At 71.1% G+C, this 47,620-nt stretch carries 45 protein-coding genes and 2 riboswitches; of the genes, 17 read left to right on the forward strand and 28 right to left on the reverse strand.

Annotation, left to right across the window (positions count from 1 at the left end):
* Window positions 1-286 precede the first annotated feature (286 nt).
* The gene (locus tag ACFVWD_RS42975; protein ID WP_389603372.1) at window positions 287-901 is read left to right on the forward strand and encodes a DUF4126 domain-containing protein; all 615 of its coding nucleotides are present in this window, start codon (window positions 287-289) and stop codon (window positions 899-901) included.
* 45 nt (window positions 902-946) lie between these two features.
* Complete coding sequence (locus tag ACFVWD_RS42980; RefSeq protein ID WP_389603374.1) at window positions 947-2,440, forward strand: phytoene desaturase family protein; 1,494 nt, start codon at window positions 947-949, stop codon at window positions 2,438-2,440.
* Between the two features lie 40 nt (window positions 2,441-2,480).
* Here the strand turns inward: ACFVWD_RS42980 and ACFVWD_RS42985 are convergent, their stop codons facing one another.
* The 5 genes from ACFVWD_RS42985 to ACFVWD_RS43005 all read right to left on the reverse strand — a co-directional run bounded on the left by ACFVWD_RS42985 (window position 2,481) and on the right by ACFVWD_RS43005 (window position 7,107).
* Window positions 2,481-3,494, reverse strand: coding sequence for a hypothetical protein (locus ACFVWD_RS42985; RefSeq protein WP_389603375.1), 1,014 nt, complete (start codon window positions 3,492-3,494; stop codon window positions 2,481-2,483).
* A 56-nt stretch (window positions 3,495-3,550) separates the two neighbouring features.
* Window positions 3,551-4,474: a methylenetetrahydrofolate reductase [NAD(P)H] gene (gene metF / locus ACFVWD_RS42990; protein WP_101405626.1), complete on the reverse strand. Its 924-nt coding sequence runs from the start codon at window positions 4,472-4,474 to the stop codon at window positions 3,551-3,553.
* 158 nt (window positions 4,475-4,632) lie between these two features.
* On the reverse strand, window positions 4,633-5,283 hold the full coding sequence (thiE, locus tag ACFVWD_RS42995) for a thiamine phosphate synthase (protein ID WP_389603377.1): 651 nt from the start codon (window positions 5,281-5,283) through the stop codon (window positions 4,633-4,635).
* A gap of 132 nt (window positions 5,284-5,415) precedes the next feature.
* Entirely contained in the window at window positions 5,416-5,787 is a 372-nt protein-coding gene (locus ACFVWD_RS43000; RefSeq protein ID WP_389603378.1) for an Rv2175c family DNA-binding protein, read from the reverse strand.
* A gap of 81 nt (window positions 5,788-5,868) precedes the next feature.
* Window positions 5,869-7,107: an NAD(P)/FAD-dependent oxidoreductase gene (locus tag ACFVWD_RS43005; RefSeq protein ID WP_389603379.1), complete on the reverse strand. Its 1,239-nt coding sequence runs from the start codon at window positions 7,105-7,107 to the stop codon at window positions 5,869-5,871.
* Between the two features lie 181 nt (window positions 7,108-7,288).
* Window positions 7,289-7,400: riboswitch (TPP riboswitch) on the forward strand.
* Here ACFVWD_RS43005 and thiO point away from each other — a divergent pair.
* From thiO to ACFVWD_RS43030, 5 genes are all read left to right on the forward strand, one after another.
* On the forward strand, window positions 7,398-8,603 hold the full coding sequence (gene thiO, locus ACFVWD_RS43010) for a glycine oxidase ThiO (protein WP_389603380.1): 1,206 nt from the start codon (window positions 7,398-7,400) through the stop codon (window positions 8,601-8,603). (Overlaps the previous riboswitch by 3 nt.)
* Window positions 8,600-8,800: a sulfur carrier protein ThiS gene (gene thiS / locus ACFVWD_RS43015; protein ID WP_389603382.1), complete on the forward strand. Its 201-nt coding sequence runs from the start codon at window positions 8,600-8,602 to the stop codon at window positions 8,798-8,800. The genes thiO and thiS overlap by 4 nt, the downstream gene beginning before the upstream one ends.
* Window positions 8,801-8,803: 3 nt before the next feature.
* Window positions 8,804-9,598, forward strand: a complete 795-nt coding sequence (locus ACFVWD_RS43020) for a thiazole synthase (protein WP_389603383.1) — start codon at window positions 8,804-8,806, stop codon at window positions 9,596-9,598.
* Window positions 9,599-9,855: 257 nt separating this feature from the next.
* Entirely contained in the window at window positions 9,856-11,814 is a 1,959-nt protein-coding gene (gene pknB, locus ACFVWD_RS43025; RefSeq protein ID WP_389603385.1) for a Stk1 family PASTA domain-containing Ser/Thr kinase, read from the forward strand.
* Window positions 11,815-11,923: 109 nt separating this feature from the next.
* Complete coding sequence (locus ACFVWD_RS43030; RefSeq protein ID WP_101405620.1) at window positions 11,924-12,793, forward strand: deoxyribonuclease IV; 870 nt, start codon at window positions 11,924-11,926, stop codon at window positions 12,791-12,793.
* 24 nt (window positions 12,794-12,817) lie between these two features.
* On the opposite strand, the gene ACFVWD_RS43035 is transcribed toward ACFVWD_RS43030, so the two are convergent.
* Window positions 12,818-13,450 (reverse strand): sulfite oxidase-like oxidoreductase, encoded by a 633-nt coding sequence (locus ACFVWD_RS43035; protein WP_389603386.1) that lies wholly within the window; start codon window positions 13,448-13,450, stop codon window positions 12,818-12,820.
* Between the two features lie 155 nt (window positions 13,451-13,605).
* On the opposite strand from ACFVWD_RS43035, the gene bfr reads away from it, so the two are divergent.
* The gene (gene bfr / locus ACFVWD_RS43040) at window positions 13,606-14,085 is read left to right on the forward strand and encodes a bacterioferritin (protein WP_101405618.1); all 480 of its coding nucleotides are present in this window, start codon (window positions 13,606-13,608) and stop codon (window positions 14,083-14,085) included.
* Between the two features lie 38 nt (window positions 14,086-14,123).
* Here bfr and ACFVWD_RS43045 read toward each other — a convergent pair whose 3' ends face one another.
* The 3 genes from ACFVWD_RS43045 to ACFVWD_RS43055 form a co-directional block, all read right to left on the reverse strand.
* Window positions 14,124-14,375, reverse strand: coding sequence for a (2Fe-2S)-binding protein (locus ACFVWD_RS43045; protein WP_351701114.1), 252 nt, complete (start codon window positions 14,373-14,375; stop codon window positions 14,124-14,126).
* A gap of 149 nt (window positions 14,376-14,524) precedes the next feature.
* The gene (locus ACFVWD_RS43050) at window positions 14,525-15,877 is read right to left on the reverse strand and encodes a class II 3-deoxy-7-phosphoheptulonate synthase (protein ID WP_054231523.1); all 1,353 of its coding nucleotides are present in this window, start codon (window positions 15,875-15,877) and stop codon (window positions 14,525-14,527) included.
* Window positions 15,878-16,016: 139 nt separating this feature from the next.
* Window positions 16,017-17,222 (reverse strand): glycoside hydrolase domain-containing protein, encoded by a 1,206-nt coding sequence (locus ACFVWD_RS43055; protein WP_389603388.1) that lies wholly within the window; start codon window positions 17,220-17,222, stop codon window positions 16,017-16,019.
* Between the two features lie 124 nt (window positions 17,223-17,346).
* Between ACFVWD_RS43055 and ACFVWD_RS43060 the strand changes: the two genes are divergently transcribed.
* Together ACFVWD_RS43060 and ACFVWD_RS43065 are read left to right on the forward strand one after the other, a co-directional pair.
* Window positions 17,347-17,403: a trp operon leader peptide gene (locus ACFVWD_RS43060; RefSeq protein ID WP_071528813.1), complete on the forward strand. Its 57-nt coding sequence runs from the start codon at window positions 17,347-17,349 to the stop codon at window positions 17,401-17,403.
* A gap of 128 nt (window positions 17,404-17,531) precedes the next feature.
* The gene (locus tag ACFVWD_RS43065; protein WP_389603389.1) at window positions 17,532-19,466 is read left to right on the forward strand and encodes an anthranilate synthase family protein; all 1,935 of its coding nucleotides are present in this window, start codon (window positions 17,532-17,534) and stop codon (window positions 19,464-19,466) included.
* Between the two features lie 68 nt (window positions 19,467-19,534).
* Here the strand turns inward: ACFVWD_RS43065 and ACFVWD_RS43070 are convergent, their stop codons facing one another.
* The 4 genes from ACFVWD_RS43070 to ACFVWD_RS43085 all read right to left on the reverse strand — a co-directional run bounded on the left by ACFVWD_RS43070 (window position 19,535) and on the right by ACFVWD_RS43085 (window position 23,460).
* Window positions 19,535-20,563 (reverse strand): 6-phosphofructokinase, encoded by a 1,029-nt coding sequence (locus ACFVWD_RS43070; RefSeq protein WP_389603391.1) that lies wholly within the window; start codon window positions 20,561-20,563, stop codon window positions 19,535-19,537.
* A 168-nt stretch (window positions 20,564-20,731) separates the two neighbouring features.
* Window positions 20,732-21,424: a response regulator transcription factor gene (locus tag ACFVWD_RS43075; protein WP_360272989.1), complete on the reverse strand. Its 693-nt coding sequence runs from the start codon at window positions 21,422-21,424 to the stop codon at window positions 20,732-20,734.
* Window positions 21,421-22,656, reverse strand: coding sequence for a MacS family sensor histidine kinase (gene macS / locus ACFVWD_RS43080; protein WP_389603392.1), 1,236 nt, complete (start codon window positions 22,654-22,656; stop codon window positions 21,421-21,423). Before macS ends, ACFVWD_RS43075 begins: the two co-directional genes overlap by 4 nt.
* A gap of 33 nt (window positions 22,657-22,689) precedes the next feature.
* On the reverse strand, window positions 22,690-23,460 hold the full coding sequence (locus ACFVWD_RS43085) for a lysophospholipid acyltransferase family protein (RefSeq protein ID WP_360272986.1): 771 nt from the start codon (window positions 23,458-23,460) through the stop codon (window positions 22,690-22,692).
* Between the two features lie 174 nt (window positions 23,461-23,634).
* Here ACFVWD_RS43085 and ACFVWD_RS43090 point away from each other — a divergent pair, with 174 nt between their 5' ends.
* Together ACFVWD_RS43090 and ACFVWD_RS43095 are read left to right on the forward strand one after the other, a co-directional pair.
* Window positions 23,635-24,444, forward strand: coding sequence for an alpha/beta hydrolase (locus ACFVWD_RS43090; RefSeq protein ID WP_389603394.1), 810 nt, complete (start codon window positions 23,635-23,637; stop codon window positions 24,442-24,444).
* The gene (locus ACFVWD_RS43095) at window positions 24,437-25,123 is read left to right on the forward strand and encodes a hypothetical protein (protein ID WP_389603395.1); all 687 of its coding nucleotides are present in this window, start codon (window positions 24,437-24,439) and stop codon (window positions 25,121-25,123) included. The genes ACFVWD_RS43090 and ACFVWD_RS43095 overlap by 8 nt, the downstream gene beginning before the upstream one ends.
* Before the next feature lie 193 nt (window positions 25,124-25,316).
* Here ACFVWD_RS43095 and ACFVWD_RS43100 read toward each other — a convergent pair whose 3' ends face one another.
* The 6 genes from ACFVWD_RS43100 to ACFVWD_RS43125 all read right to left on the reverse strand — a co-directional run bounded on the left by ACFVWD_RS43100 (window position 25,317) and on the right by ACFVWD_RS43125 (window position 30,526).
* Complete coding sequence (locus ACFVWD_RS43100; RefSeq protein ID WP_389603396.1) at window positions 25,317-26,069, reverse strand: endonuclease/exonuclease/phosphatase family protein; 753 nt, start codon at window positions 26,067-26,069, stop codon at window positions 25,317-25,319.
* A 237-nt stretch (window positions 26,070-26,306) separates the two neighbouring features.
* Window positions 26,307-27,260, reverse strand: coding sequence for an ROK family glucokinase (locus ACFVWD_RS43105; protein ID WP_054231531.1), 954 nt, complete (start codon window positions 27,258-27,260; stop codon window positions 26,307-26,309).
* A gap of 54 nt (window positions 27,261-27,314) precedes the next feature.
* Window positions 27,315-27,782 (reverse strand): DUF5304 domain-containing protein, encoded by a 468-nt coding sequence (locus ACFVWD_RS43110; protein ID WP_389603398.1) that lies wholly within the window; start codon window positions 27,780-27,782, stop codon window positions 27,315-27,317.
* 57 nt (window positions 27,783-27,839) lie between these two features.
* Window positions 27,840-29,009, reverse strand: coding sequence for an ArsA family ATPase (locus ACFVWD_RS43115; protein WP_389603399.1), 1,170 nt, complete (start codon window positions 29,007-29,009; stop codon window positions 27,840-27,842).
* 165 nt (window positions 29,010-29,174) lie between these two features.
* Complete coding sequence (locus ACFVWD_RS43120; protein ID WP_054231534.1) at window positions 29,175-29,621, reverse strand: SRPBCC family protein; 447 nt, start codon at window positions 29,619-29,621, stop codon at window positions 29,175-29,177.
* Window positions 29,622-29,728: 107 nt separating this feature from the next.
* Window positions 29,729-30,526, reverse strand: coding sequence for a metallophosphoesterase (locus ACFVWD_RS43125; protein WP_389603401.1), 798 nt, complete (start codon window positions 30,524-30,526; stop codon window positions 29,729-29,731).
* 313 nt (window positions 30,527-30,839) lie between these two features.
* Between ACFVWD_RS43125 and ACFVWD_RS43130 the strand changes: the two genes are divergently transcribed.
* Window positions 30,840-32,636, forward strand: a complete 1,797-nt coding sequence (locus ACFVWD_RS43130) for a long-chain fatty acid--CoA ligase (protein WP_168490631.1) — start codon at window positions 30,840-30,842, stop codon at window positions 32,634-32,636.
* 19 nt (window positions 32,637-32,655) lie between these two features.
* Here ACFVWD_RS43130 and ACFVWD_RS43135 read toward each other — a convergent pair whose 3' ends face one another.
* Complete coding sequence (locus ACFVWD_RS43135) at window positions 32,656-34,239, reverse strand: GMC oxidoreductase (protein WP_389603403.1); 1,584 nt, start codon at window positions 34,237-34,239, stop codon at window positions 32,656-32,658.
* Window positions 34,240-34,429: 190 nt separating this feature from the next.
* Window positions 34,430-35,572: a glycosyltransferase family 4 protein gene (locus ACFVWD_RS43140; protein ID WP_389603404.1), complete on the reverse strand. Its 1,143-nt coding sequence runs from the start codon at window positions 35,570-35,572 to the stop codon at window positions 34,430-34,432.
* Between the two features lie 218 nt (window positions 35,573-35,790).
* Here ACFVWD_RS43140 and ACFVWD_RS43145 point away from each other — a divergent pair, with 218 nt between their 5' ends.
* A complete protein-coding gene (locus tag ACFVWD_RS43145; protein WP_389603406.1) occupies window positions 35,791-37,023 on the forward strand; it encodes a glycosyltransferase 87 family protein in 1,233 nt (410 codons plus the stop codon).
* Here ACFVWD_RS43145 and ACFVWD_RS43150 read toward each other — a convergent pair.
* Window positions 36,984-38,306, reverse strand: coding sequence for an MATE family efflux transporter (locus ACFVWD_RS43150; RefSeq protein WP_389603408.1), 1,323 nt, complete (start codon window positions 38,304-38,306; stop codon window positions 36,984-36,986). The two genes, ACFVWD_RS43145 and ACFVWD_RS43150, sit on opposite strands and share 40 nt — an antisense overlap.
* Before the next feature lie 112 nt (window positions 38,307-38,418).
* On the opposite strand from ACFVWD_RS43150, the gene ACFVWD_RS43155 reads away from it, so the two are divergent.
* Window positions 38,419-38,952: a PadR family transcriptional regulator gene (locus tag ACFVWD_RS43155; protein ID WP_101405603.1), complete on the forward strand. Its 534-nt coding sequence runs from the start codon at window positions 38,419-38,421 to the stop codon at window positions 38,950-38,952.
* Between the two features lies 1 nt (window position 38,953).
* Here ACFVWD_RS43155 and ACFVWD_RS43160 read toward each other — a convergent pair whose 3' ends face one another.
* From ACFVWD_RS43160 to ACFVWD_RS43180, 5 genes are all read right to left on the reverse strand, one after another.
* Window positions 38,954-40,150: a hypothetical protein gene (locus ACFVWD_RS43160; protein WP_389603410.1), complete on the reverse strand. Its 1,197-nt coding sequence runs from the start codon at window positions 40,148-40,150 to the stop codon at window positions 38,954-38,956.
* A gap of 32 nt (window positions 40,151-40,182) precedes the next feature.
* Entirely contained in the window at window positions 40,183-41,214 is a 1,032-nt protein-coding gene (locus tag ACFVWD_RS43165; protein ID WP_389603412.1) for an NlpC/P60 family protein, read from the reverse strand.
* A gap of 234 nt (window positions 41,215-41,448) precedes the next feature.
* Window positions 41,449-42,489 (reverse strand): NlpC/P60 family protein, encoded by a 1,041-nt coding sequence (locus ACFVWD_RS43170; protein ID WP_389603413.1) that lies wholly within the window; start codon window positions 42,487-42,489, stop codon window positions 41,449-41,451.
* Window positions 42,490-42,875: 386 nt separating this feature from the next.
* Window positions 42,876-44,225, reverse strand: coding sequence for an NYN domain-containing protein (locus ACFVWD_RS43175; protein ID WP_389603415.1), 1,350 nt, complete (start codon window positions 44,223-44,225; stop codon window positions 42,876-42,878).
* Window positions 44,226-44,259: 34 nt separating this feature from the next.
* Window positions 44,260-44,499, reverse strand: coding sequence for a hypothetical protein (locus ACFVWD_RS43180; protein ID WP_054231545.1), 240 nt, complete (start codon window positions 44,497-44,499; stop codon window positions 44,260-44,262).
* A gap of 152 nt (window positions 44,500-44,651) precedes the next feature.
* Here ACFVWD_RS43180 and ACFVWD_RS43185 point away from each other — a divergent pair, with 152 nt between their 5' ends.
* Together ACFVWD_RS43185 and ACFVWD_RS43190 are read left to right on the forward strand one after the other, a co-directional pair.
* Complete coding sequence (locus tag ACFVWD_RS43185; protein ID WP_101408195.1) at window positions 44,652-45,383, forward strand: rhomboid family intramembrane serine protease; 732 nt, start codon at window positions 44,652-44,654, stop codon at window positions 45,381-45,383.
* The gene (locus ACFVWD_RS43190) at window positions 45,380-45,661 is read left to right on the forward strand and encodes an Lrp/AsnC family transcriptional regulator (protein ID WP_101405598.1); all 282 of its coding nucleotides are present in this window, start codon (window positions 45,380-45,382) and stop codon (window positions 45,659-45,661) included. Before ACFVWD_RS43185 ends, ACFVWD_RS43190 begins: the two co-directional genes overlap by 4 nt.
* A gap of 61 nt (window positions 45,662-45,722) precedes the next feature.
* On the opposite strand, the gene ACFVWD_RS43195 is transcribed toward ACFVWD_RS43190, so the two are convergent.
* Window positions 45,723-47,084 carry an aminotransferase class V-fold PLP-dependent enzyme gene (locus ACFVWD_RS43195; RefSeq protein WP_389603416.1) on the reverse strand — a complete coding sequence of 454 codons (1,362 nt, stop codon included), beginning with the start codon at window positions 47,082-47,084 and terminating at the stop codon, window positions 45,723-45,725.
* A 193-nt stretch (window positions 47,085-47,277) separates the two neighbouring features.
* Window positions 47,278-47,394: riboswitch (SAM riboswitch) on the reverse strand.
* Window positions 47,395-47,620 lie beyond the last annotated feature (226 nt).

Genomic DNA, 47,620 nt, shown 5'->3' on the forward strand with positions numbered 1-47,620 from the left:
CCCCCGTACTCCCCCGTTGGGCCCCCGTTCGGTCGTCCCCCGGGTTCCCCCGTGCCTCACTCCCGCCGACGGAGTCGGCGGAAGGAGCGGCCAAGGGCGCGAGGACCGTTCCGCCGCCCCGTGTCGGCGGTGCCGGTGCCGCGCCCCTCTCCGTGCCTCCACTCTCTCTTTCGCGCAGGTCGGGCCCCATCCGCGCGCGTACTCATCTCACTCACTAGGTACGGATACTCAGCCGTACGCACTCATGCCCAGGACGGACCGTCGGCGACTGGTTACGATCGCGTCCGTGTCCGTACTCCCCCTGGTCTTCACCAGCGGCTGGGCCAGTGGCATCAACGCGTACGCGGTGGTGCTGCTCCTCGGCATCTTCGGAGCGACCGGCCTGAGCGACGACGTCCCCGAGTCCCTTCAGCGCCCTGAGATCCTGATCACAGCGGGCGTTCTCTTCCTGTGCGAGGCGGTCGCCGACAAGATCCCGTACGTGGACTCGGTGTGGGACTCGGTGCACACCGTGATCCGCCCAGCGGCGGGGGCGTGGGTCGGGGCCCTGCTCGCCGGGCAGAGCGGTTCGCTCTCCGATCTGGCGGCGGGTGCGATCGGCGGTTCGACGGCATTGGCGAGCCACACGGTCAAGGCCGGGACACGGATGGCGATCAACACCTCGCCGGAGCCGTTCAGCAACCTCATCATGAGCACCGCCGAGGATCTCGGGGTCGCCGGGATCCTTACCTTCGCGATGTTCCACCCCGAGGCCGCGGCGATCATCGCGGGCGTGCTGCTGCTCGCGGGGCTGCTGGCGCTCTACTTCCTGATCTCACGGATCCGCCGGTTCCTGCGCCGCAGGGCCCAGCGCCGGGAGGAGAGACGCCTGGCCGAGCGGGTGGGACAGCCACCCGACTGAGCACCGCGGGCCGGGTTGTCAGTGGCGGCCGATAAAGTCGCCGGCATGGGACGGATTGCGGTGATCGGCGCCGGGATGGGCGCGATGGCGGCCGCCGCCCGGCTGGCCGTCGCGGGCCACCGGGTGGTGGTGTACGAGCGCGCGGCGACGTACGGCGGTGCGGTGCGCCGCTTCGAGCGCGACGGCTTCATGTTCGACACAGGCCCGGGACTGCTCCCGCTGCCCGCGGTCTACCGCGATCTGTTCGTCAAGACGGGCAAGGAGCCGCTGGAGGCGTGCGTCGAGCTGGTCCAGGTGGACCCGTCCTCGCGCCATGTCTTCGCCGACGGCACGGAGGTCGGTCTGCCGAACGCCTCGCGCGCGGGCGCCGTCACCGCCCTCGACGAGGCCCTCGGGGCGGGCGCGGGCGCACGGTGGGGCGACTTCCTGGTGCGGGCGCGCGAGGCCTGGGACCGCACCCGCAGGCCGCTCCTGGAGGAGCCGCTGTGGCCGAACTGGTCGGTGCTCGCCGAGCGCGAGCCCTACCCCTCGGTGCCGCACAAGAAGCTGCTGCGCACCCGCCGCGCCACGACCCTCGCCGAGGTCGGCGCCTGGGAGTTGCGCGACCCGCGCCTCACGGCCCTGCTGGAGAGTCACGCCCTCGCCCACGGGCTCGATCCGCGCGTCACCCCGGCGAGCGCCGCCGTGCTGCCGTACATGGAGCACGCTTTCGGCACCTGGTACGTGCGCGGCGGCATACGGGAGTTGGCGCGCGCGGTGTACGAGCGGTGCGTGGCCCGCAGGGTGGAGTTCCGCTTCGGGTCGCCGGTCGCGCGGATCGTCGAGAAGGACGGCCGGGCGGCGGGTGTGGAGCTGGCCGGCGGCGAGGTCGCGGACGCCGACTTCGTGGTCGCCGGTGTCGCACCCGCAGCGCTCGACGCCCTGGTCCCCGGGACGGCGCTACGGGGCGGTGACGAGGTCGCGTCGCAGCGCGGGGCCCCGAGTCGGCTGACCGTGCTACTGGCGCTGCGCGGAGGGCGTCCCGAGGGGGTGGCACACCGCACGGTGGTGCACGCGGCGGACCGGGCCGAGGAGTTGGACCGGCTCTTCGGTGAGCGTCCGGGGGTCCCTTCCTCGCCCACCGTGACGGTGTCGCGCCCTGACGACCCCGCCCTCGCGCCGGACACGGGGCACGAGGCGGTCACGCTGAGCGTCACGGTGCCATCGGGCCTGTCGGTGTCCGAGGCGGACGTGGAGGGGGTGCTCGGTATCGCCGAGCGCGCGATACCGGGCCTGCGCGACCGTCTGCTGTGGCACGAGGTCCGCACTCCGGCCGACTTCGCCGAGGAGACGGGCGCGGACGGCGGCGCCGTCCCCGCCCCGGCGCTCGCCGCGGCGGACGGTCGGCTGCTGCACCCGTCGAACACCACCCGTGTGCCAGGGCTGTTCGTGGTCGGCGGCTGGGCCCACCCGGGCGGTGGCCTCCCGCACGCGGGCATGTCGGGCGCCCTGGTGTCCGGACTGATCGTGGAGGGACCGCAGTTCCGGGGCTCTCAGTGAGCGCACCGGCGCGCCGAAGGCCGCCCGGGGAGGGCGGCCCTCAGTACCGGTACTGCTCGTCGTACCCGGCGCCGTTGGCGTTGCCGTTGCCGTTGCCCTGGTACGGGTAGGGCTGCTCCGGCGGGAGTTCGCCGCCGTAGGGGTCGTCGGTGCTGCGCTGCTGCGGGACCCAGACACCACCGGCCGGGGTCTCGCCGCCGTAGCCGCCGGTGGCGTACTGGTCCTGGCCGTAGGCCTGCTGCTGCGTGTACTGCTGGTCGCCGCCGCCGTAGGTCGTGTCGTACGAGGCGCCGCTGTAGGTCTGCGCGCCGGTGTACGGGTCGGAGTAGGCGGCGTACTGCTGCTGGCCGTTGCCGTAGCCGTACTGCTGCTGCTGCTGCTGGTCGTACCCGGTCGAGTAGCCGTCGTACGCGTAGGCCTGCTGGTCCTGGGGCTGGGCCGCGGCGGCGTAGGACTGGTCGGTGGCGGCAGCGTAGGCGGTGTCGCTGTAGACGCCGTAGGAGCCGGTGTCCTCGGGCAGGGGCTGGGGCTCGTACACGGCGGTGGCCTCGGCGGCCGTCAGGTTGCCGGAGCCGGGCGGCATGAACCGGTCGGAGTGCGCGGGCGAGAACACGTCGTCCTCGCGGGTGAAGTCGTCCTCCTGGGAATACGCCGCGCCCCGGGCCGTTCCTTCGGCCCTGGCCTCGGCTCCCTCGGCCGTTTCGAGGTCGGAGACCTCCAGCGCCGGGTCCTGGTGGTCCTCACCGCGGCGTCGCTTGCTCTTGCCGAAGCCCTTGCCGGCGCCGCTGTCGGCGCCCTGCCGGTTGCCCACGGCCCAGCCCTCCGCGAAACCGCGGCGGAACGACAGGGTGACGTACGTCTGGCCGATCGCGAAGGCCGCCGCGCCGAGCCCGATGACGATCACGGAGGGGATCAGCACGCCGAAGACGACACCGAGGAAGCCCACGAACGCGAGCAGGCGCCAGCGCAACCGCGCCTTGTACTGCAGCAGGACCTCGCCGAGCAGCCACAGCGCGACGATGCCGAACGCGATATAGAGGACCGTCCAGCCCATGTACGCCCCTCTCCCAGTGGCCGCTACGCAGTGTGTCGTACGTGGGTGCGACCGGTCTAGGCCTGCTGCGGGTGGTGCAGGCCCAGATTCTCGTAGATTTCCAGCGTCGCCGTCGAGTTGTTGAGCGTGATGAAGTGAAGTCCGGGGACTCCCTCGTCCAGCAGTCTCGCGCAGAACTCCGTCGCGAACTCGATGCCAATGGAGCGTACAGCCGCCGGATCGTCTTTGGCTGTGAGGATCCGCTCTTTCAGGACGTCCGGGAACGAAGCGTTGCTGAGCTTCGGAAGTCGTTCCAGCATCTTCACACTCGTCACCGGCATGACCTCCGGGATGACCGGTGTCGTACAGCCGGCCGCCACCACCCGGTCACGCAGGCGCAGATACGACTCGGGCTGGAAGAACATCTGGGTGATCGCGTAGTCCGCGCCGGCCCGGCACTTGTCGACGAAGTGCGCGACGTCCACGTCCCAGTCCGCGGAGCGGGGGTGCATCTCGGGGAAGGCGGCGACGCCGACACAGAAGTCGCCGGACTCCTTGATGAGACGGACGAGTTCGGCGGCGTAGGTCAGGCCCCGGGGGTGCGGGACCCAGTCGCCCATCGGGTCGCCGGGCGGGTCGCCGCGGACCGCGAGCATGTTCCGGATGCCGGCGTCGGCGTACTGGCCGATGATGTTGCGCAGTTCGGCGATGGAGTGGTTGACCGCGGTGAGGTGGGCGACCGGGGTGAGCGTCGTGTCGGCGACGATCTGCTCGGTCTCCTTGACCGTGCCCGCGCGGGTGGAGCCACCGGCACCGTAGGTGACGGAGACGAAGTCGGGGGCGACGGCCTCGACGCGACGCAGCGCGTTCCACAGGTTCCGCTCGCCCTTGGGGGTTTTCGGCGCGGAGAACTCGAACGAGTACGTCGCCTTGCCGGTGGCGAGCATGTCACGCACGGTGCGCGCGCGATCAGTCCTGGTGGAAGCAGATCCGAGGGCCATACCCGCAGGTTAGTCAGGGGGCGGCGGTCTCCCAACCGAACCGATGCCAATTGTCCAATTTGTCGACTTCTTGTCCACCCCTCGGACACCTGTGGGACAACCGGTCCAACCGTTGGCCGGACCATCGACGCGCCCGCTGTGCCTGACGCGGCCGCCGCTTACGCCTGACGCAGCCGCTTGGCGAATTCTCCCGCCGCCGCGCCGGGATCCGCCGCCTCGGTGATCGCCCGTACGACGACGACGCGGCGGGCGCCCGCCTCCAGTACCTCGTCGAGGTTGCCGAGGTCGATGCCGCCGATGGCGAACCAGGGGCGGTCGGTGGCGAGGGAGGCCGTGTATCGGACCAGGCCCAGGCCCGGGGCGTGGCGGCCGGGCTTGGTGGGGGTGGGCCAGCAGGGGCCGGTGCAGAAGTAGTCCACGCCGTCCTGGACGGCGGCGGCCGCCGCCTCGGACTCGGCGTGCGTGGAGCGGCCCATCAGGACCTCGTCGCCGAGGATCGCGCGGGCGGCGGGGACCGGGAGATCGCCCTGGCCCAGGTGGAGTACGTCGGCGCCGATGGCATGGGCGACGTCCGCGCGGTCGTTGACCGCGAGGAGCTTGCCGTGGCGGGCGCAGGCGTCCGCGAAGACCTGGAGGTGCTCCAGCTCCTCGGCGGCCTCCATGCCCTTGTCACGCAGCTGCACGATGTCGACGCCGCCGGCCAGGACCGCGTCCAGGAACTCGGCGAGGTCGCCCTGGCGCTTGCGGGCGTCCGTGCAGAGGTAGACGCGGGCGTCGGCGAGGAGGGTGCGGGCGGCGTTCTCGGGCATGCGTGTATCCCCCGTGGTGCGGTGCGTACGGCTGTCGTACGCACCCTACGGATGTGATGCGGTGCGTACGGACCGCGGCGGCCGGGGTGGTCCGGGGCCGGCCGTGGTCCGTACGCCGGACGGTCGGTCGAATCAGACGGCGAGCGCCTGGGCGCGGCGCTTCACCTCCGTGCCGCGATTCTCGCTCAGCGCCTGCGCGGGGGTGCCGGGCAGGCTCGGGTCGGGGGTGAAGAGCCACTCGAGCATCTCTTCGTCGGAGAAGCCGTCGTCCCGCAGGAGCGTCAAGGTGCCGACCAGGCCCTTGACGACCTTCTGTTCGTTCCCGTCGATGAAGGCGGCGGGGACGTGCAGCGCGCGGTTCTCACCACGGCGTACGGCGATCAGCTGGCCCTCCTTGACCAGCTGCCGGACGCGGGTCACCTCGACGCCGAGCTGTTCGGCGATGTCGGGGAGGGTGAGCCAGGCGGGGACGAGAGCATCGATCTTTGCGTCAATCTCGGTCACGGGACAAGCCTGCCATCCCGGACTGACACTCGGTACCCGAGCGCCCCCCGGACCGCCGTCCGGGCGACGGAAACCGGGCGGTCATGCCGTGGCGTCCTTCAGAGGGCGGGACGGGTCGGCCAGGATGTCCGGGTTCATGGGCATGCCTGCCTCGATCAGGCGGCGGCCCTGGGCCAGGTCACGGGGCCGCCCCACGGCCAGGAGGGCGACGAGGCGGCTCTCGCGGAGCCAGCAGACCGTCCAGGCCGCGCCCGACGGGTCGCCCCGCCAGATGGTCGTATCGGCGGGGGTGTGATGGCCGACGTACTGGACGAAGCGGCCGAACTGCTCGGACCAGAAGTACGGGACCGGGTCGTACGCCACCGGGGCCTCGCCGATGATGTTCGCCGCGACCGTGCGCGGCGCCTGGAGGGCGTTGTCCCAGTGGTGGACGAGGAGGCGCTCCTCGTAGCGGCCCGACGGGAAGGAGGCGCAGTCGCCGACCGCGTAGACGTCCGGCACGGAGGTGCGCAGGTGGCTGTCGGCCACCACCTCCCGGTGGGCGCCGAGCTCGACGCCGGAGCCGGCCAGCCAGGCGGTGGCGGGGCGCGCGCCGATGCCGACGACCACGGCGCCCGCCGGCACCCGCGAGCCGTCGTCGAGGACCACCGCGCCGGGCTCGACGCGCTCCACGCGCGCGTGGGTGCGCAGCGAAGCGCCGCTGTCCGCGTACCAGGCGGTCATCGGCGCGGCCACCTCCGCGGGCAGCGCCCCGGCCAGCGGCCGGTCGGCGGCCTCGACGACCGTGACCGCGCACCCGGCCTCACGCGCCGCCGTCGCGAACTCCGCGCCGATCCAGCCCGCCCCCACGACCACGATGTCGTGCTGCTGGGCGAGCACGGGGCGCAGTCGCTCGGCGTCGTCCAGGGTCCGCAGCAGATGGACGCCGGGGACGCCCTGCGCGCCGGGCAGCTGGATCGGTTCCGCGCCGGTCGCGAGGACCAGGACGTCGTAGGGCACCGGTCCTGCCTCGGTGTCCAGCTCGTGGTCTGCGGGGCGCAGGCCCAGCGCCTCGCAGCCGAGTCGCAGTTCGATGCCCAGCGCCTCGAAGTCGATGTCGAAGGCGGAGCCCTCGGCCTTGCCGAGCAGCACCGCCTTGGACAGGGGTGGCCGGTCGTACGGCTGGTGCGGCTCGGCGCCGATCAGCGTCACATCCCCGGTGAAACCCTGTTCCCGCAGGGCGACCGCCGTCTGCACGCCGGCCATGCCCGCGCCCACGATGACGACCCGCCGTGCCGTACGCCCCTGCGTCCGCACCTGTGCCCGCGTCTGCTCGCTCACCTGATCACCATAGACAACTGACAATCTGTCAGTCAGGGGACGTGCGCAGTGACCTGTTCCACAACGGATCTCGCCGTCCTTCTCGTGGTCCGCGAACCGAGTGCGCGTACCGACCCGCGAACGGGCCCCGGACGGAGGCTCCCTTACTGAGACATACGGCAGCGGGCTAGGGTGGCGAACGTAAAGCACTCGCGGGAGCCCGGACGCACCGGGCTGAGAGGGAGGCTGGCGGCCTCCGACCGTACGAACCTGATCCGGGTCATGCCGGCGAAGGGAGGGGCTGGACGCCCATGTCGCCTACGCGTACACCTGCACGTTCATCGGATGCGCCGTCATCGGCCGCACGTACGTCGGATGTCCTCGTCATCGGGGGCGGGATCATCGGTCTCGTGACCGCCTGGCGGGCCGCGCAGCGTGGGTTCACCGTCGCGGTCGTGGACCCCGAGCCGGGCGGCGGGGCGGCACGGGTGGCCGCCGGAATGCTCGCCGCCGTCACCGAGCTGCACTACGGCGAGCAGACCCTGCTGGGCCTGAACCTCGCCTCCGCGCGCCGCTATCCCGACTTCGCCGCCGAACTCACCGAGGTGAGCGGCCAGGACCTCGGCTACCGCCGGTGCGGCACGCTGGCCGTCGCGCTGGACGCCGACGACCGCGCCCACCTGCGCGAACTGCATGCCTTGCAACACCGCTCGGGGCTCGAATCGGAGTGGCTCAGCGGCCGGGAGTGCCGCCGTCTGGAGCCGATGCTCGCGCCGGGCGTGCGCGGCGGGCTGCGGGTCGACGGAGACCACCAGATCGACCCGCGCCGGCTCGCGAAGGCCCTGGTCACGGCGTGCGAGCGGGCCGGAGTGAAGTTCCACCGGACGTGGGCGGAGCGCCTGACCGTCGTACGGGACCGGGCCGCCGGGGTCGTCACGACGGACGGTGAACAGCTGGCCGCGGGGCAGGTGGTGCTCGCCGCCGGGAGCCTCAGCGGGAAGCTCCCGGGCGTGCCCGCCGACGTACTGCCGCCCGTACGGCCCGTGAAGGGTCAGGTACTGCGGCTGACCGTGCCGAAGCGGTACGCGCCGTTCCTGAGCCGCACCGTGCGGGCCGTGGTGCGCGGCAGCCAGGTCTATCTGGTGCCGCGGGAGAACGGTGAGCTCGTCGTGGGCGCCACCAGCGAGGAGCTGGGCTGGGACACGACGGTGACCGCGGGCGGGGTCTACGAGCTGCTGCGCGACGCCCATGAGCTGGTGCCCGGAATCACCGAGCTGCCGCTCACCGAGACGCGCGCGGGCCTGCGGCCGGGGTCGCCCGACAACGCGCCACTGCTCGGCCCGACCGCGCTCGACGGGCTGCTGCTGGCCACGGGGCACTACCGCAACGGCGTCCTGCTCACGCCCGTCACCGGGGACGCCATGGCGCACGTCCTGACCACGGGCGAGCTTCCGGAAGAGGCCCGCCCCTTCGCCCCCGGGCGCTTCAGCACAGCACTCACGGAGCAGACCGTATGAACATCTTCGTCAACGGAGAGCGACGGCTCGTCGCCGCCGACACGGCCCTCGACAAGCTCGTCGCCACCCTCACCGTCGCGCCCTCCGGCGTCGCCGCCGCGCTCAACGAAACCGTTGTCCCGCGCACGCAGTGGTCGTCCACGGCCCTCTCCGAGGGAGACCGCGTCGAAGTCCTCACCGCAGTCCAAGGAGGCTGAACCATGGCCGACGACCCGTTTGTCCTCGGAGGTACGTCCTTCACGTCCCGGCTGATCATGGGTACGGGGGGTGCGCCCAGCCTCGACGTCCTGGAGCGGTCGCTCGTGGCGTCCGGCACGGAGCTGACGACGGTCGCGATGCGCCGGGTGAATCCCTCGGCGCACGGCTCGGTGCTGTCCGTGCTCGACAAGCTGGGCATCCGGGTGCTGCCGAACACGGCGGGGTGCTTCACCGCGGGCGAGGCCGTGCTGACCGCGCGGCTCGCGCGGGAGGCGCTCGGTACGGAGCTGATCAAGCTGGAGGTCATCGCCGACGAGCGGACCCTGCTGCCGGATCCGATCGAGTTGCTGGACGCCGCCGAGACGCTGGTCGACGACGGTTTCACCGTGCTGCCGTACACCAACGACGATCCTGTGCTCGCGCGGAAGCTGGAGGACGTGGGCTGCGCGGCGGTCATGCCGCTCGGGTCGCCCATCGGGTCCGGTCTCGGCATCCGCAACCCGCACAACTTCCAGCTGATCGTGGAGCACGCGCGTGTGCCGGTGATTCTGGACGCGGGGGCCGGTACGGCGTCGGACGCGGCGTTCGCGATGGAGCTGGGGTGTGCGGGCGTCATGCTGGCGTCGGCCGTGACCCGGGCGCAGGAGCCGGTGCTGATGGCCGAGGGCATGAAGCACGCGGTGGAAGCCGGGCGGCTTGCCTGGCGTGCGGGGCGGATTCCCCGGCGGCACTTCGCCTCCGCGTCGTCTCCTGCGGAGGGGCTGGCGCGGTTGGATCCTGAGCGTCCTGCTTTCTAGGCACCCGGCGCTGGTGTGTTTTTTCTCCCGCCCGCGCACCGCCCGTTTCCAGTCGGCTGGAAGGTGTGCGTCGCCTGTGGGGGTGGGGCGCCGTTGGCGGCTGGGGGGTGGAGGGGCAGGCTGCCTTACATTGCCTGTGCACGACGTGTGGACCGGATCGATCAGGCGTGCGAGAAGCGTCACAGGTCGGCTGCAGTCCCGCTCCGGAATTGGCCGGAAGGGTGGGGGTGACAGTGGCGGCTCGTAGACTCGCCTGCGTGGATACGACCCTTCAGGACCCGCTTGTCGGGCAAGTGCTCGACGGCCGCTACCGCGTCGACGCACGGATCGCGGTCGGCGGGATGGCCACGGTCTACCGGGCCCTGGACACCCGCCTCGACCGCGTGCTCGCGCTCAAGGTGATGCACCCGACGCTGGCCGCCGACGGCTCGTTCGTCGAGCGGTTCATCCGGGAGGCCAAGTCGGTGGCCCGGCTCGCGCACCCCAACGTGGTGCAGGTCTTCGACCAGGGCGCGGACGGGTCGTACGTCTATCTGGCCATGGAGTACGTCGCCGGCTGCACCCTGCGCGACGTGCTGCGCGAGCGCGGGGCGCTGCAACCGCGGGCCGCCCTGGACGTCCTGGAGCCGGTGCTCGCCGCGCTCGGCGCCGCGCACCGCGCCGGGTTCGTGCACCGCGACATGAAGCCGGAGAACGTCCTGATAGGGGACGACGGCCGGGTCAAGGTGGCCGACTTCGGCCTCGTCCGGGCCGTGGACACCGTCACGAACACGACAGGGGCCGTACTCGGCACCGTGTCCTACCTCGCCCCCGAACAGATCGAGCACGGCACCGCGGACACCCGCGTCGACGTCTACGCCTGCGGGGTCGTCCTCTACGAGATGCTCACCGGCGGCAAGCCGCACTCCGGGGACTCCCCCGCCCAGGTGCTCTACCAGCACCTGCACGCGGATGTGCCGCCGCCCTCGGCCGCCGTGCCCTCGATGCCCTACGCCCTCGACGAGCTGGTCGCGGTGGCGACCGCCCGCAATCCCGAGGTGCGCCCGCACGACGCGGTGGCACTGCTCGGCCAGGTCCTCCAGGCGCGGGCGGGCCTCACCGCCGAGCAGCTCGACGCCATACCCCCGCAGGCGCTCGCCGTGGGGCACGACAACGCGGGCGACCGTACGAGCGTGATCCCGCGCTCGCTCTCCGTGCCCCGCCTGCTGCCGGTGAACGAGGGTTACGAGGACGGCGGCGACGGCGGCGACCCGCTGAACCGGACCAGCCGGTTCGAGCAGACCAGCCCGTTCGAGTCCGGACCGCCCGCTCCCCCACGGCGCGGCTCACGGCCCCGGCGCGGAATGTTCGCGATCATCGCCGCGGTCGTGCTGGTGCTCGGGCTCGGCGCGGGAGTCTGGTACATCAATTCCGGCCAGTTCACCAAGGTCCCGCTGCTGCTGGCGAAGACCGAGGCGCAGGCCAAGGCGCGGATCGAGCAGGCCGGTCTCGACGTCGGGCAGGTCAAGCACGCGTACAGCGACACCGTGAAGCGCGGCACCGTCATCAGCAGCGACCCGGCGCCCGGCGCGCGCATCCGGGACAACGACTCCGTGACGCTGACCATCTCCAACGGCCCGGAGACGGTGAAGGTGCCCGACCTGACGGGACTCGCGCTGTTCAAGGCGCGGGAGGTCCTGAAGGGGGACGGGCTCGCCGCGGGCATGGTCACCCGGGAGTTCAACCAGGACGTTCCCAAGGGCTTCGTGATCAGTTCGGATCCGGGCGCGGGCACGGAGCGGCACGCCGGTTCGGCCATCGCCCTCACTGTGAGCAAGGGCAGCCCGGTGGAGGTCGCGGACGTCACGGGCGCGTCCGTCGCGGACGCCACCTCGGAGCTGGAGCAGGCGGGCCTGAAGGTGAAGATCGCCACCCAGCGGGTCAACTCGGAGTTCGACCAGGGCCAGATCGCCCAGCAGACGCCGCAGGCGGGCAGCCAGGTCGCCGGGGGCGACACCGTCACACTGACGGTCTCCAAGGGCCCCGAGATGGTCTCGGTCCCGGACGTGGTGGGCAACAGCGTGGACGACGCGAAGAAGACGCTGGAGGACGCCGGGTTCCAGGTCAACGAGGACCGCGGGCTGCTCGGGCTCTTCGGGGACCATGTCAAGAGCCAGTCGGTGGACGGCGGCAAGACCGCGCCCAAGGGGTCGACGATCACCATCGTGATCCGCTGAGGCCACGGCAATGCTGAGGCCACAGCAGTGCCGGGCCACGGCGGTGCTGTGGCCACGGCGGTGAGGTCCGCCGACGGGCCGCCCGGAAGCACGTGACACCCTGAAGGGCGTGACCAGCAAGCAGCTCCGCAACCCCGTCGGCGGCCATGTCCCCGTGGCCGGCGGCCTCAGCTCCGTCGGCCTGACCTACGCACGCGAGATGGGCGCGGAGACCGTCCAGGTCTTCGTCGCCAACCCGCGCGGCTGGGCGACACCCGTCGGCAGTCCTCGCCAGGACGAGGAGTTCCGGGCGGCCTGTGCCGCCGAGTCGATCCCCGCGTACGTCCATGCCCCGTATCTGATCAACTTCGGCTCGCACACCGAGGCGACGGTCGAGAAGTCGGTGGAGTCGCTGCGGCACTCGCTGCGGCGGGGCCGGGAGATCGGGGCACTCGGCGTGGTCGTGCACACGGGGAGCGCCACCGGGGGCCGGGAGCGGTCCGTCGCCCTGAAGCAGGTACGTGAGCATCTGCTGCCCCTGCTGGACGAGCTGACGCATGACGACGACCCGTATCTGCTCCTGGAGTCGACCGCGGGCCAGGGCGCCTCGCTCTGCTCGCGCACCTGGGACTTCGGGCCGTACTTCGAGGCGCTGGACGCCCATCCGAAGCTGGGCGTGTGCCTCGACACCTGCCACATCTACGCGGCGGGGCACGACCTGACCGGGCCGAGCGGCATGCACCAGACGCTCGACCTGCTGGTGGACACGGTCGGCGAGGGCCGGCTCAAGCTGATCCACGCCAACGACTCCAAGGACGTGGTCGGCGCCCACAAGGACCGCCACGAGAACATCGGCTCCGGTCACATCGGCGAGGACCCGTTCCGCGCGCTGATGACCCACCCCGCCACCGAGGGCGTACCCCTGATCATCGAGACGCCGGGCGGGAAGGAGGGGCACGCGGCGGACGTGGAGCGCCTGAAGAAACTCAGGGACGGCTGACGCCGCCCGAAAAGGCGCCCCGAGTCAGAGCTCCGGGCCGTCCCCGGGCTCCTCCTGGTAGGAGTAGCGCTGTTCGCGCCAGGGGTCGCCGATGTTGTGGTAGCCGCGCTCCTCCCAGAAGCCGCGGCGGTCGGCCGTCATGTACTCGACGCCGCGGACCCACTTGGGGCCCTTCCAGGCGTAGAGGTGCGGGACGACGAGGCGCAGCGGGAAGCCGTGCTCGGCGGTGAGGAGTTCACCGTCCTTGTGGGTGGCGAAGATCGAGCGGTCGGAGGCGAAGTCGTCGAGGCGCAGATTCGAGCTGAAGCCGTACTCCGCCCAGACCATGACATGGGTGACGGTGGGCGCGGGCGGGGCGATCTCCAGGATCGTGCGCGCCGGGATACCGCCCCATTCGGCGCCGATCATGCTGAACTTCGTGACGCAGTGCAGATCGGCCACGACCGAGGTGTACGGCAGGGCCGTGAACTCCTCGTGGGTCCAGCAGTGCTTCTCACCGTCGGCGGTGGCGCCGAAGACCCTGAACTCCCAGCGTTCGGAACGGAACTTGGGTACAGGGCCGTAGTGCGTGACCGGCCAGCCGCGCTGCAGTCGCTGCCCCGGCGGAAGCTCCGACTGTGCCGCTTCTCCCGTTCCACGTTCCACCGGCTGACCCATGACTCCATCCTGACAGACCCGGGACAGTGCACATGACCAGCCCAGTACGGAATCGGGCAACTCATACTAAGCGTGCACTTACTGGACGGCCCGGGACGCCGATGCGAGGATGCGGCGCAATCTGCCCAGTCCCCCGCTTGGAAGGAGCCTCTGCGATGCAGGGCGACCCCGAGGTCATCGAATTCCTCAACGAGCAGCTGACCGGCGAGCTGACGGCGATCAACCAGTACTTCCTGCACGCGAAGATGCAGGAGAACTTCGGCTGGACAAAGCTCGCGAAGTACACGCGCCACGAGTCCTTCGACGAGATGAAGCACGCGGAGGTGCTCACCGACCGGATCCTCTTCCTGGAGGGCCTGCCGAACTACCAGCGGCTCTTCCACGTCCGGGTGGGGCAGACCGTCACCGAGATGTTCCAGGCCGACCGGCAGGTGGAGGTCGAGGCGATCGACCGCCTCAAGCGCGGGATCGAGGTGATGCGCAACAAGGGCGACATCACGTCCGCGAACATCTTCGAGTCGATCCTCGAGGACGAGGAGCACCACATCGACTACCTGGACACCCAGCTGGAGCTGGTGGAGAAGCTCGGCGAGGCGCTCTACATCGCCCAGGTGATCGAGCAGCCCGACAGCTGACCCGCGTCTGCGGCGTGATCCGCCGGAGCGGCCCTAGGCTAGGCGGCCTCTTCCAGGCCCCGCGCCGGGGACAGCTCGGCCAGCACCGGCTTGCCCTGTTCGGCCAGCTCACGGCGGGGACAGGCGCCACGGCCGAGGATCGCCTGGATACTGCGGACACAGGAGCCGCAGTCCGTGCCCGCCTTGCTGGCGGAGGCTATCTGGCGGGGCGTGCAGGCGCCGTTCTCCGCGTGCTGCTTGACCTGCTGTTCGGTGACCCCGAAGCAACTGCATACGTACACGCGGTTCACCTCCCGGCGGGATTGATGTCTGGCGCCGTCCCGTTAATCGGTGAGGCTAACCTAACCTTACCCATCACTCAAGAGCCGCAAAAGTGGGAGGGGGCGCGGATCGTATGTGATCCGCGCCCCACTTCACTCAGGTGTAACAGGCGAACCCGTCACTGGTCCCTGTACATCTCCGCGACCAGGAAGGCCAGGTCGAGGGACTGGCTGCGGTTCAGACGCGGGTCGCAGGCCGTCTCGTAGCGCTGGTGGAGGTCGTCGACGAAGATCTCGTCGCCGCCGCCCACGCACTCGGTGACGTCGTCACCGGTGAGCTCGACGTGGATGCCGCCCGGGTGCGTGCCCAGACCCTTGTGGACCTCGAAGAAGCCCTTGACCTCGTCGAGCACGTCGTCGAAGCGGCGGGTCTTGTGACCGGAGGCCGCCTCGAAGGTGTTGCCGTGCATCGGGTCGGTCACCCAGGCCACCACCGCGCCCGACGCCGTGACCTTCTCGACCAGCTCGGGGAGCTTGTCGCGGACCTTGTCGGCGCCCATCCGCACGATGAAGGTCAGCCGGCCGGGCTCGCGGTCCGGGTCGAGACGGTCGATGTACTGGAGCGCCTCCTCGGCCGTCGTCGTCGGGCCGAGCTTGATGCCGATCGGGTTGCGGATCCGCGAGGCGAACTCGATGTGCGCGCCGTCCAGCTGCCGGGTGCGCTCACCAATCCACACCATGTGGCCCGAGACGTCGTACAGCTGGCCCGTACGCGAGTCGACCCTGGTCAGCGCCGCCTCGTAGTCGAGGAGCAGCGCCTCGTGGGAGGCGTAGAACTCGACGGTCTTGAACTCCTCCGGGTCGGTCCCGCAGGCCCGCATGAAGTTCATCGCGTTGTCGATCTCCCGCGCCAGCTGCTCGTAGCGCTGGCCGGACGGGGAGGACTTCACGAAGTCCTGGTTCCAGGCGTGCACCTGGCGCAGGTCGGCGTAGCCGCCGGTGGTGAAGGCGCGCACCAGGTTGAGCGTGGAGGCGGAGGCGTTGTACATCCGCTTCAGACGCTCGGGGTCCGGGATGCGGGCCTTCTCGTCGAAGTCGAAGCCGTTGACCGAGTCGCCCCGGTACGTCGGCAGGGTCACGCCGTCGCGGGTCTCGGTCCCCTTGGAGCGCGGCTTGGAGTACTGGCCGGCGATGCGGCCGACCTTCACGACGGGCACCGAGGCGGCGTACGTGAGCACGGCGCCCATCTGGAGCAGGGTCTTGAGCTTGTTGCGGATGTGGTCGGCCGACACCGCGTCGAAGGCCTCGGCGCAGTCGCCGCCCTGGAGAAGGAACGCCTCTCCCTTGGCGACGGACGCCATCCGGGCGCGCAGCTGGTCGCACTCGCCCGCGAAGACGAGCGGCGGATACGACTCGAGGTCCGCGATCACATCGCGCAGAGCCTCGGCATCGGGGTACTCGGGCTGCTGCGCCGCGGGCAGGTCTCGCCAGGTGTTGCCAGCGCTCGCGCTGGGCTTAGCGTTCACGGTCACCCTGACAACATTACGGGGTCGTGTCGGGCGTCCATCCCCATGCCCATCAATTGAGACGGACCGCGCTCGATCGGGACGCGATCCTGGCGGCCGCACGGCAGGTCCTCGCGGCCGCCCGGAGCGGGCGGGTGGCCAGGCCCTAGTCCACGTCGAGCCGGTCGCGGTCGATGGAGATCGTCACGCCGCCGTGCGTCTCGGTCGTGTCGCCCAGGTACTGGTGGATGCGCTGGTGGTCGGCCCACAGGTTCGCGGGGATCGTCGAGTCGGTGGTCGTCGACTTGCCGTTCCAGCGGGCGAAGTGGAGCACGTCGGGCAGGGTGACGCGGCTCTTGTTGGCGACCAGGTCGGTGACCAGGGACGAGGTGTTGCCGTAGACGCCGGAGCGGTAGCCCAGTGCGTGCAGGCGCTTGGTGTAGGCATTGAGGTACGACAGCACCCGGCTGGTGACGGTGGATCCGGGGGTGTAGTTCTCCAGGTCGTCGTAGATCACCGTGCCCTTGGGGAAGCCCAGCGTGGTGGCCTGCTCGACGGCGTCGTCGGCTGCCTCGGTGCCCTGCGGCACGGGGTCGGTGATCGCCTCGCAGCCGCCACCGCAGCTGCCCCCGTCGGAGGAGGGCTGGCGGCCGACGTACAGCGGGATGAACCGCCAGCCGTTGGCGTACTGCGTCCGCAGCCAGCCGGAGGTGAGTCTGCTCTGGGCGCAGGCACGGTTGACCCCGCCGATGTAGACGCCGACGGCCCCGTAGTCGGAGTCGTCCCGCCAGGCGTCCATCGCCGTCTGGCCCGGCGCGGTGCAGGCGTCGAAGCCCTCGCCGCGGAAGGACGTCGCGTCGGCGGGCAGCGGCGCCGCGGCGGGCGCGCCCGCGGTCACGTCGGTGCCCGCGGCGGCGTTCGGCAGACCGGCGTCGCGCAGGATGTCCTGGATCCTCGTGCGGTCCTTCGCGTACGCGGCGGTCACGGCGATCCGGTCGGCGGTGACCCGGAACGTGCGGGCCGTGCGGTTCTCGCTGGCGGTGCGGCCCTTGACGACGGACGGCTGGATCAGGAACGCCTCGGTACGTCCCTTCGCCCCCGCCGGACACTGCTGCTGGTCGCCGGGCGTGCCGAGGTACACGGCGTGCCGGTCGAAGCGGACACAGGTGTCAGGATGTTTCTCCAGGTCCACGACCGGCCAGGAGGCGGGGACGGTGAACTCGTGGCCGCGGTAGGTGACCTTGACGGTGTCGTCGGTCCCGGCGGCGCGTGCGGTGCCGAGCGGGCCCGCGGCGAGGGCCGCGGCGGCGGCGCACACGGTGAGCGTTCGGACCCCGCCACGGCGGGGCCGGGGTGAACGGGCTGCGTACATGGTTGTCTCCTCGGTCGGGCTTCCTGGGCCATGCCATCCATGGCCGGTGACCGAGCAGTAGGAACGCAGGGCGCGGACGGTTCACGCTGTTGCCCGCACCCTGACGTCGGGTAAGGTGCGGCGCATGTTCGCGCACTCGACCCAGAACTGGTGGTGGACCGCTCATCCGGCGGCCCACTGACTGCGCGTACGCAAGACTTCGCGAAGGCCGCCCGAGGGGCGGCCTTCGGTGTTTGCGGACACGGGCCGTTCCTCTCCGAGTTTTCGGGAATCCGAGAATCCGGGAATCCGAGAGAAGGAACAGGACCGATGAACCTGCTCGACCTGCTGGACGATCCCCGTCCGTTCGCCCTGCTGCGCCGCCGCACCCCCGGTCACGATCACGACACCGTCGAGTTGCTGCTCGGACCGGTCAGCACCTGCGACCGCCTCGCCGACCTCCCCGACGAGGGCCTCGCGCTCGTCCCCTTCCGCCAGATCAGGGAGCGCGGCTTCGACGTCCGCGACGACGGCACGCCGCTCTCGGTGCTGACCCCCGAGGAGACGCACGTCCTGCCGCTGGAGCGGGCGCTGGCGGAGCTGCCGACGCACGAGGTGCGTGTCACCGGCGGAGGCTTCGATGTCGCCGACGAGGAGTACGCGGGGATCGTCGGGCGCGTGCTGGAGGAGGAGATCGGGCGCGGCGAGGGCGCGAACTTCGTGATCCGGCGTACGTACGAGGGCACGATCCCGGGGTTCGGGAGGGCCGACGCGCTGGCCCTGTTCCGGCGGCTGCTTGTCGGTGAGCGGGGCGCGTACTGGACGTTCGTCGTGCACACCGGAAATGAGCAAGGGCCCGAAGGGCCTTCCTTGGAAGGGCGGGGGCGGGAGACGGGTGGGCGCACGCTTGTGGGCGCGAGCCCCGAGGTGCACGTGCGGATGTCGGGCGGGACCGTCGTGATGAACCCCATCAGCGGCACGTACCGCTATCCCGCCGAGGGGCCCTCCGCGGAGGACCTGCTCGGCTTTCTCGCCGACGGCAAGGAGATCGAGGAGCTCTCGATGGTCGTCGACGAGGAGCTCAAGATGATGTGCACGGTCGGTGACATGGGCGGCGTGGTGATCGGTCCGCGGCTCAAGGAGATGGCCCACCTCGCGCACACCGAGTACGAGCTGCGGGGCCGGTCCTCGCTGGATGTGCGCGAGGTCCTGAAGGAGACCATGTTCGCGGCGACCGTCACGGGGTCACCGGTACAGAACGCGTGCCGGGTGATCGAGCGGCACGAGGTCGGCGGGCGGGGCTACTACGCGGGGGCACTGGCCCTCATCGGCCGCGATGCGGGCGGTGCCCAGACCCTCGACTCGCCCATCCTCATCCGGACCGCCGACATCGACGCGGACGGGCGGCTGCGGGTGCCGGTCGGCGCCACCCTCGTCCGGGGATCGGATCCGGCGGGCGAGGTCGCCGAGACGCACGCGAAGGCCGCGGGGGTGCTGGCGGCGCTGGGGGTCGTGGAGGCCGGGGCCCGCGCGGTGGGCGTACGGCCGAGGCTGGCCGACGATCCGCGGGTGCGGGCGGCGCTGGACGGGCGGCGGGCCTCGCTCGCGCCGTTCTGGCTGCGGATGCAGGAGCAGGCGCGCGAGTTGCAGGGGCATGCGCTGGTCGTGGACGCCGAGGACACCTTCACGGCGATGCTCGCGCATGTGCTGCGGTCCTCGGGACTCGAGGTGACCGTGCGGCGCTACGACGAGCCGGGGCTGCGGGAGGCGGTGCGGGCGCACGAGGGGCCGCTGGTCCTGGGCCCCGGCCCGGGCGACCCCTTGGACACGGACGATCCGAAGATGCGGTTCCTGCGGGAACTCACCGCCGAGGTGATCGGGGGGCACGGGCACGGCGTGCTCGGTGTCTGCCTCGGGCACGAGCTGATCGCGGCGGAGCTGGGCCTGGAGATCGTACGCAAGGAGGTCCCGTACCAGGGCGCGCAGACGGGGATCGATCTCTTCGGGCGGGCCGAGACCGTCGGTTTCTACAACAGCTTCGTGGCGCACTGCGACGAGGAGACGGCGGCCGAGCTGTCGGCCCATGGCATCGAGGTCAGCCGCACCGGAGGCGGTGAGGTGCACGCGCTGCGCGGGCCCGGGTTCGCGGGCGTGCAGTTCCACCCGGAGTCGGTGCTGACGCTGAACGGGACGGCCGTCGTACGGGAGCTGGTCGGTCAGCTGCGAGGCACCGGCACGCTGTCGGAGCGGCGGCCCTCCGTGTAGTCGAGGACGCCGGCCGCACGGGTGTCGGGAGGCCCGTGCGGCCGGCGGGATCGCGGGGAGGGGAAATGTCAGCCGAAGAAGACCCCGACCTCCTCGTACAGCTCGGGGTCGACCGTCTTCAGCTTGGCCGTGGCCTCCGCGATCGGGACCCGGACGATGTCCGTGCCGCGCAGGGCGACCATCTTGCCGAAGTCGCCGTCACGGACGGCCTCGATGGCGTGCAGCCCGAAGCGCGTGGCCAGCCAGCGGTCGAAGGCACTGGGGGTGCCGCCGCGCTGGATGTGCCCGAGGACCGTGGTGCGGGCCTCCTTGCCGGTGCGCTTCTCGATCTCCTTGGCCAGCCACTCGCCGACCCCGGAGAGGCGTACATGGCCGAAGGAGTCGAGGGACTCGTCCTTCAGGACCATCTGACCGTCCTTGGGCATCGCGCCCTCGGCGATGACCACGATCGGCGCGTACGAGGCCTTGAACCGCGAGGTCACATAGGCGCACACCTGGTCGACGTCGAAGCGCTGCTCGGGGATGAGGATGACGTTGGCGCCGCCGGCCAGGCCCGAGTGGATGGCGATCCAGCCCGCGTGACGGCCCATCACCTCGCAGACGAGGACGCGCATGTGCGACTCGGCGGTGGTGTGCAGGCGGTCGATCGCCTCGGTGGCGATACCGACGGCGGTGTCGAAGCCGAAGGTGTAGTCGGTGGCGGACAGGTCGTTGTCGATGGTCTTCGGTACGCCGACGACGGGCACGCCGTACTCGTCGGTGAGGCGCGCGGCGACGCCGAGCGTGTCCTCGCCGCCGATCGCGATGAGCGCCTCGACCTCCAGCTTGGCGAGGTTCTCCTTGATGCGGCGGATACCGTTCTCCTGCTTGAGCGGGTTCGTCCGCGAGGAGCCGAGGATGGTGCCGCCGCGCGGCAGGATGCCGCGCACGGCGGGGATGTCCAGCCGGACGGTGTCGTTCTCGAGAGGTCCGCGCCAGCCGTCCCGGAAGCCGACGAAGTCGTACCCGTACTCCTGCACGCCCTTGCGGACGATGCCCCGGATGACGGCGTTGAGTCCGGGGCAGTCGCCGCCTCCGGTCAGTACTCCGACCCGCATGGAAAAGTCCCTTCGCCGCGGTTGCCTGATGGGACTCACGCTAATAGTGATCCAGGTCACTTCGGCATGGGGCGGAAGGGCAATTCCGGTGAATTGTGCGGGTGTTGATCACACGCCTTCACTCGATGGTGGGTCAATCAGGGTTTACGCCGGCCACTCGTGGGGGGTCTACGCCTCGTCGAGACCGCGCTCTATGGCATAGCGCACCAGCTCCACCCGGTTGTGGAGTTGGAGCTTGCCCAAGGTGTTCTGCACATGGTTCTGGACCGTGCGGTGGGAGATGACCAGGCGCTCGGCGATCTGCTTGTAGCTCAGGCCCTTGGCGACCAGGCGCAGCACCTCGGTCTCGCGGTCGGTGAGCTGCGGGGCCTTGGGCTCGTCGGCGCCCGCGGCGGGGGCGGGCTCGGAGGCCAGCCGGCGGTACTCGCCGAGGACCAGGCCCGCGAGGCCCGGCGTGAACACGGGGTCGCCGACGGCCGTGCGGCGCACCGCGTCGATCAGCTCCTCCGTGGACGCCGACTTCAGCAGATAACCGGTGGCGCCGGACTTCACCGCCTCCAGGACGTCCGCGTGCTCGCCGCTGGCCGACAGGACGAGGACGCGCAGCGCCGGGTTGGTGCCGACCAGTTCCTTGCAGACCTGGACGCCGGGCTTGGCGGGCAGGTTCAGGTCGAGCACCAGGACGTCGGGCGCGGCGGCCCGGGCACGGCGCACCGCCTGCTCGCCGTCGCCCGCGGTGGCCACCACGGCGAAACCGGACGCGTCCAGGTCGCGGGCGACCGCGTCGCGCCACATGGGGTGGTCGTCCACCACCATGACCTTGATCGGATCCTGCCCCGCCACGTCGGTGACCTCCGTCATCGATGCTCCGCCTTCCCCCGTGAAACCCTGGAAACCTTCGGTATCTTCAGCTCGACCTCCGTGCCCTGGCCCGGCACCGAGATCAGTTCGGCGGCGCCGCCGAGGTCGCGCAGCCGGCCCCGGATCGACAGGGCCACACCGAGCCGCCCCTCCCCCTCGGCCTGGGCGAGCCGCCCCTCCGGGATGCCCGGGCCGTCGTCGCGTACGGTCACGATCACCTCATCCGGCTCGTCCTCGACGAGGATCCAGGCGCGTGCGTCCTCGCCGACGTGCTTGCGGACATTGTCCAGGGCGGCACCGACGGCCGCGGCCAACTCCCGGGCGGCGGCCGGGGGGAGAGGAACCGGGGCCCCAGGCTCGGAGAAGGTCACGCGCGCGGTCGCGTACGGGGCGAGCAGTACGCGCAGGTCGACAGGGCCCCGGGAGTCCTGGTCGTCGTCCGGTTCCTCGACGGCCCGTACGACGGCGCCGAGGGAGGCGTCCTCGGACACCCGCGAGACGGGCACCAGGCCGCCCGAGACCAGGGTGCGCAGCGCGACCTCCTGCTCGCCGGCCATCCGGCCCAGCTCCGCGGCCTCGCCGCCGAGCGCGGAGGCCCGTCGCTGCACCATGGCGAGGACCTGCAGGACGCCGTCGTGGATGTCACGGGCGAGGCGCTCGCGCTCGCGGGTCGCGGCCTCGATCTCCAGGGCGCGGGCGAGGGTGAGCTCGGAGGCGCGGGCGACCTCGACGACGTATCCGATGGCGATGGAGGCGACCCAGACGAGGATCACGTTGTGGATCGTGTCGCGGGTGGGGGCGCCGCGCTCGACGAGGTTGACGACCGCGACGAGCGTCGAGGCGAACGCCGCCCAGCGCCAGCCGCCCTTGATGGCGAAGGCCAGGACGGAGCCCGCGGTCCATATCGACGGGAGTGTGGGGCCGCCGGTCACCACACGGTGGTGGGTGTCCGCGACGGGCGTGAGCATGATGCCGGTGAGCGCGATGGTCAGGTCGACGGCGAGGAAGCGCTTGGTGCAGCTCGCCGCGTTCGCGACCCTGGGCAGGGTGGCGAGCGTCCAGACGGACAGGACGGCGAAGTACCCGATGGCCACCCAGGGGTGGGCGAACTTGCGGAACGCGGTGGCGAAGAGCCCGATCGCGTACAGCATTGTCAGCACGCGGTAGGCGGTGAGCGCACGCCACAGCGGCTGCTCGACCGACATCCTCATGACTCTCTCGCGCTTGGCCATGTCCCCCCACCCCCCGCCCCCCGACGCAAGCGTCTAGGAGCCGGCCCGTCCCTCTTCGGTTTCGGCTTCGGCCGCCTTCGCGGCCTCCTTCTGCGCCTGTTCTGCTTCCTTGAGCGCCTGCTTCTCGGCCTTCGCCACCTCCGCGATCTGCCGCTTGGCGGCCGTCGCGTAGATGTCGACGTACTCCTGGCCGGAGAGCTTCATGATCTCGTACATGACCTCGTCGGTCACCGCGCGCAGGACGAAGCGGTCGTGCTCCATGCCGTTGTAGCGGCTGAAGTCGAGCGGCTTGCCGATGCGGATGCCCGGACGCATCAGCTTGGGCATCACCTTGCCCGGCGGCTGGATCTTCTCGGTGTCGATCATGGCGACCGGGATGACCGGGGCACCGGTGGCGAGCGCCACGCGCGCGAGGCCGCCCGGCTTGCCGCGGTACAGCCGCCCGTCGGGCGAACGCGTGCCCTCCGGGTAGATACCGAACAGCTCACCGCGCTCGATGACGTCGATGCCGCTCTTGATGGCCGCCTCGCCCGCGCCGCGCGCGCCGGAGCGGTCCACCGGGAGCTGGCCGACGCCCTTGAAGAAGGCGGCGGTCATCCGGCCCTTGACGCCGGGCGTCGTGAAGTACTCGGCCTTCGCGATGAAGGTCACCTTGCGGTCGAGGACCGCGGGCAGGAAGAACGAGTCCGAGAACGACAGATGATTGCTTGCCAGGATGGCGGGGCCCTCGGCGGGAATGTTCTCGAGGCCTTCCACCCAGGGCCTGAAGGCAAGCTTCAGCGGCCCTCCGATGGAAAACTTCATGGCGCCGTAGATCAACCGAATGCCTCCTGTGTAGTCGATGAGACCTTATCCCGGAGCACTGTCAAAGGCCCCGACGACCCTGGTCGGTGTCAGTGCGGTCGCGTACGGTGAAGTACGCCTCGCATCCCGCACGTCTGATGAACACCCGCCCGTCTGATGAACAGGAGACCGAAAGTGCCGGTCCTTCCTGGAGCCGAGCCGTTCCGCCACGAGGGCGGAGAGGTCGGTGTCCTCCTCTGCCACGGCTTCACCGGTTCCCCGCAGTCGCTGCGCCCCTGGGCGGAGTTTCTCGCCGAGCGCGGCCTGACCGTCGCGCTGCCCCTGCTGCCGGGGCACGGCACGCGCTGGGAGGACATGCAGCTCACGGGCTGGCAGGACTGGTACGCGGAGGTGGACCGCGAGTTGCGCGCCCTGCGGGAGCGCTGCGCCAGGGTGTTCGTCTTCGGCCTGTCCATGGGCGCCGCGCTGACCCTGCGGCTCGCCGCGAAGCACGGGGACGAGGTGAGCGGCATCGTCGTCGTCAACCCGGCGAACAAGGTGCACGGGGCGGCCGCCCACGCCCTTCCGGTGCTCCGCCACCTCGTCCGGACGGTGAGCGGCATCACCAGCGACATCGCCAAGGAGGGCGTCGAGGAGGTGGGCTACGACCGGGTGCCCCTGCACGCAGCCCACTCCATGCGGAACTTCTACCGGATGGTCGACGGTGAACTGCCCCAGGTCACCCAACCGATGCTGCTGCTGCACAGCCCCCAGGACCATGTGGTGCCGCCCGTCGACTCGGCCCGGATCCTGAGCCGGGTGTCGTCCACCGATGTGACGGAGATCCTGCTGGAACAGAGCTACCACGTGGCGACGTTGGACCATGACGCGGACCGGATCTTCGAGGAGAGCTACGCGTTCATCGCCCGGCTCGCGCCCGGTGTCGGCAAGCGGTCCGACACGGGTCAGGTGGGTCAGCAGGAAGGGACGGCCACTGGTGGCTGAGCACGACGCGGAGCGCGGCGAGCCCGACGAGAAGGGCGTACCCGTCGGCGAGCCTCACGGTGACGAGCAGGGTGTGCCGTTCGACGAGGACGCCGCGTGGCAGGCGATCGTCGCCGGGTACGGCGAGGAGCCGCCGGACCCGCCTGGCGCGAAACCGTTCAAGTCGATCGAGGACCTGGCGCTCCTCGACCCGGTGACGAACGACGCCCCGGGCGGCGGGGACGCACCCGAGAGGCCCGAGAAGGGCAAGAAGAACGAGACCGGCGGGACCGTCGGGACGAGCGAGAAGGACGGGGCCGGCGACGAGGCCGGGGAGCCGCCCGCTGCGGCGAAGCCCCTCGGCGGCTCCGTCTCCTTCGCGCCCGGCGTCGGCGGTCCGCGCGACTACCAGGCGCCCGAGCCCTCCGAGGACGACTTCGACGGGGACGACGAGGGCCACTTCGTCCCCCCGGAGCCGCCCCCGCTGCCCAGCGCCGACACCACGGCCAAGTTCGCCTGGCTCGCCGTCGTCGGCGGCCCGATCGTGCTGCTGCTGGCCATCCTGCTCGGCTGGGACATGACGTGGTGGCTCGCCACGGTCGGCATCGGCGGCTTCCTGGGCGGCTTCGCCACCCTCGTGGCGCGCATGAAGTCCGACGACGAGGACGAGGACGATCCCGGGCGGGGCGCGGTGGTCTGACGCGGCCTAGGGCCTGTCCGGCGGATCATGCCGCAGACGCGGGGCTTGGTACGCCCATCTGCGGCGTTGTCGTCGGTTGCCGACGCTCCGCGTCGACGCCCTCCTCCGCCTTGCAGCTGGACGCACCAAGCCCCGCTCGCCAGCGTCGATGAGGTGCCGCCCGTTTCCTGCGACCTGATCCGCCGGACAGGCCCTACGCGGCGGGCACTCTGAGGGCGGCCAGCACGGGCAGATGGTCCGTGGCCGCCCTCAGGTCTGTCTCCGTGACCCCGGGGTGGCCGTACGGGACCCCGCAGCCGAGGACCTCGATGCCGCGGGTGGCGAAGATCGCGTCGATGCGCTGGTGGGGGGCGGTGGGCGTCGAGGTGTACTCCGTGCCCCAGGGCGCGGTGGCCCGGCAGTCCTGGAGGCCGGCGGCGAGGCGGGTGAAGGCGGGGCCGTCGGGGCGTTCATTCAGGTCGCCGCCGGCGAGGGCGTGCGGGGTGCCGAGGGCGGCGAGGCGGTCGAGGAGCAGACCGCTCTGCGTGTAGCGCTCGTCCTTCTGGAGCGAGAGGTGGCAGCTCACCACGCCGAGCCGGGCGGCACCGAAGCGGACGACGGCGGTGGCGAGGCCGCGGCGGTGCAGGCCGGGGGTGAGGGGCAGCAGGACGTCCTCGGTGCGTTCGACGGTGGCCCGCATCGAGCACAGGAGCGCGGGTCCCGCGGCGGTCGCGCCGCCGGACAGGATCGTCTGGCCGGACGCGGCCGCGAGCCGGGCCAGCTTCTTGCGCCAGCGGAAGAAGCGGGGGGCTTCCTGGACGAGGACCAGGTCGGGGGCGCAGGCGTGGATGACGCGGGCGAGGGCGGTGGTGTCGTCGCGCATCGAACGGATGTTGTAGCTGAGGACGCGGATGACGGCGGAGCCGTCGGGTTCGGTGTGGGAGCGGGGCAGCGGGGTCGTCGCCATGTGGATCAACATACGTGGATGCGCTGCTCGGCGGCGCCGGAACGCTGCGGGTGGTTTGTCGGCTGCGGGCCGGTGGGGGCTGGTCGCGCCCACGCGGCGGAGCCGCAAGATGTCACAGCCCCGCGCCCCCGAGGGGCGCCATCCGCGCCCCCGCCGAAAGGGGCGCGGTACGACCTCGCCCGCCATACCCCTGAAGGGCGCGGCGGGCGAGGTGTGTGTACTACGTGATCAAGTCGGTTACATGATCGGGTCGGGTTCCCGGGCCAGGTCCGCCGCGCCCACGAGGCCGGCTTCGTTGCCGAGCTGGGCGGCGATCACTTCGGCCACGGGGCGCCAGTTGCCGCCGACGAGCCAGCGCTTGTACGACTTACGGATGGGGTCGAGGACCAGCTCGCCCTCGTCCGAGAGGCCGCCGCCGACGATGAAGGCGGAGGGGTCGAAGAGCGAGGCCAGGTCGGCGAGGCCGGCGCCGGCCCAGCGGGCCAGCTCGCGGTAGGAGTCCACCGCCACCGGGTCACCCTGGCGCGCGGCCACCGAGATGTGCTTGCCCTCGATGCCGTCGGGGGTGCCGTTGCCCAGCGCGAGCAGGATCTCCGCGTTCTCGGGGGTGGCGTTGGCCCGCTGCTTGGCGTAGCGGACGAGGGCGCGCCCGGAGGCGTACTGCTCCCAGCAGCCCTGCGAGCCGCAGCCGCACAGCAGACCGTCCGGCACCATGCGGATGTGGCCGAACTCGGCGGCCACACCGAAGTGCCCGCGGCGCAGCTTGTTGCCGATGATGATGCCGCCGCCGAGGCCCGTGCCCAGGGTGATGCAGATGACGTTCCGGTGGCCCTTGCCCGCGCCGAACTTGTACTCGCCCCACGCCGCCGCGTTCGCGTCGTTCTCGACCACGACGGGCAGCCCCACGCGCGCCTCGACCTCGGCCTTGAGCGGCTCCTGCCGCCAGTCGATGTTGGGCGCGAAGTACACGGTCGAGCGCTGACGGTTCACGTATCCGGCGGCACCGATACCCACGCCGACGATGTCATGACCTGCGCGCGCGCCCTCCACTGCGGCGGCGATGGCGTCCACGATGGCCTGCGGCGTGGTGGGGGTCGGCACCTTGTGCGTCGAGAGGATGTTGCCTTCCTCGTCGACCACACCGGCCGCGATCTTCGTGCCGCCGATATCGACGCCGATGGTGAGTCCCATGAATCCCTCAGTTTCGGTCGAGCCCCGCTACGGCCAACCGTACCCGAGCAGCCTTTAGTCCAAGTCAATCCGCTCCCCCGGACCGGTCCCCTCGTCGCGGGGGCCACGCTCCCGGGTGGTCCAGCGTCGTTCCTGTGCCTCGACGGCCGAGCGGTAGGCGGCGAGCAGCTCGTTGCCCGCGGCCGCGAGGTGATCGAAAACATCGGGGTTGCGCTCTATGACCGGTTCGACGGCGGCCTTGGCCTGCTGTACGACCTGGTTGACCATCTGCTGGGCGGTGCCGGAGGCGACCACACCGAACAGCGGCGAGTTCAGTCCGGACAGCTTCTCGGCGACCGTGTCGACCAGCTTGCGCAGTTCCTCCGCGGCCGAGCCGGGCGGCGGACCGTACTGGGCGCGGCGGCGGGCCTTCTCCGCCGCGAGGTCCTCGGCGCAGGCCTTCGCCCAGGCGTCGGCGTCGCTCGCGCGCGCTTCGTCGTTCGCCTCCTGAGCGGCGTCGGACGTGGGGCGCTCTTCGCTCATGGCGGACTCCTGCCTATGGTTCTTCCTTTCGACGGTACCCGAACGGGGGTACGCCGTTCACCGTGTCCGGGGCCACAGATCCGGGTCCGGCGCGAAACGCACCCTGAGTTCCCCCTCGCGCAGGGCGGCGCCGGCCACGGTGCAGCGGCGCAGCGCGGACGGCAGCGGCACGATCCTGCGGAACTGGCCCACGGTGACGACGAGTTCGTCGCCCCGGCGGATCAGGTCCAGTTCCTCGCGTATCGCGCCGGGCAGCGGGATGTGCCATACGAGGACGCCGTCGTCGGCGAGGTGGTCGACGACGGGCCACTCGACCGGGGTCGGCGCCCGGTTGACGCCGGGCACGGGGAGCGCGCCGAGGTCGTCGGTGCCGCGCGGGTCGCGGCCGAGGTGCGGGACCTCGTGGACGGTGTACGTCTCCTGCCACTCGTCCAGCGCCTTGCGCTGCTGGGCGGCGAGGGCGCCCAGCCAGGCGTCCGCGCTGGCGGCGGGCAGTACCCGGCTCGCGACCAGCGCGTCCACGCGCAGACCGTGCAGGGCGAGAGCGGTGGTGGCGGCGTGTACGGCGTCGGTGCCGGCCGGGCCGGGCTCGGCGACCAGCCGTACGGTCGTGGCACGGTCCTCGACGACCGCCGCGACGGCGGCCAGCTCGATGTCCCAGCGTGCCGCCGTCTCGTACAGCCACTCGGCGGGCATCGGGACGCCGGCGAGGCGGCCCAGGACGGGGCGCAGGGCGCGGGCGGCCTGACGCTCCGGCGGGAGCAGCCGGCGCAGGTAGCGGCGCAGCTCCTCCGGGAGGGCGAGGAGGGCGAGTGCCTGCGGGGTCGGCGGGAGGTCCACGACCAGCAGGTCATACGTCTCCGAGGTCGCCGCGTCGCGCAGGGCGCGCAGCAGGGCGAGTTCCTCGGCGCCGGGCAGGGGGGTGAGTTCCTCGGCGTCCAGGCGGGCGGCGCCGAGGAGGTCCAGGGCGGTGGTCGCGCGGTCCTGGAAGGCGGTGAGGTCCTCGCGGAAGCGGGCGTTCGCGTCGGGGCGCCAGGTCGTGAGGCGGGGCGCGGTGTCGGTGGGTTCCGCGCCGGTGGGTACGCCGAGGACGGCGCCGAGGGTGTCGGTGCGGTCGGCGGTGAGCAGGAGGGTGCGGGTGCCCTCGCGGGCGGCCTTCAGCGCGGTGGCCGCCGCGACCGTCGTACGGCCCGTGCCGCCCTGGCCTGTGATCAGGATGGTGCGCATTGCATGAACGCTACCTGCGTCGAGCACCCCCGGGCTCCGCCCCCAGCCCCCCGATCGGCCTGATCGGCCTCGTCCTCAAACGCCGGACGGGCTGAAGACGCGGGCGCGCCCCGTCAGGGGCGCGGGGAACCGCGCGAACGGCCCCCACCGGCCCGCGGAGCGGGATCAGCCCGCCTCGCCCGACTCCACTCGCTTCTTCAGACCTGCCAGCGCGCGGTCGATGATGACCTTCTCGGCCTTGCGCTTGATCATGCCCAGCATGGGGATCTTGACGTCGACCGTGAGCCGGTAGGTGACCTCGGTGGCGCCGGCGCCCGCGGGCTTGAGGATGTACGAGCCGTCGAGGGAGCGGAGCATCTGGGACTTGACCAGGGTCCAGGAGACCTCGTGGTCGCCGGTCCAGGTGTACCCCAGGGTCTGGTCGTCCTTGATCGCGCCGGCGTCCATGACGAGGCGTACCTGCTCGGCGCGGCCCTGCCCGTCCGTGGCGAGTACCTCCGCCTCCTTCACCTCTCCCGTCCAGTCCGGGTAGCGGGCGAAGTCGGCGATGACCGCCATGACATCAGCCGGTGCCGCCTCGATCGTGATGCTCGAGCTGGTGTGTTCCGCCATCGCGGTGGCTCCTCCAGATGCGGTCCGGTGAGGGAGGGTGGTGCGCACGTGTGTGCAGCGTGAAGGCTACCGCGCGCCCGCCGAACCATCGCCACCCCACCTGCCGTTCACCACTCCAGGACCCACGGGCGGCCCGACGCCGCGAAGTGGCCGACGTTCACGCACTCGGTCGTCCCGATCCGCATCCGGCGCGCGAGCGGCTGGTGGACATGGCCGAAGAGGGAGTAACGGGGACGGATGCGGCGGATCGCGTCCAGGAGGGCACGGGAGCCGCGCTCGAAGCGGCGCGCCACCGTGTCGTAGACCAGCTCCGGTACGTCCGGCGGGATGTGCGTGCACAGGACGTCGACCTCGCCGACCGCCTCGATCTTCGCCGCGTACTCCTCGTCGTCGATCTCGTAGGGCGTCCGCATGGGGCTGCGCAGACCCCCGCCGACGAAGCCGAAGACCCGGCCGCCGATCTCCACCCGCTCACCGTCGAGGACCGTCGTGCCGGGTCCGGCGTACTCCGCCCACAACGGAGGCATGTCGACATTGCCGTAGGTCGCGTACGTCGGTGTCGGGAACGCGGCGAACAGCTCGGCGTACTGCTTGCGCACCGCCTTCTCGATGGCCACGGAATGGTCCGTCCCGATCTCGTCCCACAGCCGCCGCCCGAACTCCCGCGCCTCGGCGAAGCGGCGGGCGGTGCGCAGCTCGACGATCCGGTCGGCGTTCTCGGTGCCGAAGAGGTCGGGGAAGATGCCGCGCGCGTGGTCGGCGTAGTCGAGGAAGAGCACCAGGTCACCGAGGCAGAGCAGGGCGTCCGCGCCGTCGCCGGCCCGGGCCAGGTCACGCACGTTGCCGTGCACGTCACTGACCACATGAATGCGCGTCCTGCGGTTACCGCCTGGTGTGGGTGCCATGACGATCAAGCGTAGGCGTGTGGGGCAAACGTGAATAGAGGCGGTCGGACCTGCGGTTACTGGCACGGCAAGAAGAGCGTGGACTACTGTGCGTGAAGGAACGCCATCCGGTGCGACGCGCCAACCTGTGTGACGCAGGGAACATCTCGGCGGGACCCCCTATCGAAAAAGCCGTACCGGTGGGTAACGTCCGGGCAGTCCAGTCGTACTCAGGATTTCAACAATGATGTTCCTGGGTACCTGCCCGAGCCTTGGACCGCTCCGTCGCATCACACACCGTCGTGGCGTCGGCGCCCTATGAGGAGCAGCAGTCTTGCGCGAGTTCAGCCTTCCGGCTTTGTACGAGGTCCCTGCGGACGGAAATCTGACCGACATCGTCCGCAGAAACGCCGCGCAGCATCCCGACGTCGCCGTCATCGCCCGCAAGGTGGGCGGCACGTGGACGGACGTCACCGCCACCACCTTCCTCGCCGAGGTGCGGTCCGCGGCCAAGGGCCTGATCGCCTCGGGCGTACAGCCCGGCGACCGGGTCGCCCTGATGTCCCGTACCCGCTACGAGTGGACGCTGCTCGACTTCGCGATCTGGAGCGCGGGCGCGGTCACCGTGCCGGTGTACGAGACCAGCTCGGCGGAGCAGGTGCAGTGGATACTCGGCGACTCGGGCGCGACCGCCTGCATCGTCGAGCTCGACACGCACGCGGCCTCCGTGGAGTCGGTGCGCGACCGGCTGCCCGCCCTCAAGCACGTCTGGCAGATCGAGGCCGGCGGGGTGGAGGAGCTGGGGCGCGCGGGCCAGGACGTCAGCGACGCCACCGTCGAGGAGCGCAGCTCGCTCGCCAAGGCGGACGACCCGGCGACCATCGTCTACACGAGCGGTACGACCGGCCGCCCCAAGGGCTGTGTCCTCACCCACCGCGCCTTCTTCGCGGAGTGCGGCAACATCGTGGAGCGGCTGCGCCCCCTGTTCCGTACGGGCGAGTGTTCCGTCCTTCTCTTCCTGCCGCTCGCGCACGTCTTCGGACGGCTGGTGCAGGTCGCGCCGATGATGGCGCCGATCAAGCTGGGCTGCGTCCCGGACATCAAGAACCTCACCGACGAGCTGGCCGCGTTCCGGCCGACGCTGATCCTCGGTGTGCCGCGCGTCTTCGAGAAGGTCTACAACTCGGCGCGCGCCAAGGCGCAGGCGGACGGCAAGGGCAAGATCTTCGACAAGGCGGCGGACACGGCGATCGCGTACAGCCGCGCCCTGGACACCCCTTCCGGCCCGTCGCTCGGCCTGAAGATCAAGTACAAGACCTTCGACAAGCTCGTCTACAGCAAGCTGCGCGCGGTGCTGGGCGGTCGCGGTGAGTACGCGATCTCCGGCGGCGCCCCGCTCGGCGAGCGCCTGGGCCACTTCTTCCGCGGCATCGGCTTCACGGTCCTGGAGGGCTACGGCCTGACCGAGTCCTGCGCGGCCACCGCCTTCAACCCCTGGGACCGTACGAAGATCGGTACGGTCGGCCAGCCGCTGCCCGGCTCCGTGATCCGGATCGCCGACGACGGCGAGGTGCTGCTGCACGGCGAGCACCTGTTCAAGGAGTACTGGAACAACGAGGCCGCGACCGCAGAGGCGCTCGCGGACGGCTGGTTCCACACGGGTGACATCGGCACCCTCGACGAGGACGGCTACCTCCGTATCACCGGCCGCAAGAAGGAGATCATCGTCACCGCGGGCGGCAAGAACGTCGCCCCGGCCGTGATCGAGGACCGCATCCGCGCGCACGCGCTGGTCGCGGAGTGCATGGTGGTCGGCGACGGGCGCCCGTTCATCGGCGCGCTGGTCACCGTCGACGAGGAGTTCCTGGGCCGCTGGGCCGAGGAGCACGGCAAGCCGGCGGGTTCCACCGCGGCGTCGCTGCGCGAGGACCCGGATCTGATCGCCGCGATCCAGGACGCGGTCGACGACGGCAACGCCGCGGTGTCGAAGGCGGAATCGGTGCGGAAGTTCCGCATTCTGTCCTCCCAGTTCTCGGAGGAGTCGGGCCACCTCACGCCGTCCCTGAAGCTCAAGCGCAACGTGGTGGCGAAGGACTACGCGGACGAGATCGAGGCCATCTACCGGGGCTGACGGCCCGACCTGGCGGTTCTCATGGCGCGGTGTCCTCGGCGAGGATCCGCGCCATGCCGCGTTCGGCGAGCGCGGTGATCGTGACGAACGGGTTCACACCGATCGAGCCCGGCACGAGCGAGCCGTCGGTGACGTACAGGTGCGGATACCCCTTGACGCGGCCGTAGTTGTCCGTGGCCTTTCCCAGCACGCAGCCGCCCAGCGGGTGGTAGCAGAAGTCGTCGGCGAAGGTCTTGTTGTTGCCGAAGAGGTCGTAGCGGTAGATCGTCGCGTTGGCCGAGTTGATCCGGTCGAAGAGCTTCTTGGCCATGCTCACGGAGACCGCGCTCTGGGCGGCGGTCCAGCCGAGCTTGGCGGAGTCCGTCGCCGCGTCGTACGTGAAGGACGCGCGCTCCGGGTTCTTGGTGATCGCGAGGTAGAGACTGATCCAGGTCTCCAACCCGGTGGGTATCGGGGCGATTTCGGCGAAGACGGGGTTGGCGGTGTTGGCCCAGTCGTCGATGCCCATGACCGGCATCGTCGACTGGTTCGCCCCGACCGTGTCCCAGATGTGGTTGGCGCGGCCCGTCATCACGTTGCCGTTGGTGCCCCAGCCGGTGCCGACGCTCGCGTCCAGGGCCGGCAGCGTGCCCGTCTCCCGGGCCCGGACGAGGAGTTCGGTGGTGCCGAGGCTGCCGCCGCCCAGGAAGAGATACGTACAGCTGTACTGCTTGGTCTCCACGACCGCGCCGGTGGTGTCGATCCGGTCGGCGGTCAGGGTGTACGTGCCGTCCGTGGCCCGGCTGATCGCCCGGACCTTCTCCAGGGTGTGGATGGTGACGTTGCCGGTGCCGAGCGCTGCCGCGAGGTAGGTCTTGTCGAGGCTCTTCTTGCCGTAGTTGTTGCCGTAGATGACCTCGGCCGCGAGTGCGGACTTGGTGGCGGTGCCGGCCGCCTCGCGCTGCATGTAGGTGAAGTCGTAGACGTTCGGGACGAAGGTCGTCTTCAGGCCGGCGTTTGCGGCGGCCTTACGGGAGGTGCGGGTGAACTGGTACCACTCCGTGGACTCGAACCAGGTGGGGTCGACCGTGTTGACGCCGAGCATGGTGCGGGCGCGCGGGAAGTACGTGTTGTACATCTCGGTGGCGTCGACCGTGGGGAACTGCTCGGAGAAGTAGGACTGGAGGGGCGTGACGGCCATTCCGCCGTTGACCAGCGAGCCGCCGCCGACGCCTCGGCCGACGTAGACCGACATGTTGTCGTAGTGGACCCGGTCCAGGACTCCCGGGTAGAGGCCGATGTCCTTGTTGACGACGTCCAGCCACAGGAAGGTGGCGAGCGGGGCCTCGGTACGGGTGCGGAACCACATCGAGCGCTCGTCGGGGGCGCTGGTGGAACAGAAGACCTTGCCGTCGGAGCCGGTGGTGTTCCAGAGCTTGCCCATCTCTATGACGAGGGTGCGGATGCCGGCCTGGCCGAGGCGGAGGGCGGCCACGGCGGCGCCGTAGCCCGATCCGATGACGATGGCGGGCGCGGCGTCGACCGCGGCGGGCTCCGCGGCGTGGGCGGACTGGAGGCCTACGCGGGTGAGACCGGCCGCGGCGGCCGTCTGGAGGGCGACCATGCCCAGAATTTGGCGTCTGGTCAGGTGACGGTTTGTCAGCTGACGGTCACTCATCTGATGATGAGTCAGTTTTTCTGTCATGAGCGCAGCATCGGCGGATTATTTGCTTCCGCCTAGGCTTTTTGCCGGGTTTTCAGGGGGCGCTGCGATGAGTGGGGAGAGTGCGGGTGGTTTGCGACCGGTCGCGCGCCTAGAGCAACTCTTTCAAGCCCTCCGCCAGCAGGTCCCAGCGCCACTTCTCCTCCACCCACCGCCTTCCCCGTTCGCCCATGTGGCGGCGGAGTTCGGGGTCTCCGAGGAGGGTGATGATGCGGTCGGCGGAGTCGTCCGGCAAGTCGCCTCGGACTACCCAGCCCGTTTCGCCGTCGAGGACCGCGTCGGGGGCGCCGCCCGAGTCGCCCGCGACGACCGGCAGGCCCGTCGCGGAGGCCTCCAGGTAGACGATGCCGAGGCCCTCGACGTCGAGGCCGCCCCTGCGGGTGCGGCAGGGCATCGCGAAGACGTCGCCCGCGCCGTAGTGGGCCGGGAGCTCCGACCAGGGCACCGCGCCGGTGAAGCGGACCGCGGCGCCGACCCCGGTGTCGTACGCCAGCTTGCGCAGGTCCTGCTCGTACGGCCCGCCGCCGACGATCAGCAGCACCGCCTCCGGCTCCTTGGCGAGGATGCGGGGCATGGCGAGGATCAGCGTGTCCTGGCCCTTGCGCGGGACCAGTCGCGAGACACAGACCACCACCGGGCGGTCGGTGAGGCCGAGGCGGGCGCGGACCTCGTCGCCGCCCGAGCCGGGGTGGAAGGTCCTCTCGTCGACCCCCGGAGGGAGCTGGACCATGCGGGAGGCGGCCTCGGGCGTCAGCGCGGACGCGATGCGCGAGCGCGTGTACTCACCGAGGTAGGTGATCGTGTCCGTGGACTCGCCGATACGGCGCAGCAGCTGCCGTGCGGCGGGCAGCTGGGCCCAGCCCGCCTCGTGGCCGTGCGTGGTCGCCACCAGGCGCTCGGCGCCCGCCCTGCGCAACGCGGGCGCCATCAGGCCGAGCGGGGCCGCCGCCCCGAACCACACCGACGTACAGCCGTGCTCGCGCAGCAGCCCGACGGCGCGCCGGGTGGCGCCCGGCGTGGGCAGCAGCATCGTCGTACGGTCCCGGACGACGGTGAAGGGCTGCTCGGCGTCGAAGGCGGCCGTCGCCTCGATGCCCTCCCGGCTCCGCTTCCACGTGGATGCGTAGACTACGAGGCGCTCGGGGTCCAGTCGTAGCGCCATGTTGTGCAGGAACGCCTGGATGCCGCCGGGGCGGGGCGGGAAGTCGTTGGTCACGATCAGGGTCTTGTGCATCGCGTTCGACACTACCGAAACCCTCGAATCCCCACGCGAGCGGTCCACAGCGGCGAAGCTGTATTCCACCGGTGGTCACAGCTCCGTACGGCCGCGCTTCATGGGCCTCGCACAGCCCGGCGCGTCATCATGTTTCCGCACAACCGCACCGTGTCACCACCGCACCACCGCACCACCGCACCACCGCACAGACACCGACGAACGAGGGCCAGGTGAGCATGAAGGGCACACGGGGGGAAGGGTTTCCGTACGCGTTGCTGGGAACCTGGGGCCTGACCAGGCTTCTGCTTCTGCTCTTCGTCTCCAGGGTGTTCGTCTTCCCGGGCCCGGACGTCACGAGTGACGTCTCGGTGATCTACCAGGGCTGGTACGAGATCCTGCGCACCGGCACCTTCCCGCTCGACGACGTGACCTGGCAGTACCCGCCGGCCGCCGCGCTCGCGATCCTCTCCCCCGGTCTGCTGCCCTTCCTCGACTACGCGCACGCCTTCTTCCTGCTGGCCTTCGTCGCCGACCTGGTGGTGTACGCACTGCTCCACTACGCCGGCCGGCGCCCCGGCAAGACGCTGCGCGGCGCCTGGGTGTGGGTGATCGGCGTCCCGCTGCTCGGACCGACCGTCTACGCCCGCTACGACGTGATGGTGACGGCCGTGGCGGTCGCGGCGCTCCTCGCGGGGGCCCGCCATCCGCGGGTGATGGGCGCTCTCGTGGGCTTCGGGGCGCTGGTGAAGGTGTGGCCGGCGCTCCTGCTCCTGGGGGCTGTGAAGCGGCGTGCGTGGGCCGCGGCGGCGGTGACCGCCGGCGGGATCGCGGTGTTGTTCGGGCTGTCGATGCCCGGCGCCTTCTCCTTCCTGACCTTCCAGCGCGACCGGGGCACCGAGGTGGAGTCACTGGGCTCCCTCGTCTTCCATGTGGGCCGCCACTTCGGCTGGGACGGTCAGGTGCTGCTCAACTACGGCTCGGTGGAGTTCCTGGGCCCGTACGTCGGCGTGGTGAGCAGGCTGGCCCTGGCGCTCACCGCGATCGCCTTCGCGTGGCTGCTGCTGTGGCGGCTGCGCGCCCAGCGCTTCCGGCCGCACACGCTCGCCGACGCCGCGTTCGTGGCGGTGCTGATGTTCACGGCCACCAGCCGGGTCATCAGCCCGCAGTACATGGTGTGGCTGGTCGGGATCGGCGCGGTCTGCCTGTGCTTCCGGGGCAGCCGGATGACCCTGCCGGTCGGGCTGGTGCTGGCCGCGTGCTTCGTGACCGTCCTGGAGTTCCCGATCTGGTTCTCGCACGTCGTGGGCAGCGACCGGCTGGGCATCACCCTGCTCTTCCTGCGCAACGGCCTGCTGGTGATCGCGGCCCTGCTCGCCGCCCTCGAACTGTGGTGGAGCACGGTGTCCGACCCGGCCCCGGCCCTGCCCGCTCAGGCCACCCGCACCAAGGAGCACCTGAGCTCCTCCTGACGGCGGCGGGCGCGGGCGAGAAGCAGCCCGACGGCCGCGCACTGCACCGCCATGGACAGCGCCAGCGCCAGGCAGATCCCGGGCAGCCCGAGCCCCGACAGGGCGTACGCCACGGGCAGCTGGACGGCGGTGCCGAGCAGTGTCACCCGCAGCAACAACGGCGCTCCCCCGCTCCCCTCGAAGACCCCGCCCAGCGCGATGAAGCAGGCCATCAGCAGCAGGTACGGGCCGACGCAGCGCAGGAACAGCACGCCGTCGTGGGCGACCGCGTCCCCGGCGCCGAAGGCCCGCATGATCCAGGGGGCGAACGCGCCGAGCAGGACGGCAGCCACCAGGCCCACCACCCCGGAGACGATCACCGCCTGCCGCCCGATCGCGCCCCGCTCGTCGCGGCCGGCGCCCCGGGTGTGCGCGGTGTGGATCGAGGCGGCCTGCCGCACCGCGTAGAAGGCCATGGTCGCGACGTACATGACCTTGTACGCGATGGAGTACGCGGCCACGGCCGTCACCCCGAGCCTCGCCACGATCGCGACCAGGACCAGCGCCCCGCCCTGGCGCACGGTGAAGTCGGCGGACATGGGCAGTCCGGTCCGCAGGGTGCGGCGCAGCGCGGGGCCGGTGGGCTCGGCGGGACGGACGGCCGCGGCCTCGCGCAGCGGCGCGTTGCGGCGCAGGGCGCGCAGGCCGACGGCGAGGGCCACGCAGCGGCACAGGACCGTGGAGGCGGCGGCGCCCCGGACGCCGTAGACGTGGATGAGCAGCGGGTCGAGGCCGAGGATCAGCCCGTTGGCCAGCAGGGCGAGGCGCATCGGAGTGCGGGTGTCACCGGCGCCCTTCAGGATGCCGTCGACGAGGTTCTGGGCGAAGAAGACGGCGATGCCCGGCAGGGAGATCCCGAAGTAGGCGACCGCCAGGGCGAGGGCGCGCCCGTCGCCGCCCAGGACCAGCCGTGCCAGCGGTTCGCGCAGCAGGTACCCGCCCACGGCGACCACGGGCGTCACGACGGCGCACAGGGCCCGTCCGCCGCGTACGGCCGCCCGGAGCGCGCCCGGATCCCGGGCCCCTCTGGCGTGGGCGACGAGGACGGTCGTGCCGGAGGCGAATACCAGGGCGACGCCGAGGAACACGTTCTCGGTGTTGGTCGCGACGGCGACGGCGGCCACGGCGGGACCGCCGAGCCGGGAGACCCAGACGGTGTTGATGATCCCGGCGGCGACGGAGGCGAGCAGGGAGAGGTACACGGGGTGGGCGAGCGATATGAGCTGCTTCCGGTGGGCGTTCACCGATGGTTCCCTCGATTTCCTTGATTCCCTCGATTCGAGCTACCTCGTTTAGAGGTAGCTCGATAAGAGGTACCATGGGCGCTCCGACACCCGCAAGCAAGGAGCGCCCCGCATGCTGGAGCTCTCGATCCTCGGATTTCTGTTCGAAGAGCCCTTGCACGGCTATGAGTTGAAGGAACGCATCAAGGCGCTCAGCGGCCATGTCCGCCCGGTCAGCGACGGCGCGCTCTACCCGGCGATCACCCGCCTGGTGGCCGCAGGACAGCTGGACCAGCACACGGAGCCCGGCAGCGGCGCCGCCCCGCGTCGCATCCTGTCGCTCACCGAGAAGGGGCGTGCCGAGCTCCTGGAGCGGCTGCGCCACCCCAAGCAGGCCGAGATCACCGACCACGTCCGCTTCAACACCCTGCTGGCGTTCCTGCGTCACCTCCCGGACCCGCGGGAACAGGCCGCGGTCCTGCGCCGCCGCCAGGAGTTCCTGCTGACACCCGCGAGCTTCTTCTACCGGGACGGCGAGCCCGTACGGGCGGAGGAGGCCGGCGACCTGTTCCGGCAGGGGATGCTGCGGGTGGCGCGGGCGACGGGCGAGGCGGAGCGGGAGTGGCTGGCCGAGGCCATCGCCCGGCTGGACACGCCGACGGGCTGATTCAGCCGAGCTGCGCCTTCAGGTACGCCCGCCACTGCTGCGTGAACTGCTCCGGCGTCGTGTGCAGGACGTCCCGCAGCGCGCCCTCGACGGCCCCCGCCCGCTTCTTGTGGTCGCCGACGGCCCGGTAGAACTCGTTCAGCCGGACCTCGCCCCAGTGGTCGGCGATCAGCCGGCAGGCCATCCAGCCGCCCTCGTACGCCCGCGCCAGCCGCGCCGCGTCCCCGGCGAACCCGAAGTCCCTGTCGTCCGGCAGCGCGGCCGGTACGTGCCCGTCCAGCACCGCCCGCTCCAGCTCCGGCGCGGCCTGCGTCGCCGTACGGCCGCTGCCGCGGTAGCCGACCCAGTCCGCGAAGCCCTCGGAGAGCCACAGGGGTGTGGCGGCGGTGGTGTGGGCGCGGGTGGCCACGTGCGTCGTCTCGTGGGTGAGCACGACCTGCTTCCCGAAGTCGCCGAGGAGGCCGTACGCATCGGGGTTGACGATGATCCGGTCCGCGGGCGCCCTGGCCGTCCCTCCCGCCTCTCCGGTCGTGACCGCCGCGATCCCCCGGTACCCGGACGCGGGCGCCCCGAGCAGTCCCGCCATGCCCTCCAGCGACTTGGGTACGACAACCACGACGTGCCCCGACCAGTCTGCGCCCCAGGCGTCCGTCACGGCGGGCACGGCACGGTCCGCGAGACCGGCGTACACCCGCAGCCGCTCACCGGACTGCCCGACCCCCAGGACGAGGCTGTGCGCGCCCCGTACGACCGTCACCGCCCCCTGCTCCCACAGCTGCTGACTGGCCCGCTCGGCGGGCACGTCGGAGGCGACCCGCCAGGTCCCGCCGTCGCGGACCAGGCGCAGGGTGCGGGCCGCCGTGACGGGCGCCCTGTCGTAGCCCTCGATGCGGTAGCGCAGCTCGGCGCCCGCGGTGGCGCGGTCGCCGGAGCGGTGCAGGTCCGTCAGGCGGTACGACCAGTCGGCCAGCGGAACGGCGCGCAGCCTGGTGAACTCCGCGGTCGAGCCGGACGGTTCCTCCGTGGCCCGGTAGGCCGACTCGTTCCGGTCCAGGACCGCGGCCGCCCGCAGGTCGAGGACCCGCTGCACATCGGCGGACGCGGAGTCCTGGGACGGCCTGCCGCCGCAGCCCACCAGCACGGCGAGCAGCAGCACCAGGGAGCACCCCGCCCGCGACGCACGCCTTCGACCAGCCACGTTCCCGATCGTACGGCGCCACGGCGCGGGGGTCAGACCCGTGTCACGGACGAGATGGGCATCATGCCCACCGGGTCGTAGCGCACCGGCGCCCCCGGGTAGGGCGCGTGGATCACCTGGCCGTTGCCCGCGTAGATCGCGACATGACTCGCGTCGGAGCGGTAGGTGACGAGGTCGCCGGGCTGCGCCTGGGAGAGCGGCACCTGCCGTCCGGCGTACCGCTGTTCCTGGGAGGTGCGCGGCAGACCGACGCCCGCCTGCCGGTACGACCACTGCATGAGGCCCGAACAGTCGAATCCGCCGGGCCCGTTGGCGCCCCACACGTAGGGGCGGCCGAGTGCGGAGCGGGCCGCGGCGAGGGCGGCGGCGGCGCGCCCCGAGGCGGGCGTGACACTGCCGAGTTCGGGCAGGTCGGAGCGTCCGGAGCGGGAGGCCCGGTCGTAGGCGACGCGCTCGGCGGACGACAGCGAGTTGAGCAGGAGGCGCGCCTTGGCGAGTTTCTGTTCGACGGTCTGCTTGTGCTGGGCGACGGCCTTGGTGCTCTTCTCCAGCTCGGCGAGTTTGGCGGTCGCCTCCTCGCGTTCCTGGGCGAGGTCGCGCATGGCGATCTGGAGGTCCTTGAGTTCGCCCGCCTGGTGGGCGTTGATCCGGTCGAGCGCGACGGCCTTGTCGAGGTACTCGGCGGGGTTGTCGGAGAAGAGCAGCGCCAGGGAGGGGTCAAGGCCGCCCGCGCGGTACTGGGCCCCGGCGAGCGAACCGAGCGCGTCCCGCATGGTGTTGATGCGCTCCTGCTGCCGGGCGATGCGGTCCTGTGCCGTGCTCACCTCTTTGCGCAGGACTCCCGCGCGCTCGTCGGCCTTGTTGAACGCCTCGGTTGCCTTCTCCGCCTGGGTGTACAGGCGGTCCACCTCGGCCCGGGTGTCGTCCTTCGGTGCTGCGGCGGCCGGTACGGCCCCGAGGGCGGCGGCCGCGACGGACATCACGGTCACGGCGACGCCGGCGATGCCCGCGGCGCTGACGCCCCGGTCGAACCCGGACGGTGGACGGCGGCGATGGGACCCCACGAGTAGCCGCTCTCCCTTCCGCTGACGGTCCCCCGGAGTTGGGGGAAACGCGCCAGACAGTAGCCGTGCGACTACGCACCGGCCAAAGGCCTCCAGAGGCGCACAACGCGGCGCCCCGCCGGAGACGCAGGTCACCGACGGGGCGTGGGGTCAAAGGGAGTTACCGCGATTCGCCCGTTCGGGCGGCATGCACAGGGGGCCTCGAAAGGATCTCGGAGGGTTCGGGGAGCCGGATCAGACCCGGACGCCGAACTGGAACGCTCCGCCGATGGTGCTCATCGACTCGTAGCGCACGACCGTTCCGGTACGCGGGGCGTGCAGCACCTGGCCGTTGCCCGCGTAGAGGCCGACGTGGTGCAGGTCGCCGAAGAAGAAGACCAGGTCGCCGACCTGCAGATCGCTCTGCGAGTAGATGCGGGTGCCTATGGTCGCCTGCGACTCCGAGGTGCGCGGGATGGAGACACCGGCCTGGGCGTACGACCAGGAGGTGAAGCCCGAGCAGTCGAAGGAGCCGGGGCCGGTGGCTCCGTAGACGTACGGCGTGCCGATCTTGGTCTGTCCGGCGGAGAAGGCGGCACCGGCGCGCCCGGACGCGGGTGTACCGGGGTTGCCGAGAACGGTGCGCTCACTGGCGCGGGTGGCGCGGGACTGCTCCGCGTCGATAGCCGCCTTCTCCTTGGCCGTCAGGGAGTTGAGGAGCTTCTGCGCCGCGGCGAGCTTGGTCTGGACCGCCTTCTTCTGCTTGGCCAGTTCCGTACGGGTGTCGGCGAGGTCCTTGAGCTTCGCAGAGGCTTCCTGCCGCTGCTGGGCGAGCGAACGCTGCTTCTCCTGGACCTTCTTCAGCGCCTCGACCTGCTGACTACTCAGCTGGTCCATCGCGGACGCCTTGTCCAGGTAGTCGTCCGGGTTCGAGGAGAGGAACAGCGCCACGGAGGGGTCGATGCCGCCGGTGCGGTACTGGGCGCTGGCCATCGTTCCGAGCCCGTCACGCAAGGCGTTGAGCTCGTCCTGGCCGCGGGCCACGTTGTCCTGCAGGGTGCTGATTTCCTTCTCCAGCTTGTCCTGCTTCTCCTTGGCCCCGTCGAGCTTCTCGGTGGCCTGCTCGGTCTCCTGGTAGAGCTGGTCGACCTTGCTCTTGACCTCGTCCTTGCTCGGCTTCTCGCTGGGCGCGGCGTTGGCGGCGTTGGCGCTGAGGGCCACGGCTGCAGCGGCGGCGGTGGTGAGCACGGTCACACGGGTGCGGCTCGGCTGCTTGGGTCGACGGTGGGACGCCACGAAGGCGAGCTCCTTCTTCCTCCAGCCGCCTGCCGAGACGCCGACGGGCGGTGCCCCTCCGCCGTCGCTCCCAATGAGCGATCACCCGAGCGGAGGTTCGAGGCCAGACCCTAGTGACCTTCCTGTGATCAGTTCAAATCCAAACCTGAAAATTCTTAGTCACCCAGCGCATTCTTTGCACTCAACTCACGTGCAGTGATGCCAGCCTGACGCTACGTTGCGTGAAGGTTTCGCCAATTCGGGCACAACGCCTGGATGTTACGGATGGGACGTACGGGCCCTTTGGGGCGAACGGCACAGATCGCCGACTGCTGCCCAGTCGCTGCTTCGACCGCTGGATCAGCGCCGTTTCAGCCTCTTTTCAGCCGCTTTTTTCAGCCGCTTTTTCAGCCGCGCGAAAAGCGCTTGAGAAGCACCGCGGAGGCCACCGGGCGGGCGCCCGCCTTGGCGATCCCGTCGGCCACCTCACGGTCGGTGGAGACGACGATGACGGGCCGCCCGGGCGGCTCGGCGCGCACCAGCTGGCGGATCAACTCGTCCGCCGTGACACCCGCTTTGGAGAACAGCACCCGCACCCCGCGTGGCGGCGCGAGCAGCACGGGCGCCGCCAGCTCGGCCCCGTCGAAGACACACGTCACCTCGGCCCCGGTCTGCGCGGCGAGCTGCGAGAGCTGCCCCAGCAGTCTGAGCCGCTGCTTCTCCAGCGGCATCTGCGGATAGCCGGTCTTGGTGACGTTGTAGCCGTCGACGACCAGATGCGCCTGCGGCAGCGCGAGGAGCTGGTCGACGATCGCGGGATCATTTTCGGACAGGGCGCGGGCCGCGATGTCCTTGGGCGTCATGCGCCCCGGTTCGACCGCGTCCACGGTCTCCGCCGGCCGTACGGACACGGGCGGCAGCGCGAGCTCCCGGCGCAGCCCCTGGGCCGCCTCCAGTACGGTGTCGAGCAACAGCCGTACGCGCATGTCCTCGACGCTGCGACCCTCGCGTGCCGCCTTGCGGGTGGCCTCCAGGGCCGCTTCGGCCTCAGAGAGCCGCGCCTTGAGCCGCCGGGTCTCGCTCTCGGCGGCGGACACCTGGGCCTGCCCGTCCGCCCGCGCGGTGTCCATCTCGCCCTGCAGCTTGCGCAGCGCGGCCTCGCCCCGCTTGACGTCGCTGAGTGCGCCGCGCAACTTGCGGTGTAGCGATTCGGCTTCCCTCTTCGCGGACTCCAACTCCATGCGCAGCCGCTCGGTTTCGGCCTTGGTCTGACCACGCGCCTGCGCGAGCTCCTCACGCAGCCGCTCCAGCTCCGCCCGGCTCTCCTCGTCCGCGCGCTCGGCGTCCGCCCGCAGGGCCTCCTCGCCCGCGGCGGTCACCAGCTTCACCCAGCCCGTGGGGCGCAGCACATAGGCCGCGGCCGCCACGTCCAGCGGATCCGCGGCCGGTGGCGGCGCGCCCGAGTCGAGGGCACCGGCGAGCTCCGGCTGCGCCTCTCTGAGCTTCTCGGCGATACGCTGCCGGAACAGCGGATCGGTCTCCAGCGCGGCGGCCATGGCGTTACCGGCGAACTTCGCCCGCCGATTGGGGGCGAACCGCGCATACTGCCGCAATTGGGCGGGCAATTCGGCGACGGTCAACCCGCCGAACCCGTCCGACACGATCTGTACGACCCGTCGGCGCACACCGTCGGGCAGCGGACGGTCGAGCACCTCAGCGGCGCCGTCGTCCGGCTCCCCGCCTGTGGTCTCCACCATCCGTCACCCCAATGTCTGTGCGGGGCCCGCTCCCTCAGGAGCCGGCGCCCGGCCTGTCCACCAGTTCCACCTGGTCCACCGCGTTGCACCACCGGCAGCGCACCGACTCGATGGTCTCACTGACCACCTTGCGCTCCTCGACGTTCGGCTCACCGGCCAGGTCGAGGTGCACATACTCGACGACCTTGGACGAGCGGGTCACGTCGAATCGCGTGAGGTTGCCGCAGAGCGTGCAGCGCCAGCGAGTCTCGGCGGTCGGGAGGGGAACCGTCATGTGGCAGTCGCTTTCCTTCTAGTGTCCGTCCAGCGCCGGTCTCCGGCGCGTGTGGCTCGTTACCCTACGGCCTGGCGGGTACTCGACGCTCGGCCGTCCACGGCGGCGAGGCACTCTGTGCGCATCGGTCCGGTTACGTCATGCTCTGTCCCATGATCAGCACCTGGGGCACGGCGGTCGGCAGGACGATGCGCGGTCAGTCCGCGCCGGTGACGTACGGACTGATCTTCCTGTGCTGCCTGATCTTCCTGATCGGCCCCGCCTCGGGACTCAATCCGTCGTTCGGCACCGGAGATGCGCTCGTGGTCGCCCAGCGCGCCTACTTCCGGCGCTGGGGCGTGATCCCCGCCGAGCTCTTCGACGGGATCCCGAGCGCCTGGCTCACCCCGGCCACGGCCCTGTTCATCCACGGCAGCTGGCTCCATCTCCTGGGCAACATGCTCTTCTTCTACGTCTTCGGAGCGATGACCGAGGAACGCATGGGCCACGTCCAGTTCGCCGTCTTCTACGTGGTCTGCGGCTACCTCGCTCTACTGGGTTACGCGATCGCCAACTCCGGCTCCGAGCAGACCCTGGTCGGCGCCTCGGGGGCGATCTCCGCGGTCCTGGGAGCGTTCCTGTACCTGTTCCCCAGGGCCCGGGTGACCAGTCTCTTCCCGTTCCTCTTCTTCCTGCCGCTGCGCTTCCCCGCCTGGGTCGTGCTGCCCTTCTGGGTGACCCTGCAATGGCTGGCGGCAGGCCGCAGTCCCTCGGGCCCCGGGGTCGCCTATCTGGCCCACCTGGTGGGCTTCTCGCTGGGGTTCGTCTACGCGTGGGTGCGGTTCGGGCGGCCGACTAGAGTGAAAACCCCAGCAGCAGCCCCCGAGGGAGAAAACCAGCCGTGATCACCGCGATCGTGCTCATCAAGACCAGCGTGGACCGGATCCCCGAGATCGCCGAGTCGATCGCCGCGCTGGACAGTGTCAGCGAGGTCTTCTCCGTCACCGGTACGTACGACCTGATCGCCATGGTCCGGGTGAAGGCCCACGACGACCTGGCGGACGTCATCCCCGGCAAGATCAGCAAGATCCCCGGCGTCGAGGCGACGGACACCCACGTCGCGTTCCGCACGTACTCCCAGCACGACCTGGAGGCGGCGTTCGCCATCGGCCTGGACAGCTAGACACAGCCGCGCAATCTCTTCGGGGGTGTGGGGGCGGAGCCCCCACCTGCCGCCGACGGCCTCAGACCGCCGGGACGCAGCGGCCGTCCTCCGTGCGGTAGTTCCACTTCGCACCGTCCCGCACCAGTTCCTTCACCGCACGCACGAACCGCTCCACATGCTCGTCGGGCGTACCGGCCCCGAAGCTGACGCGGATCGCGTTGAGGGACTTCTCCCCGGGCGCCGCCTCGGGCGCCCCGCACTCCCCCTGCGTCTGCGGATCGCTGCCGAGCAGCGTGCGCACCAGCGGGTGGGCGCAGAAGAGACCGTCCCGCACCCCGATCCCGTACTCGGCGGACAGCGCGGCCGCGAAGTGCGAGCTGTTCCAGCCCTCGACGACGAACGAAATAACGCCGACGCGCGGGGCGTCGTCGCCGAAGAGCGACAGGACGCGGACCTCGGGCACCTCGGCCAGGCCGGCCCGGACGGCCCCGATCAGCTGCTCCTCGCGGGCGACGAGCGTGTCGAAACCGGCCTCGGTCAGCGCCTTGCAGGCGGCGGCGATGGAGTAGGCGCCGATCACGTTCGGGGAACCGGCCTCGTGCCGGGCCGCGCTCTCGTGCCACTCCACGTCCACGCCGCCGTCCACCCGTCGCGTGACCTTGCGGCTGGCGCCGCCGCCCGCGAGGTACGGCTCGGCCTCGCGCAGCCAGTCGGCGCGGCCGGCGAGCACGCCCGAGCCGAACGGCGCGTACAGCTTGTGCCCGGAGAAGGCGACCCAGTCGACGTCGAGGTCCCGCACCGACACCGGGTGGTGCGGGGCGAGCTGGGCGGCGTCCAGGACGATCCGGGCACCGTGCGCGTGTGCGGCGGTGGCCAGCTCACGCACCGGCCACAGCTCGCCGGTGACGTTCGAGGCGCCGGTGACACAGACCAGGGCCGGGCCGTGGGGGTCACGGGCGGCGAGGGCCCGTTCAAGGGCCGTGACGGCCTCCTGCGGGGTGCGGGGCGCGTTGAGGTAGGTGACCCGGGCGTCCTTCCAGGGCAGCAGCGAGGCGTGGTGTTCCGTCTCGAACACGAACACCTGGCAGTCGGCCGGCAGGGTGGCGGCGAGCAGGTTGAGGGAGTCGGTGGTGGAGCGGGTGAAGACGACCTGGTCGTCGCCCCGGCAGTCGAGGAACTCCGCGACGGTCCTGCGGGCGTTCTCGAAGAGGTCGGTGGACAGCTGGGAGAGGTACCCGGCGCCGCGGTGCACGCTGCCGTAGTACGGGGCGTACGCGGCGACGTCGTCCCACACCCGCTGGAGGGCGGGGGCGCTGGCGGCGTAGTCGAGCGCGGCGTAGGTGACCTCGCCGCCGGTCACGAGCGGAACGGTGACGTCTCGGCCCAGAACGGGCAAGGGGGCACAAATGGCCTGGTCGGCGGCAGCGGTGGAGACGGACATGGCGAGCTCCTGTGAGAGGCAGGCGGAATCGCTGCGCGGGCCGGGTGCACGGGGGTACGGGTGTGCAGCTGCACGGCTCGGCGCAGGGAGGAAAGGCAAAAGGGGTGTGCGGAGGCGGGGCTCTACGCCCTATCGCATTCGCTTGCTCACAGAAGGCTCCCTCGAACGACCAGGACCCCTGGGATTCTCGAGGGGTCCGCGCTTGCCGTAGACCTCGCTGCCTACGGCCTGGTCCTCACCCGGGGCACCCCGCCACGGACGGAGGGTTGCCGGACAGCCGGCCGGGGCCTGATGGCTGTCGCTCATGACCTGATACGGCATCCTGCCACAAGATCTTCCGCCCGCAACCCGGCGTCCGTATACCGGGACGCCGACTGGGGGCGGCCCCCGCGTTCCTCGCCCCCGCCGCCCCTACCCGTCCCATCCCCACCTGGGGGCTCCGCCCCCAGACCCCAAAAGATCGCGCAGTTCCCCGCGCCCCCAAAAAGGGGCGCGGGGGACTGCGCGTTCAACCCCCACCCACCCGCGGACGAACA

This window comes from Streptomyces sp. NPDC058086 (assembly GCF_042885015.1).
GTDB lineage: Bacteria > Actinomycetota > Actinomycetes > Streptomycetales > Streptomycetaceae > Streptomyces.

Bases quoted from the DNA above. Each gene is read 5' to 3' on its own strand.
- ACFVWD_RS43075 (WP_360272989.1), bottom strand. From the start codon at position 21,424: ATGACGGAGGTCACCGACGTGGCGGGGCAGGATCCGATCAAGGTCATG.
- ACFVWD_RS43140 (WP_389603404.1), bottom strand. From the start codon at position 35,572: ATGCACAAGACCCTGATCGTGACCAACGACTTCCCGCCCCGCCCCGGC.
- ACFVWD_RS43135 (WP_389603403.1), bottom strand. From the start codon at position 34,239: ATGGTCGCCCTCCAGACGGCCGCCGCGGCCGGTCTCACCCGCGTAGGC.
- bfr (WP_101405618.1), top strand. From the start codon at position 13,606: ATGCAGGGCGACCCCGAGGTCATCGAATTCCTCAACGAGCAGCTGACC.
- thiE (WP_389603377.1), bottom strand. From the start codon at position 5,283: ATGCCCGAGAACGCCGCCCGCACCCTCCTCGCCGACGCCCGCGTCTAC.
- ACFVWD_RS43120 (WP_054231534.1), bottom strand. From the start codon at position 29,621: ATGGCGGAACACACCAGCTCGAGCATCACGATCGAGGCGGCACCGGCT.
- ACFVWD_RS43105 (WP_054231531.1), bottom strand. From the start codon at position 27,260: ATGGGACTCACCATCGGCGTCGATATCGGCGGCACGAAGATCGCGGCC.
- ACFVWD_RS43070 (WP_389603391.1), bottom strand. From the start codon at position 20,563: ATGCGGGTCGGAGTACTGACCGGAGGCGGCGACTGCCCCGGACTCAAC.
- ACFVWD_RS43115 (WP_389603399.1), bottom strand. From the start codon at position 29,009: ATGCGCACCATCCTGATCACAGGCCAGGGCGGCACGGGCCGTACGACG.
- ACFVWD_RS43110 (WP_389603398.1), bottom strand. From the start codon at position 27,782: ATGAGCGAAGAGCGCCCCACGTCCGACGCCGCTCAGGAGGCGAACGAC.
- ACFVWD_RS43020 (WP_389603383.1), top strand. From the start codon at position 8,804: ATGGCCGACGACCCGTTTGTCCTCGGAGGTACGTCCTTCACGTCCCGG.
- ACFVWD_RS43155 (WP_101405603.1), top strand. From the start codon at position 38,419: ATGCTGGAGCTCTCGATCCTCGGATTTCTGTTCGAAGAGCCCTTGCAC.
- ACFVWD_RS43180 (WP_054231545.1), bottom strand. From the start codon at position 44,499: ATGACGGTTCCCCTCCCGACCGCCGAGACTCGCTGGCGCTGCACGCTC.
- ACFVWD_RS43100 (WP_389603396.1), bottom strand. From the start codon at position 26,069: ATGGCGACGACCCCGCTGCCCCGCTCCCACACCGAACCCGACGGCTCC.
- ACFVWD_RS43055 (WP_389603388.1), bottom strand. From the start codon at position 17,222: ATGTACGCAGCCCGTTCACCCCGGCCCCGCCGTGGCGGGGTCCGAACG.
- thiO (WP_389603380.1), top strand. From the start codon at position 7,398: ATGTCGCCTACGCGTACACCTGCACGTTCATCGGATGCGCCGTCATCG.
- macS (WP_389603392.1), bottom strand. From the start codon at position 22,656: ATGGCCAAGCGCGAGAGAGTCATGAGGATGTCGGTCGAGCAGCCGCTG.
- metF (WP_101405626.1), bottom strand. From the start codon at position 4,474: ATGGCCCTCGGATCTGCTTCCACCAGGACTGATCGCGCGCGCACCGTG.
- ACFVWD_RS43035 (WP_389603386.1), bottom strand. From the start codon at position 13,450: ATGGGTCAGCCGGTGGAACGTGGAACGGGAGAAGCGGCACAGTCGGAG.
- thiS (WP_389603382.1), top strand. From the start codon at position 8,600: ATGAACATCTTCGTCAACGGAGAGCGACGGCTCGTCGCCGCCGACACG.
- ACFVWD_RS42985 (WP_389603375.1), bottom strand. From the start codon at position 3,494: ATGGGCTGGACGGTCCTCTATATCGCGTTCGGCATCGTCGCGCTGTGG.
- ACFVWD_RS43195 (WP_389603416.1), bottom strand. From the start codon at position 47,084: ATGTCCGTCTCCACCGCTGCCGCCGACCAGGCCATTTGTGCCCCCTTG.
- ACFVWD_RS43175 (WP_389603415.1), bottom strand. From the start codon at position 44,225: ATGGTGGAGACCACAGGCGGGGAGCCGGACGACGGCGCCGCTGAGGTG.
- ACFVWD_RS43145 (WP_389603406.1), top strand. From the start codon at position 35,791: ATGAAGGGCACACGGGGGGAAGGGTTTCCGTACGCGTTGCTGGGAACC.
- ACFVWD_RS43125 (WP_389603401.1), bottom strand. From the start codon at position 30,526: ATGGCACCCACACCAGGCGGTAACCGCAGGACGCGCATTCATGTGGTC.
- ACFVWD_RS43185 (WP_101408195.1), top strand. From the start codon at position 44,652: ATGATCAGCACCTGGGGCACGGCGGTCGGCAGGACGATGCGCGGTCAG.
- ACFVWD_RS43085 (WP_360272986.1), bottom strand. From the start codon at position 23,460: ATGAAGTTTTCCATCGGAGGGCCGCTGAAGCTTGCCTTCAGGCCCTGG.
- ACFVWD_RS43065 (WP_389603389.1), top strand. From the start codon at position 17,532: ATGAACCTGCTCGACCTGCTGGACGATCCCCGTCCGTTCGCCCTGCTG.
- ACFVWD_RS42980 (WP_389603374.1), top strand. From the start codon at position 947: ATGGGACGGATTGCGGTGATCGGCGCCGGGATGGGCGCGATGGCGGCC.